We start from the raw sequence: 55,514 nt of genomic DNA on the forward strand, positions 1-55,514 counted from the left end.
CGCCATCATGGAAGAGTGCGGCTTCACGGTCACGCGCAACCCGTCGGAAATGGCCAAGCTGCTGAAAGCCATGCTCTGAGCCTGACGCGTTGAATGTGTCACGAAGGCGCCGGCAAGTCCGGCGCCTTTTTTGTTAACTGGCGTTTGGGGCGCGCTAGAATGTTTTCTTTTGCCTTCAATCGTCGGGCTGCGCGCGGCGCCGACGCAACTTTTGAACGGGTAGGGGCATGCCGAAACTGGTTCTCAGCATGGATGGACTGGTGCTCAAGGAAATGCCGCTCGGCAAGGAGCGCACGACCATTGGTCGCAAACCGGACAACGACATCCAGATCGACAACCTGGCGATCAGCGGGCATCACGCGATCATCACCTGCATCACCAACGATGCCTTCCTCGAAGACCAGAACAGCACCAACGGCACTTACTTGAACGGCCAGCCGGTCAAGAAGAACGTCCTGCGCAACAACGACGTGATCGAGCTCGGCAAGTACAAGATCAAGTTCCTGGTCGACGACACCAAGCCCGGGCTGTCTGCGTCCGAGATGATCGAGACTGCCGCGCTCGCGCCCTTCGAGATGCCGGGCACCACGACCGACGTGTCGCTACCCCCCGCGGGGCCGGCGCCGCGCGAGACGCAGATCATTTCGGCCGCGGCCCGCCAGGCGGTCGCCCAGGCCGAGGCGGCGGCAGCTGCGCGGGGAGAGGCAGGCGGTCTGGGGGTCATCCAGGTCCTGAGTGGCGCAAATGCAGGACGGGAGCTGCAACTCACCAAGTCGCTGACCACGCTCGGCAAGCCGGGCAGGCAGGTCGCGGTGATCACCCGTCGGCCACACGGTTACTTCATCACCCACGTCGAGGGCGCCAGCTTTCCGCTCGTCAATGGTCAGGCCATCGACGCCCAGGCGCGCCTGCTGCACGACCACGACATCGTCGAACTCGCGGGCGTGAAAATGGAGTTCTTCCTGCAGCGCTGAAGCCTCGTAGTGGCGTGAATTTGTGCCGCGCGCGGGCGTCAGTGCGGGTGATAAGGTCCGCAGCGAGATGGGGATTTCGCGGCAGCCCTTGCACTGCCGGTCATGCGGGTGGTCGAGGTGATGAAGCTCAAGGTGCTCGGTTGCAGCGGCGGGATCGGTGGTTCGCAGTCGCGGACCACGTCGTTTCTCGTCGACGACGACGTCCTGATCGACTGCGGCACGGGCGCGGGAGACCTGCCGCTCGCGGTGCTCAAGGGTATCGATCACGTCTTCCTCACCCATGCGCATCTTGACCACATCGCGGCTCTGCCCATGATGATCGATTCGGTGGGTGAGCTGCGCGAGGCGCCCATCGTGGTGCATGCGAGCCCCGAAACCATCCGCATCCTGCATTCGCATATCTTCAACTGGCTGATCTGGCCGGACTTTTCCACCATCCCCGATCACGCCAATCCATACATGCGCTTCCAGCCGATCAATGTCGGCGAGTCCGTGGCGCTTGGCGGTCGTCGCATCACCGCGCTGCCTGCGCGGCATACCGTGCCGGCGGTGGCCTACAGCCTGGACAGCGGTGCCGGGCAGCTCGTTTTTTCGGGCGACACCGCCTATTGCCCTGAACTCGTCGCCGCGATCAACGCCTGTCCCGAGCTGCGCCATCTGATCCTGGAGACCGCGTTCGCCGAGGAGCAGCACGGCCTCGCGGTGGCCTCGCGCCACCTCTGTCCGAGCATGTCCCGTACTATGCTCGACGAAATACACGCCGCGCCTGCGGTGCACATAAGTCACCTCAAGCCGGGCGTCGGCGAGCGCATCATGGAACAGTTGCGAGCGGCGGGCAGCGCGCTGACGGTACGTCGCCTCGACCAGGGTGACGTGCTCGAATTCTGAGAGATGTGGTCCGCCACCCTGCACGGGCATGCGTTCGTGCGCGCGCCATGCCCGGCCCAGAGCAAAATTAGGAGACATGAGCGAGATGATCGCAAGCCCGTCGCAATCCGGCGTCGTATCCCGCCGACTGGCCTTCTTCAAGGGCCTGCAGATCCTGACCAACCGAATCCATGCCAGCAAGGACGTAGACGAGATCATGCTCGAGCTCGCGCCCGAGCTGTGCACATTGTTCGAGGCCGAGCGCTTCACCATCTATGCGGTCGAGGAGAGCGGCGGATCGATCGTCACCCGGGTCAAGACCGGCCTGAGCGGGGTGCAGAGCATCCGCTTGCCGCTCGGCGAGAACAGCATCGCGGGTTACGTCGCCCTGAGCGGTGCGCTGGTCAACATTCGTGACGTCTATGACGATGACGAACTGCGCCGCATCTCTCCGGCCCTGCAGCTGCGGCGCGAGGTGGATGCGAGCACCGGGTTCCATTCGCGGCAGATGCTGGTGGCGCCGATCCGCGATCCGGACACCGGCGGCCTGCTCGGTGTGGTCCAGCTCATCAACACCCTCAACGGCGAGCCGTTTTCCAAGGTGGCGGAGGAGGGCGTGCTGGGCCTGGCGCAGACGCTGGGCGTGGCCTTCCTGCGCCATAGCCGGCAGCCCGGGCGGCTGCGTTCGCGCTTCGATGCGCTGATCGTCGACGGCCGCATCACCGCAGAAGAGTTTGCCGACGTGGCGCGCGAAGGTCGCGAGGGTGGCGCCGGCACCGAAGCGCTGCTGATCTCCCAGCTCGGGCTCAGCGCCGCCGAGCTCGGCGCCGCGGCTGCGCGCTATTTCGGCGTGCCCTACCAGCCATTCGCCGCCAACCACGTCAAGCCGATGGACCTGCTGCGCAACATCAAGCGCGAGTACGTCGAGCAGACCTTGTGGCTGCCGTACGAGGAGAACCCCGAAGGCGTGGTGATCCTGTGCGTCGACCCGGAGCAGGTGCGCAGCTCGGGTATCGCGCACAACGTGCTGCCGAAGAAGCGGCTCAATTTCCGCGTCACCACCGAGCGCGACTTCGAGCAGACCGTCGAGCAGTTCTTCGGCGCCGCGCTCGACGACGCCTCGGTCACCGATCTGCTGTCGGGCCTGGACGATCGCGAGGAGGATTCCGGCTCGCTCAAGGACGACGTCAGCGCGGCCGCCGACAACGAGCTCGTCAAGCTGGTCAACCGTATCGTCGTCGACGCCTATCGCCAGGGCGCCTCCGACATTCACATCGAACCCCGCCCGGGCAAGGAAAAGACGCTGATCCGCTTCCGCAAGGACGGCTCGCTCGTGCCCTACATCGAGGTGCCGGCGAGCTACCGCAATCCGCTCGTCACCCGCATCAAGATCATGTGCGACCTCGACATCGCCGAGCGCCGAAAGCCGCAGGACGGCAAGATCCGCTTCCGCAAGTTCGCCCCGCTCGACATCGAGCTGCGGGTGGCCACGCTGCCCACCCAGGGCGGCATGGAAGACGTGGTGATGCGCCTGCTCGCCAACAGCGAGCCGATCCAGATCGACAAGCTCGGCCTGCTGCCCTTCAACCTCGACCGCCTGAAGGCCGCGATCGCCAAGCCCTACGGCATCTTCTTCGTGTGCGGGCCGACCGGTTCGGGCAAGACCACCACGCTGCACTCCATCCTCAACTACATCAACACCCCGGACACCAAGATCTGGACGGTGGAGGATCCGGTCGAGATCACCCAGAAGGGCCTGCGCCAGGTGCAGGTCAACCGCAAGGCCGGCATCGACTTCGCGACCATGATGCGTGCCTTCCTGCGCGCCGATCCGGACGTGATCATGGTCGGCGAGATGCGCGACCACGAGACCGTGTCGGTCGGTATCGAGGCTTCGCTGACCGGCCACCTGGTGTTCTCCACGCTGCACACCAACAGCGCGCCGGAGTCGGTGGTGCGTCTGCTCGACATGGGCATGGACCCGTTCAACTTCGCCGATGCGCTGCTCGGCGTGCTCGCCCAGCGCCTGGCCAAGCGCCTGTGCACGAAGTGTCGCGTGGCCTACCAGCCCGACGACGACGAGGTGAATCGCCTGCTCGACGAGTACTGCGAGGACATGCACCTGACAGACGACTTTCGCACCGACGCCGAAGCGGCCCGCCAACGGGTGCTGACGCGCTGGAAGGAAGCCTTCGCCGCCAAGGACGGGCGCTTCACGCTGTACCGCCCGGTGGGCTGCGAGCACTGCAACCAGGGCTACAAGGGGCGGGTGGGCCTGCACGAGCTGATGCTCGGGTCGGACGCGATCAAGCGCCTGATCCAGGCGCGCGGCCGCGTCGACCAGATCCTTGGCCAGGCGCTGGGCGAGGGCATGCGCACGCTGCGCCAGGACGGCATGGAGAAGGTGCTCGCCGGCATCACCGACATGAAGCAGGTGCGCAAGGTCTGCGTGCGCTGAACGGACCGGGCTGCGCCCACAGCGGTTAGAATCCGGGCTGATCCCACCTCCCGGAGCGCCCCCATGTACCGCATCGCCCCCAGCCTGTTATCCGCCGACTTCGCCCGTCTCGGCGAGGAAGTGCGTAATGTGATCGCAGCCGGCGCCGACTGGATCCACTTCGACGTGATGGACAACCATTACGTCCCCAACCTCACCATCGGCCCGCTGGTGTGCGAGGCGATCCGCCCCCACACCACCGCGCCGATCGACGTGCACCTGATGGTGAAGCCGGTCGACCGCATCATTCCCGACTTCGCCAAGGCCGGGGCCAACGTCATCACCTTTCACCCCGAGGCGTCCGAGCACATCGACCGCAGCCTCGGCCTGATCCGTGATGCCGGCTGCCAGGCCGGCCTGGTGTTCAACCCGGCCACGCCGCTGCACCACATGGACCACGTCATGGACAAGCTCGACGTGGTGCTGCTGATGAGCGTCAATCCGGGTTTCGGCGGCCAGAAGTTCATCCCCGAGACGCTCGTCAAGCTACGCATGGCACGTGAAAAGCTCGACGCCTACGAGGCGAAGAGCGGCCGCCGCATCCTGCTCGAGATCGATGGCGGGGTGAAGACCGACAACATTGCCGACATCGCCCGTGCCGGTGCCGATACCTTCGTCGCCGGTTCCGCCGTGTTCGGCGCCGGCAAGGACGCCGATCCCCACCGCTACGATTCGATCATCGGCGCGCTGCGAGGTGAACTCGCCAAGGTGGCGGCATGAGCGGGCCGGCACGCTTCTCGCCGCGTGCGGTGCTGTTCGACCTCGACGGCACGCTGCTCGACACCATCGCCGACCTGGCCGATGCAGCCAATCTCATGCTTTCTGAGCTCGGCCGGCCGGCGCGCACCCAGGACGAGATCCACAGTTTCGTCGGCAAGGGCATCCCCAACCTGGTGCGGCGCTGCATGACCGAGGGCACGCGCGCGACCGAGGCCGAGGTCGAAGCCGCGGTGGCCGTGTTTCGCCGCCACTATGCGGTGGTCAACGGCGTGCGCACCCGCATCTATCCGGGCGTCACCGACACCCTGGACGCGATGCGCGGGCGCGGTCTGCGTCTGGCGGTGGTCACCAACAAGGCTGAGGCGTTCACGCTGCCGCTGCTCGAGCGCATGGCGATTGCGCATTACTTCGACACCGTGATCAGTGGCGACACCCTGGCGGTGAAGAAACCCGACCCCGCGACGGTGCACCTGGCCTGCGAGCGCCTGGGCGTGGCGCCGGCCGAGGCGCTGATGATCGGTGACTCGGCGAACGATGCGCTCGCCGCCCAGGGTGCGGGCGTACCGGTGCTGTTGGTGACCTACGGTTACAGCGAAGGCGTGCCGGTGGACACCATAGAATGCGATGGGCTACTATCGAACGCGTTTCAGGCGCTGGATCATATCGTTAAGGCATAGCTGCGGCCTTGGGCCGGGCCTGGCTTCGTCGTTGGGTGCCACCGTCTGTCCCACACCCCTCCACCACAGATCGACATCGTGATGCGCGCACCCCGGGATCGCTTCCTCGCCGCCTTCTCCTCCGTCCAGCCGGGCTGGCACGGTGGTTGGCGCTGGCCTTTGGGCCACTGAACGCGATTCCCCTTTGCGGGGCCCGGGCAGCGCCGAGCGCGCACCCGCTCTCCGCGCCAGCTTCCCCCCGCTGCACGCCGCTCCGATTCAACCGCTGTCCGTGGAGTCTCCATGCTCGAACACGAATTCAACGCTCTCGCCGCCGAGGGCTACAACCGCATTCCGCTCACGCTCGAGACCTTCGCCGATCTCGACACCCCGCTCTCGATCTACCTGAAACTCGCCAACGAGTCCTACACCTACCTGCTCGAATCGGTGCAGGGCGGCGAGCGCTTCGGGCGCTACTCCTTCATCGGGCTGTCGTCGCCCACCCGCATCGAGGTCTATGGCCGCTCCGCGCTGCTGCTCACCGGCAACCGCCTGGTCGAGCGCCGTGACTACGGTGACCCGCTCAACTTCGTTGCCGAGTTCATGAACCGCATCAAGGTGCCGCCGCGCGAGCACCTGCCGCGCTTCGCGGGCGGCCTGGTCGGCTGCTTCGGCTACGACACCGTGCGCTACATCGAACCCAAGCTGGCGAAGACGGAGAAACCCGACACCCTCGGCACCCCCGACATCCTGCTGCTGCTCTCGGAGGAGGTCGCCATCGTCGACAACCTCAGCGGCAAGCTCACGCTCGTGGTGTATGCCGAACCCGAAGTGCCCGGCGCTTTCAAGCGCGCGCAGAAGCGCCTGCGCGAACTGCTCGCGCGTCTGCGCGCACCGGTGCAGATCCCGGAAGAGATCCGCGCCGAATCTGCGCCCGCGGTGTCGAGCTTCGGCGAGGAAGGCTTCAAGGACGCCGTGCGCCGCGCCAAGCAGTACATCGTCGACGGCGACGTCATGCAGGTGGTGCTGTCGCAGCGCATGAGCAAGCCCTACGCTGCCAGCCCGATGGCGCTGTACCGCGCGATCCGCTCGCTCAACCCGTCGCCCTACATGTTCTATTTCAACTTCGAGGACTTCCACGTCGTCGGCGCCTCGCCCGAGATCCTGACCCGGCTCGAGGACGACGTCGTCACGGTGCGTCCGATCGCCGGCACGCGCAAGCGTGGCGCCACGCTGGCCGAGGACCTCGCCCTCGAAGAGGAACTGCTCGCCGACCAGAAGGAGATCGCCGAGCATGTGCAGCTGCTCGACCTCGGTCGCAACGACGCCGGGCGTGTGTCCGAAGTCGGCACGGTCAAGGTCACCGAGCGCTTCACCATCGAGCGCTACTCGCACGTGATGCACATCGTCTCCAACGTCGAGGGCAAGCTCAAGGAAGGCCTCAACGCGCTCGCGGTGCTGCGCGCCACCTTCCCTGCCGGCACCGTGTCGGGCGCGCCCAAGGTGCGGGCGATGGAGATCATCGACGAGCTCGAACCGGTCAAGCGCGGCATCTATGCCGGCTCGGCCGGCTATCTCGGCTTTCACGGCGACATGGACATCGCGATCGCGATCCGCACCGCGGTGGTCAAGGACGGCCAGATCCACGTCCAGGCCGGCGCCGGCATCGTCGCCGATTCCGACCCCGATGCCGAATGGCAGGAAACGCAGAGCAAGGCGCGCGCCATGCTGCGCGCTGCCGAGATGGCCGAGGGCGGGCTGGATACGCGGGTCTGAGCGACATGTGGGCAAGCCCGCTCCCACGAGGGTGATGCCGCAGACGCCCTGCGCACCCTTGTAACCAGAATCCAGGCGAAGCCGGCCTGACCCCCGCCGGCTTCGCGAAGGGAATGACCATGCTGCTGATGATCGACAACTACGACAGCTTCACCTACAACCTCGTGCAGTACTTCGGCGAGCTCGGCGCCAACGTCAAGGTGTTCCGCAACGACGAGATCACCCTCGAGCAGATCGAGCGCCTCGCGCCCGCGCACCTCGTCATCTCGCCCGGGCCGTGCTCGCCAGCGGAGGCCGGCATCTCGGTGCCGGCGATCAAGGCCTTTGCCGGCAAGCTGCCCATCCTCGGCGTCTGCCTCGGTCACCAGAGCATCGGCGCCGCATTTGGCGGGCGCATCGTGCATGCGCAGAAGCTGATGCACGGCAAGACCTCGCCGGTGCACCACATCGATCAAGGGGTGTTCCGCGGCCTGCCCAATCCGCTCACCTGCACGCGTTACCATTCGCTGGCGATCGAACGTTCCAGCCTGCCCGACTGTCTGGAAGTGACGGCATGGACGGACGACGGCGAGATCATGGGCGTGCGCCACAGGACGCTGGACGTCGAAGGCGTGCAGTTCCACCCCGAGTCCATCCTCACCGACTGCGGCCACGCGCTGCTGAAGAACTTCCTCGATCGCGGTGCGCGCCTGCCGGCCGCCGCCTGAACACCCGCTGCGAGAGCATCATGACCACGATTACCGCCCAGCAAGCCCTGCAACGCACGATCGAGCACCGCGAGATCTTCTTCGACGAGATGCTGTCGTTGATGCGCCAGATCATGGCCGGCGAGATCTCGCCGGTGATGACCGCCGCCATCCTCACCGGCCTGCGCGTCAAGAAGGAAACCATCAGCGAGATCACCGCCGCAGCCACCGTGATGCGCGAGATGTCGACCAAGGTCGTGGTGCAGCCGCCGCACGACCACTTCCTGGATGTGGTCGGTACCGGCGGCGATGGCGCCAACACCTTCAACATCTCCACCACCACGATCTTCGTTGCCGCCGCGGCCGGCGCCCGCGTCGCCAAGCACGGCGGGCGGGGCGTGTCGTCCAAGTCGGGTGCGGCCGACGTGATCGAGGCGCTCGGCGTCAATCTCGAGCTCACCCCGCAGCAGGTCGCCGAGTGCATCGAGGCCACCGGCATCGGCTTCATGTACGCTCCGGCGCACCACAGCGCGATGAAGAACGTCGCCCCGGTGCGGCGCGAGATGGGGGTGCGCACCCTTTTCAACATCCTCGGTCCGCTCACCAATCCGGCCAGCGCACCCAATACGCTGATGGGTGTGTTTCACCCCGACCTCGTCGGCATCCAGGCGCGTGTCATGCAACGCCTCGGCGCCAATCACGTGCTGGTCGTGCACGGCCTGGACGGCATGGACGAGGTCAGCCTCGGCGGCGCCACCCTGGTCGGCGAGCTCAAGGACAACACGGTCACCGAGTACGAGATTCATCCCGAGGACTTCGGCCTCGCCATGGCGGGCAGCCGCAACCTGCGCGTCGAGGATGCCACCGAGTCGCGCGAGGTGCTGCTCGGCGTGCTCGACAACCAGGCCGGTCCGGCGCGCGAGATCGTGATCTTCAACGCCGGCGTGGCGCTGTACACCGCCAACCTGGTCGACACCATCGGCGCCGGCATCATGCGCGCGCGCGAGGTCATCGAGAGCGGCGCGGCGCGCGCCAAGCTCGACGAGTTCGTGCGCTTCACCCAGCAGTTCCGGAGCGGAAAATGAGCGACATCCTGCAGAAGATCTGCGCGGTCAAGGAACAGGAAGTCGCTGCGGCCCGCGCCGCGTTGTCGCAGCCTGATTTGCGTGCGCAGGCCGAGGCCCAGCCGCCTGCACGCGATTTCGTCGATGCCATCCGCACCAAGCATGCGGGCGGCCGCGCCGCGGTGATCGCCGAGATCAAGCGTGCCAGCCCGTCCAAGGGCGTGATCCGCGCCGACTTCCATCCCGCCGAGATCGCCGCGTCCTACGAGCGCGCCGGCGCCGCCTGCCTGTCGGTGCTCACCGACCGCCAGTTCTTCCAGGGCGCACCCGAATACCTGCAGGCGGCACGTGCGGCCTGCCACCTGCCGGTGCTGCGCAAGGACTTCCTGATCGACGCCTACCAGGTGTTCGAAGCCCGTGCGATGGGGGCCGATGCCATCCTGCTGATCGCCGCTTGCCTGGATCTGGCGCAGATGCGTGACATGGAGCAGCTTGCGATCGCGCTCGGCATGGCGGTGCTGGTCGAGGTGCATGACGGCGCCGAGCTCGACCTCGCGCTGCAACTGCAGACGCCGCTGATCGGCATCAACAACCGCAACCTGCGCACCTTCGAGGTGTCTCTGCAGACCACGCTGGATCTGCTGGCGCGCATCGTCAGTGGGCCGGGCGGGCGCATCGTGGTCACCGAGTCGGGCATCCTGCAGCCGCAGGACGTGAGCCTGATGCGCAGCCATGATGTGCATACCTTCCTGGTCGGCGAGGCGTTCATGCGCGCGCCGGACCCGGGGACGGAGCTGCAGGCGCTGTTCGGCGCCTGAACATCGCGATGAGCGAGCGCAGCCCCGATACGCGCCCGGCCCTGCCGCCCGAGGCGCCGCGGCCGCGGCGCTGGCTGCGGTGGCTGGGCTGGGGTGTCGCGCTGCCGGTCGCGGTGCTCGTCGGCGGCGGCGCGTGGTTGCTGGGGACGCAGTCGGGGCTCGATGCCAGCCTCGCGCTCGCCCAGCGCGCCACCGGCGGCGCGCTGCGGGTCGACGGCGCCCGCGGGCGCGTGCTCGGCGGCGTCGAGATCGATGCGCTCGCCTACCGCACGCCGGATCTGTACGTCGATCTGAAGGCCGTGTCGCTGGCCTGGCAGCCGGCGGCGCTGTTCGAGCGCCGCTTGCAGATCGACCACCTGACGGTGGCGCGCGTGGCGATCGCCCAGACGGTGGTTGAGGACAAGCCGGACGCGCCGCCCGCGGTCGCCCCGGCCTCCCTCGAGTTGCCGTTCGCGATCGAGGTCGCGCGTCTCGCGGTGGGGGCTTTCGCGATCCGCGACCTGCCCGCGGCGGGAGCAGCGAACGATCCCGACAGCGCAGTGGAAGCGGCGGCCGACGTCATCGAGCGCGCGGAGGAGGCCGTCGCCGACCCCGCTGGTGCCGCCGAGGCCGTGACCGACGTGGCCGCCGAGCAGGGGCTGATCTTCACCAAGCTGGAGGCCGCGCTCGACAGCGATGGCCGCCACCACCGCCTGCGCACGCTCACGCTCGAGCTGCCGCAGGGCAAGGCACACCTGACGCTGGCGCTCGACGGCGCGTCGCCGTTCGCGCTCGAAGGCGAGGGCGGCTTCGACGGCGTCATCGAAACACATGCGCTTGCGCTGCAACTCAAGCTCGCCAACACGCTGCTCGAGCCCCATCTCCTGGCCGACGCGAAGGCCGAGGCCGACGGCCTGAACGTGCGGGTGGAGGCCGAGGCCGCGAGCTTCGAGCCCAACCCCCTGCGCCGGCTGGCGATCAAGGCCGGTGAGCTCGACCCCGCCGCCTTCGTGGCGGGCGCACCCCGCGCCGCGCTGAGCCTCGAGGCCGAGCTGGCCGCGCCGACCGCGCACGAAGGCCTGCTCGCCGGGCCGATCCGCCTCACGAACAGCCAGCCGGCCACCGTAGACGCCAACGGCATTCCGGTGCTCAGCCTCGCGGGTGTGCTCGACTGGCGCATCGGGGAGGTTGCGCTCGATGCGCTCGAGATCCACTTGCCGGACGAGGGCCGCATTGCCGGGCGCGTTGCCTGGCGACCGCCGCAGGACGAGGACGCGGACGCTCCGCCGCGCGCGGAGGATGCTCCTGCCCCGGTCGTTGCACCCGAAGCGCCAGGGGCCGCGCAGGCGAAGGCCGCGACCGATGTCGGCGTCGGCCAGCTCGTCGCCGCCCTCGAGCTCGTCGGCATCGACACCCACCAGCTCGACACCCGCCTGCCGCGCCAGATCGTCGCCGGCCGCATCGATGCCGAGGCCGACGCGCTGCGCCAGCAGGCGCAGATCGGGCTCGCCGTGGGCGCTGCGCGCATCGACGCCGAGGCGGTGGTGCTGGCCTTGTCGACGCCAGCGCTGGAGTCAGCCGGCGACGGCGCCATGCCCGCACCGACCCGCCACCTCACGCTCGACGCCCGTTTGCGCGGCGTCGATCCGCGTGCGCTGCTGCCGTCCGCACCTACAGGGCGCCTGAGCCTCGATCTCAAGGCCGAGGCCGAGTTGCCGGCTACGGGCCTGCCCCAGGCCGCCACGCTCGACTTCCTCATCCCCGACAGCCGGCTCGAAGGCCTGCCGCTCAGCGGCGAGGGGCGCCTGCGGCTCGAAGGCCAGCGCCTGCCCGAGGTGCGCCTGGCGCTGCGCGTTGCCGGCAACACGCTCGATGCGAACGGCGCGCTCGGTGCGGCCGCAGACAGTCTCGCCCTGCGCCTCGATGCGCCAAAGCTGTCCGCCATCGGCTTCGGCCTCGCCGGCCGCGCCGGCGCCGAGGGGCGCGTCGGCGGCACGCTCGAGGCTCCGAACGGACAACTGCAGTTCTTCGGTGAAGGCCTGCGCCTGCCGGGGGACGTGCGCCTGGCCGGCATCAACGGTAGCGCACGGCTCGACGCCGGCATGGACGGCCCGTTCACGCTCGCGATGGGCCTGTCCGGGCTCGGTCCCAGCGCGCGCGGCGCGGACGGCAAGGCGCAGCCCGACTGGCTGGCCAGCGCCCGCCTGAGCGCCGAGGGCACACGCGCGCGCCATCAGCTCGAGCTCAGTGCGAATACCCCCGAGCGCGAGGGCGTGGCCAACACGCTGCGCCTCGCCGTGCAGGGCGGCGTGGATGAGGGCGACATGCCACGCTGGACCGGCCAGCTCACCGCACTCGAGACCGCCGGGCGCTTCGCCGCCCGTCTGGTCGCGCCGGCTGCGCTCGAACTCGCCGCCGACCGGGTGCGCCTGGGGGCGGCCGAACTCAATGCCGGCGACAAGGGCCGCATCCGCCTGCAGGAAACCGCCTGGTCGCCGACGCAGACCGTGCTGCGCGGCGATCTCGCCGGCCTGGTGCTCGACCTCGAGCCCAAGCGCCGCGATGGCCGCCCGCGCCGCAATTCCGATCCGCTCACCCTCGGCGCGCGCTGGGACCTGACGGTGGGACGCACGCTCGAGGGCGAGGCGCGGGTGTTCCGCGAATCGGGCGACCTCAGCGTGGAAGGCGAGATTCGCACCCGGCTCGGCCTGGAAAAGCTGGAGGCGGTACTCAAGGCCCGCGGCGAGCGCATCGACCTCGCGCTCGACGTCCGTGGCAAGGAGTTCGGCAGCGTGCAGGGCGAAGCCGGCCTGCGCGCCCGCCGCGGCGCGGACGGGATGTGGGGCGTGCCGCCGGAGACCGCGATCAGCGGCGCGGCCCGGCTCGACATGCCGTCGATCACCTGGCTCGGCCGCCTGGCGCGCGAGAATGTGGAGACTGCGGGCCGCCTCGCAGGCAGCTTCAATGTCGGCGGTACGATTGCCGCGCCGCGTGCCAGCGGCCGCATCGAGGGCCGCGAACTCGTGTTCACGCTGATCGATCAGGGCCTGATCCTCGCCGGCGGCGAGCTCGACCTCGATTTCGACAGCGACCGCGTGCGCCTCGAACGCCTCGAGTTCATCTCGCCAAACCGCGTTCGACCTCGCGAGGACCGGATCCCCTTCGACCGCCTGACCGCCACGCCGGGTCGCTTCACCGCACGCGGCGAGGTGCTGCTCGCCACCGGCAATGGCAATTTCCGCTTCGACGCCGACCGCCTGCCGCTGCTGCAGCGCGACGACCGCTGGATGCTGCTCTCGGGCGAGGGTACGGCGCGCAGCACGTGGACCTCGCTCGTGCTTGACGCCGACTTCCGCGCCGATGCGGGCTTCATCGAGTTTGCCGAATCGCTGCCGCCCAGCCTGTCGGACGACGTCGTCGTGCTCGGCCGCGAGGAGCCGGCCGCGGGCGGCGCGTTCGCGGTCAATGCGGATGTGCGCGTGAGCTTGGGCGATGCGCTCTACCTGTCGGCGCTGGGACTGGAGACGCGGCTCTCGGGCGACCTGCGCATCCGCCTGCAGCCCGGGCGGCCACTGTCGGCGGTGGGCACGGTATCCACCGTGGGGGGCGGCTATCGCGGCTATGGGCAGAGCCTGGTGATCGAGCGCGGGGTGGTGAACTTCCAGGGCCCGCTCGATGCGCCCGGGCTCAACATCGTTGCCTTGCGCAAGGGGCTGGAGGTGGAGGCAGGGGTTTCGGTCACCGGCAGCGCCAAGCGCCCGCAGATCCGCCTGGTGTCCGAGCCCAACGTGCCCGATCCGGCCAAGCTGTCGTGGATCGTGCTCGGGCGCGCGCCGGATGCCGGCTCCGGCGCCGACCTCGGCCTGCTCCTGCCGGCGGCGGCGGCGCTGCTCGGCGGCCCGGGCGGCGGCATGACCGAGGAACTGTCGCGCAGCCTGGGCTTCGACTCCTTCTCGTTCGGCCAGGGCGAACTCAACAGCACCAGCCGCGCGGCCAGCAGCCGCGTGCTCGGCAGCGGGTCGACGATCGCCAGCGGGCCGTCGGTGTCGAGTCAGGTGCTCTCCCTGGGCAAGCGCCTCGGGCCCGACCTCTTCCTGTCCTTCGAGCAGAGCCTGGGCGGCGCGGCGACCCTGGTCAAGCTGACCTACCAGATCTCGCGCCGGATGTCGGTGATCGCGCGTGGAGGTACCGACACCGCGCTCGACGTGCATTACGGATTCTCCTTCCGCTGAGTGTCGGCCTTCCCGGGCCTGGTGAAGTGCGAAGTTGCATCTCTGCACGGGAATGAATCGCGCATCGGACGGTCTTCCTCGATGCAACCCCAACCCCCGATGGAGCCATGACATGACCGACAACAAGACCACCCCCGAATTCGAGACCGCCATCCTCGGCGGTGGCTGCTTCTGGTGCCTGGAGGCGGTGTTCGACCTCGTCGACGGGGTCGAGGAGGTGGTGCCCGGCTACTGCGGTGGCCAGGTCGAAGACCCGAGCTACCGCCAGGTTTGCAGCGGCGGCACCGGCCATGCCGAGGTGATCAAGATCGTCTTCGATCCGGCGCGGGTGAGCTACCGCGAGCTGCTCGATGTCTTCTTCACCATCCACGACCCGACCACGGTCGACCGCCAGGGCAACGACGTCGGCCCGCAGTACCGCTCGGTCATCTTCGTCACCAGCGACGCGCAGCTTCACACCGCGCTCGCGGTGATCGAGGAGATGGGCGAGCAGCGCGTGTTCCCGCGCGCCATCGTCACCCGCGTCGAGCGCGCGCCCACCTTCTGGCCGGCCGAGGCCGAGCACCACGACTACTATGTGAACAACAGCGACCAGCCCTATTGCCAGTACGTGGTCGCGCCCAAGATCGTCAAGTTCCGCAGCCGCTTCGGCGCGCCGCGCACGCCCGGGAGCAGGGGTTAGAATGCCGGCTTTCAATCACCGCAGGAGAGACGCATGACCCAGACCACCACCGCCAGCGGCCTCGTCATCGAGGAACTCGAAGTCGGCACCGGCGAGACCGCAGTCGCGGGTCGCATGGTGTCGGTGCATTACACTGGCTGGCTCACCGACGGGCGCAAGTTCGATTCCAGCAAGGATCGCAACGACCCGTTCAACTTCCCGCTCGCCGCCGGCCATGTGATCCGCGGCTGGGACGAGGGCGTGCAGGGCATGCAGGAAGGCGGCAAGCGCAAGCTCACCATTCCGCCCGAGCTCGGCTATGGCGCGCGCGGCGCCGGCGGCGTGATCCCGCCCAACGCCACCCTGGTGTTCGAGGTCGAGCTGCTGAAGGTGCTCTAAGTCCTCGTGCGGGGGCGGGCTTGCCCGCTCCCGTGGGCGCCCCCGTCGGGCGTCCACGCTTGCGCACCGAACAAACGCCAGTCGCACAAACGCCAGCCGTACAAGGCCACCCCTCATGAAGCTCGATCCGGCGCAGCGTCACATCCTGACGCTGCTGCAGAAGGACTCCACGCTCAGCACCCAGGTGCTCGCCGACAAGGTGGGCATGTCGCCCACGCCGTGCTGGCGGCGGGTGCGCGACATGGAGGAAGCGGGCGTGATCCGCGGCTACGTCGCGCTGGTCGACCGCCACAAGGTGGGCTTGGGGACCTGCGTGTGGGTGCGGGTCAAGTTGAAGCAGCACAGCGGCGACGTGCTCGACCGCTTCGAGAAGGTGGTGAAGGCCTGCCAGGAGGTCGTCGAGTGCTACGAGCTGCTCGGCGAGACCGACTGCCTGCTCAAGCTCTACCTGCCGAACCTGGAGGCGCTGTCGGCCTTCATGCACAACTTCCTGCTCAAGATCCCCGAGATCGACGTCACCCACTCGGCAGTGGCGCTGCGCGAGATCAAGAATGAAACCGCCCTGCCGCTGTGAGGCGGGCAGGGCGGCTTGTGGCGGCGGCTGGTGCTGCCGTGCGTCTTACAGGTTGCTCCAGAACACGAACAGCACGCCGATCGGCGCGACGTAGCGCGACAGCAGCGTCCACAGCCCGAAGCCGGTGCTGCCGAGGCCGAGTTCGGCCTTCACGCCCTGCTGGTCGAGCTTCCAGGCTGCAAACACGATCGCACCCAGGCCGGCCAGCGGCAGCATGAACTTGCTGGTCGCGTAGTCGAGCAGGTCGAAGATGTTCATGCCGAACAGCTTCACGTCGCTCCATACGTTGAAGGACAGCAGGGCGGCGATGCCGAGCGCCCAGATGGTGCCACCGGCGACGATGGTGGCGGCCTTGCGGCCGAGCGGCGTGCGCTCCTCGAGCAGCTCGACCACCGGCTCCAGCAGTGAGATCGACGAGGTCAGCGCGGCGAAGGTCAGCAGCAGGAAGAACAGCGCGCCGAGCACCAGACCGCCGCTCATGTTGCCGAAGGCCAGCGGCAGGGTGACGAACACCAGGCCGGGGCCGGCCGCGGGGTCGAGGCCGTTGGCGAACACGATCGGAAAGATCGCGAGACCGGCGCACAGCGCGAACACGGTGTCCATGATCACCACGGTTCGCGCCGTGCGCAGCAGGTCGACCTCCTCGCCGAGGTAGGAGCCGTAGGCCATCATGATCCCCATGCCGAGCGACAGCGTGAAGAAGGCGTGGCCGAGCGCGGCGAGCAGCACCTTGCCGTCGAGCTTGCTCCAGTCCGGGTTGAACAGGTAGGCCAGCGCATCACCGAAACTGCCGGTGGTCATGCCGTAGCCGACGAGCACGATCAGGATCAGCGCCAGCGCCGGCATCATCAGCTTGGTGCCGCGCTCCAGGCCGCCCGACACGCCGAGCGCGACCACGATGACCGTCAGCAGCATGAAGATCGAGTGCCAGGTCAGCAGCTCGCCCGGACGCGCCAGGAAGCCCTCGAAGGCGCCGCCGATCGCGGCCTTGTCCATTCCGGTGAAGGCGCCGGTGGCAGCGTCGCGCATGTAGGCCAGCGCCCAGCCACCGATCACCGAGTAGAAGGACAGGATCAGGAAGGCGGCGAACACGCCGACCGCGCCCACCACCGCCCAGTTGGTGCTGTGGCCGTTGTCGCGCGCGAGCTGGGCCATGGTGTTGATCGGGTTCTTCTGGCCGCGGCGGCCGATCATCCATTCCGACACCAGGATCGGCACGCCGATGAGCGCGATGCAGGCCAGATACACGAGCACGAAGGCGGCGCCCCCGCTCTGGCCCACCATGTAGGGAAACTTCCAGATGTTGCCGAGGCCGACCGCGGAACCGGTGGCGGCGAGCACGAAGCCCATCCGCGACGACCACTGGCTGTGGGTGTTCTTGGCCATGTCAGCACTCCTGCCGGCGTGGGGTGCGGGCGCTGCGGTCGGGCCTCATGGGCGGCCGACCACTGAAGGCAGCGGTGAAGGTCATGTGTGTCTCCTCGAGTTTTAGGGCGCTTGTGGCGCAGCAGACAAAAGCGGCGGATTTTAAACGGTTGCCGGCAGGGGCCCAAGCTTGTACGCGCTTGTTTCGGGGGCGCAGGCTCAGCCGCATCGTCCTTGCTTGTGATGTCGGCCGTCGGGTGCGGCGGCTTGGACGGGGTGGATCGTAAAACCTGATAAGCGAAAAAATATTTCTTATATCGAGCTCTCGACACGCAATTGCGAAAAATATTTTCTGCGCTGGCGCCTAGCATTGCGTCCCGTAGTCGCTGCAGTCCGCGTCCGGCGGCCAGCGCCCCGACCCACATCCAGAGGAGACCACGCCGACCCGCCGGCAGCCCGCGCCAACCGCGCTGCGCATGCCGACAGGCGGCGGTTCACACCACCATGTCGAACACCCTGAAATCCGCCAGTCTCGACGACAAATACACCCTCAAGTCCGGCCGCGCCTGGATGACCGGCATCCAGGCCCTGGTGCGCCTGCCGATGATGCAGAAGCTGCGCGACGAAGCCGCGGGCCTCAACACCGCCGGCTTCGTCACCGGCTACCGCGGCTCGCCGCTCGGCAACGTCGACCAGGAATTCTGGAAGGCGAAGAAATTCCTCGAGCCGATGCAGATCCGCTTCCATGCCGGTCTCAACGAAGACCTCGCGGCGACCTCGGTGTGGGGCACGCAGCAGGTCACGCTCGACCCCAGCGCCAGGTACGACGGCGTGTTCTCGATCTGGTACGGCAAGGGCCCGGGCGTCGATCGCACCGGCGACGTGTTCCGCCACGCCAACGCCGCCGGCACCTCGAGGCACGGCGGCGTGCTGGTGATCGCCGGCGACGACCACGCCGCCAAGTCCTCGACCCTGCCGCACCAGACCGAGCACGTTTTCAAGGCGCTGATGATGCCGGTGCTGGCCCCGGCGGGCATCCAGGAATACCTCGAATACGGCCTGCACGGCTTCGCGCTGTCGCGCTACTCGGGCTGCTGGGTGGCGTTCAAGGCGCTCACTGACACGGTGGAGACGTCCTCGTCGGTGGAGGTCGATCCGTTCGCGGTGCAGACCCTGATCCCGTCGGCGGCGGACTTTCCGCTGCCGGAAGATGGGCTGAACCTGCGCTGGCCCGACCCGCCGCTGGTGCAGGAAAAGCGCCTGCTGCACCACAAGCTCTACGCCGCGCTCGCCTATTGCCGCCTGAACAAGCTCAACCGCACCATCATCGACAGCCCGAACGCCAGGCTCGGCATCATCACCAGCGGCAAGAGCTATCTCGACGTGCGCCAGGCGCTCGACGACCTCGGCATCGACGAGGCCACCGCGTCCGCGATCGGCCTGCGCCTGTACAAGGTCGGCATGGTGTGGCCGCTCGAGGCCGAAAGCGTGCGCCAGTTCGCCGAAGGCCTGGACGAGATCCTGGTCATCGAGGAGAAGCGCCAGTTCCTCGAGTACCAGTTGAAGGAAGAGCTCTACAACTGGAAGGACGCGGTGCGCCCGCGTGTGATCGGCAAGTTCGACGAGAAGGGGGAGTGGGCCTCCCCAGCCGAAGGCTGGTCCAACACTCCGCACAGTGAATGGCTGCTGCCGGCCGCCGGCGAGCTGACTCCGGCGATGATCGCGCGTGCCATCGCCGGCCGCATCGCGCGCTTCTACACGTCCGACCGCATCAAGGCGCGGCTGGCCTTCATCGAGGCCAAGGAGGCGGCGCTCGCCAGGCCACGCCTGTCGATTGCGCGCGTGCCGCACTACTGCTCGGGCTGCCCGCACAACACCTCGACCAAGGTCCCGGAAGGCTCGCGCGCGATCGCCGGCATCGGCTGCCACTACATGGCGACCTGGCTGTCGCCCGAGCACACCCAGACCTTCTGCCAGATGGGCGGCGAAGGCGTGCCGTGGATCGGCCAGGCGCCCTTCACCGATACCCCGCACGTGTTCGCCAACCTCGGCGACGGCACCTACATGCACTCGGGCATCCTCGCCATCCGCGCGGCAGTGGCGGCGAAGGTGAACATCACCTACAAGATCCTCTACAACGACGCGGTGGCGATGACCGGCGGCCAGCCGCACGACGGCACGCTGTCGGTGCCGATCATCGCCCGCCAGTTGCTCGCCGAGGGCGTGGGCACCGTGGTCGTGGTCAATGACGGCACCTCGCGCGCCTACGGTCCGGCCGACCTGCCGCATGGCGTCGGCGTGCGCCACCGCGACGAGCTCGATGCGGTGCAGCGCGAGCTGCGCACCGCACCGGCGGTCACCGCGATCATCTACGACCAGACCTGCGCCGCCGAGAAGCGCCGCCGCCGCAAGCGCGGCACCTTCCCCGACCCGGCCAAGCGTGTGGTGATCAACGACCTGGTGTGCGAGGGCTGCGGCGACTGCAGCGACAAGTCGAACTGCATGTCGGTGGGTGCGGTGGAGACCGAGTTCGGCCGCAAGCGCTTCATCGACCAGTCCTCGTGCAACAAGGACTATTCCTGCGTGAAGGGCTTCTGCCCGAGCTTCGTCACCGTCGAAGGCGGCAAGCTGCGCAAGGGCAAGGCGAGCGGAGCGCTCGGCCGTCTGGCCGGGGAACTGCCCGAGCCGCAACTGCCCGACACCGCCGCACCCTGGGGCATCCTCATCACCGGCGTCGGCGGCACCGGCGTGGTGACCATCGGCGCGCTGCTCGGCATGGCCGCGCACCTGGAAGGCAAGGGCATCTCGGTGCTCGACATGGCGGGCCTGGCACAGAAAGGCGGTGCGGTGTGGTCGCATGTGCGCATCGCCGACCGCCCCGAGCAGCTCCACGCCGCCCGCGTCGCCGCCGGCGAGGCCAATGCGGTGATCGGTTGCGACCTGGTGGTCGCTGCCAGCGACGAGTCGCTCGCCAAGATGCAGCGCGGCCTCACCCGCGTCCTCATCAACCGCGACCAGACCAACACCAGCGAGTTCGTGCGCGGCTTTGCCGCCCAGGCGCGCAGCGGCAACGTCGGCGCCAACCCGGACCCGCAGTTCCCGGCGCGCTCGATGGAGGCGCAGATCGTCGACGCGGTCGGCGCGGACAAGGCCGAGTTCCTCGACGCCACCCGCATCGCCACCGACCTCCTCGGCGACTCGATCGCCACCAACCTGTTCATGCTCGGCTACGCCTGGCAGCGCGGGCTGGTGCCGCTGTCGTGGCAGGCGATCGAGCGCGCGATCGAGATCAACGGCGCCGCGGTCGAGGCCAACAAGGCCGCCTTCCTGTGGGGCCGGCGCGCCGCGGTGGACCTGAAGGCGGTGATCGAGGCGGCCAAGCCGCAGTTCGGCACGCCGGAACATCACAAGCTATCGACCAGCGTCGACGAGGTCATCGCCCGCCGCAAGGCCCAGCTCACCGACTACCAGGACGCCGCCTACGCCGAGCGCTACGCCAGGCTGGTCGAGCGCGTGCGCGCCGCCGAGGGCAGGGTCGCGCCCGGCATCACCCTGCTCACCGAGGCGGTGGCGCGCGGTTACCACAAGCTGCTCGCCTACAAGGACGAGTACGAGGTGGCGCGGCTGTACACCGACAGCGACTTCATCAAGCGCGTCGACGAGCAGTTCGAGGGCGACTACAAGCTCGTCTTCCACCTCGCCCCGCCCACGCTGGCCGACAAGGACCCGCAGAGCGGCGAGCTGAAGAAGAAGGAATATGGCCCGTGGATGCTGAAGGCGATGCGCGTGCTGGCGAAGTTCCGCCACCCGCGCGGCTCGATGCTCGATCCGTTTGCGCGCAGCCACGACCGCAAGCTCGACCGCGAACTGATCGCCGACTACGAACGCATCGTCGACGAGATCCTGGTCAATCTCGACCTGACCAACCATGAGGCGGCGATCGAGCTGGCGTCCATCCCCGACCAGATCCGCGGCTTCGGCCACGTCCGCGAGCGTTACCTGACCAGCGCCCGTGCGCGTCAGGCGGCGCTGCTCGAGGACTTCCGTCACCGTCGCCCGCCGAGTGCGCCGGTGGCGACCAAGGCGCGCAAGACGATCGCGATCATCCCCGGGTAAAAAATCACAGGGGTCAGACTCGATCGATCCGTCGATTCCAAACGAGTCTGCCCCCGATTGATCGCCAACCCATCGGTCCGTGGGAGCGGGCTTGCCCGCGAATTTTGCAGCGGGTACCCCGCATTCGCGGGCAAGCCTGCTCCCACGGAAGAACAGCCCGCCAGCCATGAGCTGGGTCGGGCGCAATCAACCACGTTCCCACAAGGAAGGAGACACAACATGGCCGTATTTTCCCTGAGCGACTTTGCCGACCACGAGCAGGTGGTCTTCGTCAGCGATGACAAGAGCGGACTGAAGGCGATCATCGCCGTCCACAATTCCAATCTCGGCCCCGCGCTCGGTGGCTGCCGCATGTGGCCGTATGCCAGCGAGGACGAGGCGATCCGCGACGTGCTGCGCCTGTCGCGCGGCATGACCTACAAGTCGGCGATGGCCAAGCTCAAGCTCGGCGGCGGCAAGTCGGTGATCATCGGCAATCCGCGCACGCACAAGACGCCCGAGCTGCTCGCCGCGTTCGCCCGCGCGCTCGAACAACTGAACGGGCGCTACATCGCCGCCGAGGACTCCGGCACCAGCGTCGCCGACATGAAATACATGGCGCGGTTCACCCGGCATGTGGCCGGCATCCACGACAAGCCTTCGGATGCGGGCACGCGCAGCGGCGACCCCTCGCCGGCGACTGCCTACGGCACCTTCATCGGCATCAAGGCCGCGGTGAAGGAGCGCCTCGGGCGTGACTCGCTCGAAGGCCTGCGCGTGGCTGTTCAGGGCGTGGGCAACGTCGGCTTCGACCTCGCCCGCCAGTTGAAGGAAGCCGGTGTGCAATTGTGGGTGACCGACATCCACCGCGAGCCGCTCGTCCAGGCTGGCAAGGAGCTCGGCGCCACCGTGGTCGCGCCGGATGAGATCTTCGGCCTTGACGTCGATGTCTTCGCCCCGTGCGCGCTCGGCGCCATCCTCAACGACACCACCATCCCGCAACTGAGGGCGAAGATCGTCGCCGGCGCGGCCAACAACCAGCTCGCCGAAGCGCGCCACGGCGTCGAGCTGATGAAGCGCGGCATCCTGTACGCGCCCGATTACGTGATCAACGCTGGCGGCATCGTCGACGTGTATCACGAGCGCATAGGGTTCGATCGCGCGGTGTTGCTCAAGCACATCGAGGGCATCCACGACAACCTGATGGAAGTCTTCGAGCGCGCGCGTGAGGAGGAGCGTCCCACCGGAGAGGTGGCCGACGCGATCGCCGAGGAGCGTTTCAAGCGCTGAGCAGGGCAGGGGGACGTAACCTGCGAAGTACGGCGGGAGGGGGGGCTGGGCGTGGCGGTGCGTCGTCACGGCACGCTTCGCGGGCAAGCCCGCTCCCACAGCTACACCCGGTCCTACAGCTACACCCGCTCCCGGTGCGGCGCGTGGGGCAGCAGCCTGTGGGAGCGGCCTGGGCCGCGAATGCGAATGGCTTGTGCGTTCGTTCGCATCATTCCTTGCCTTTCTGTGCCTGAGGTTTATATTGAATCTAAAGTTCGGCCCGTCGTGGCCATTGCAGTCGAGGTAGCGAGCGGCGGGCGGCAGCACCTCTCCAATCCCCCGTATCCGTTCTCGCACACTCACAGGGAGCAACCAGACCTTCAGTCGCGTTTCTGCGGCGGCAGTACACCCATAACGATAAGAGGGGGTCGGCAGTGAGACACCATTCATCCGGGTCGAGGCAAGCGAGGACGTTTCTGTATCACCCCCTGGCCGCGGCGACACTGCTCGCGGCCAGCCTGCCGGCGGGCGCCCAGGAACAGCGCTTCAACATGACGCGCGGCGCCACCGAGATCAGCCAGCAGGTGTTCGACCTGCACATGACGATCTTCTACATCTGCGTCGCGATCGCTGCGATCGTGTTCGGCCTGATGTTCTGGTCCATCGTGCGCCACCGCAAGTCCAGGGGCGTGGTGCCGGCGCAGTTCCACGGCAGCATGAAGATCGAGCTCGTGTGGACCGCGATCCCGGTGCTGATCCTGGTGGCGATGGCGGTGCCGGCCACGCGTACGCTGATCGCGATGGAAGACGCCTCGGCGTCCGAGCTCACCGTGCTGGTCACCGGCTCGCAGTGGAAGTGGCACTACAAGTACCTCGACTACCCGATCGAGTTCTACTCCGTGCTCGCCACGCCACGCGCACAGATCGCCAACGAAGCGGAGAAGGACCCCGACTACCTGATGGCGGTGGACAAGCCGCTGGTGCTGCCCACCGGCAAGAAGGTGCGCTTCCTGCTCACCGCCGACGACGTGATCCACTCCTGGTGGGTGCCCGACTTCGCGATCAAGAAGGACGCCGTGCCCGGCTTCATCAACGAGACGTGGACGCGGGTCGACAAGCCGGGGCTGTATTACGGCAAGTGTGCCGAGCTGTGCGGCCGCGACCACGGCTTCATGCCGGTGGCGGTCGACGTGAAGTCGCCCGAGGAATTCGAGGCGTGGACGGTGGCGCAGGTGGCCGCCGCCGAGCAGGCCAAGGCGGAGGCCGCGACCGCCGGCCCGATGGCGATGGACGAGCTGATGGCGCTCGGCCAGAAGGTCTACGACAGCGCCTGCGTCGCCTGCCATCAGGCGAACGGCGAAGGGCTGGCGGGTGTGTTCCCGGGCCTGAAGGGCAGCGCGATCGCGGTGGGCGAGCCCGCCGCGCACATCCACATCGTGCTCTTCGGCAAGGCCGGCACCGCGATGCAGGCCTTCGGCAAGCAGTTGAGCGCGAAGGAACTCGCCGCGGTGATCACCTACGAGCGCAACGCCTGGGGCAACGCCAAGGGCGACATGGTGCAGCCGGCCGACGTTGCGGCCGCGATCGAGAAGGGGGAGTAAGCGATGAGCACCCAGATCACCGGCACCCTGGACGCACCCGGGCACCTCGACCACGACCACAAGCCGCGCGGCCTCGCGCGCTGGCTGTTCAGCACCAATCACAAGGACATCGGCACGCTCTACCTGCTGTTCTCGCTGACCATGCTGTTCATCGGCGGCAGCCTGGCGATGGTGATCCGCGCCGAGCTGTTCCAGCCCGGGCTGCAGTTCGTCGATCCGCACTTCTTCAACCAGATGACCACGGTGCATGGCCTGGTGATGGTGTTCGGCGCGGTGATGCCGGCCTTCGTCGGCCTGGCCAACTGGATGATCCCGCTGATGATCGGCGCGCCCGACATGGCGCTGCCGCGGGTCAACAACTGGAGCTTCTGGATCCTGCCGTGCGCGTTCACGATCCTGCTGTCCACGCTGTTCATGGAAGGCGGCGCGCCGGCGGCCGGGTGGACCTTCTACGCGCCGCTGTCGACCACCTACAGCGGCGACTCCACCGCCTTCTTCGTGCTCGCGGTGCACCTGATGGGGGTGTCCTCGATCATGGGCGCGATCAACGTCATCGTCACCATCTGGAACATGCGCGCGCCCGGCATGACCTGGATGAAGATGCCGCTCTTCGTGTGGACCTGGCTGATCACCGCCTTCCTGCTCATCGCGGTGATGCCGGTGCTCGCCGGCGTGGTCACCATGGTGCTCACCGACAAGTACTTCGGCACCAGCTTCTTCGATGCCGCGGGCGGCGGCGACCCGGTGATGTTCCAGCACATCTTCTGGTTCTTCGGCCATCCGGAGGTGTACATCATGATCCTCCCGGCCTTCGGCATCGTCTCCAGCATCATCCCCACCTTCGCGCGCAAGCCGCTGTTCGGCTACGAGTCGATGGTGGTCGCCACCGCCAGCATCGCCTTCCTGTCCTTCATCGTCTGGGGCCACCACATGTTCACCACCGGCATGCCGGTGGTCGCCGAGATCTTCTTCATGTACGCCACCATGCTGATCGCCGTGCCCACCGGGGTGAAGGTGTTCAACTGGGTGGCGACGATGTGGCGCGGCTCGATGACCTTCGAGGTGCCGATGATGTTCTCGCTCGCCTTCATCGTGCTGTTCACGATCGGCGGCTTCTCCGGTCTGATGCTGGCGATCATCCCGGCCGACTTCCAGTACCAGGACACCTACTTCGTCGTCGCCCATTTCCACTACGTGCTGGTGACCGGCGCGGTGTTCGGCATCATCGCCGCGGTGTACTACTGGATCCCGAAGTGGACCGGCGTGATGTACAACGAGCGCCTCGCCCAGGTGCATTTCTGGTGCTCGCTGATCTCGGTGAACATGCTGTTCTTCCCGATGCACTTCGTCGGTCTCGCCGGCATGCCGCGCCGCATCCCCGACTACGCGCTGCAGTTCGCCGACCTCAACGCCTTCATGAGCATCGGCGGCTTCCTGTTCGGCCTGTCGCAGTTGCTGTTCGTGTGGGGCGTGGTGCGCTGCATGCGCGGCATCGGCGAGCGGGCCACCGACCAGGTGTGGGAAGGCGCGCAGGGGCTGGAGTGGGAAGTGCCGTCGCCCGCGCCCTACCACACCTTCGACACCCCGCCGGTGGTGAAGTGAGCCGGCGACAGAGGGAGGGCGCGAGATGTCGGTGCACCGGAGTCTGATCAACAAGTTGCTGATCGCGTGCGTCGCGATGTTCGCCTTCGGCTTCGCGCTGGTGCCGCTGTACGACGTGTTCTGCGACATCACCGGCATCAACGGCAAGACCGACAAGGTCGCCGCCGCGGCGCCCGATCGCATCGACCGCGGGCGCCAGATCACCGTCGAGTTCCTCGCCACCCATGACCCCGCGGTGGCGGTGGATTTTGCGCCCGAGACCGCGCGCATACAGCTCAACCCCGGCGACCTGCAGGTGGTCTCCTTCGTGGTCGAGAACCGCACGGGCGAGCCGATCGTCACCACCGCCGTGCCCTCGGTGTCGCCCGGCGAGGCCGCGCGCCACTTCATGAAGATCGAATGCTTCTGTTTCCAGGAACAGCCGCTGGCGCCGGGCGAGCGCAAGGTCATGCCGGTGCAGTTCTACGTCGATCCGGAACTGCCGGCGCGCTTCAAGACGATGACCTTGTCTTACCGCCTGTATCGCAGCGTCGGCCAGACCGCGAGCCGCTGAAGCCACGTGGCCCGGGCGCTCGCCGCGCCCGGGTTCGCAGCAAGGGAGGGGCAACATGACGACGACCACGCATCAGAAGTACTACGTGCCGCACGACAGCGCCTGGCCGATCGTCGGCGCGCTTGCCCTGCTGCTGATCGGCTACGGCGCGGCGCTGTGGCTCAGCCAGCTCGACCAGCCCGATGGGCGCATTGGGCCCTGGGTGCTCGCCGCGGGCGTGGCGCTGCTGGTGGTGACGCTGTTCGGCTGGTTCGGCAAGGTCATCGACGAATCCCAGCGCGGCCTCTACAGCGCGCAGCTCGACCGCTCGTTCCGCCAGTGCATGAGCTGGTTCATCTTCTCCGAGGTCATGTTCTTCCTCGTCTTCTTCGGCGCGCTGTTCTATGCGCGCATGGTGTCGGTGCCGTGGCTCGACGGCGCCAGCAACAATGCGATGACCGCCGAGATCCTGTGGCCCGACTTCGAGGCCGCCTGGCCGCTGCTCAAGACCCCCGGCGGCACCGAGACCCAGGCCATGCCGTGGTCGGGCCTGCCGCTGTGGAACACGCTGATCCTGCTCGCCTCATCGGTGACGCTGCAGATCGCGCACGTGGCGATCGAGCAGGGCAAGCGCCTGCAGCTCAAGCTTTTCCTCGCGATCACCGTGCTGCTCGGGGTGACCTTCCTGTTCCTGCAGGGCTACGAGTACATGCACGCCTACGACGATCTCGGGCTGCGCCTGGATTCGGGCGTGTATGGCAACACCTTCTACCTGCTCACCGGCTTTCACGGCCTGCACGTGACCATCGGCGCGCTGATCCTGCTGGTGATGCTGCTGCGCATCGTGATCAAGGACCACTTCACCGCCGAGCACCACTTCGGCTTCCAGGCCGCGGCCTGGTACTGGCACTTCGTGGACGTGGTGTGGCTGAACCTCTTCATCTTTGTCTACGTGCTGTGAGGCAGGCGTGATGCGGGCAGGTGTTCAATACGGACGGGCGTTGGGGGTGATCACCCCGGTGGCGAGCAGCACCAGCAGCAGCGCCACCACCGCGACCGAGAACGCCAGCCGGCGGCCGAGGTGTTTCGACATCCGGGTCGTGCCGTCGCCGCCCTTGAGCATGACGAACAGCGCCTGGAACAGGCTGACGATGACCAGCACGAGCAGCACCACGATGACGAGCTTGACGGCCATGAACGTTCTCCGGCGGGAGGGTGGCGAGGGATGGCGATGAAGCTTAGCGCGTTCGGGCACCGCTGGGTGCTGCGCTGGCGGTGGGTGCTCGCGGTGCTTGCGGTCGCCGCCGTGCCGGCGGGGCTGTCGGCGTGGCAGTGGCAGCGCGGCGCGGAAAAGGAGGCGACGCTGGCGCGCATCGCGCAGTGGGAGCGCGAGGGGGCTGTCGGTCTCGCCCGGCTCGCGGAGCTGGCCGCTGCTGCAGTGCGCCCGCCGATGGCGAGCGTCGATGGCGTGCAGCTCGACTTCGCGGCGCGCTGGATCGCGCCCATGGTGTGGCTGGTGGATAACCGCATCGTCGACCGCCAGCCCGGTTACGACGTGGTGATCGCGGTGGAAGACATCGCCGACGTGCGCGCTGCGGGCAGCAGCGGCGCGGCGCCGCGGGCGGCGCTGGTCAATCTGGGCTGGATCGCGGCCGAAGGCGGGCGCGACGCGCTGCCGGTGCCGGCGATCCCGCCGCGGCTGCGCGTGCAGGGCATCTTCCGCACCGACGTCACCGGCCTCTTGCTCGGCGCCAATGTCGAGGACCACGGCCACTGGCCGATACGCATCCAGCAGCCCGACCCGGCGCAGCTCGCGGCCTGGCTGGCGGTGCCGCTTGCGCCGGGGCTGATCCAGCAGCAGCAGGCTTCGCCCTTCCACATCCACTACCGGCCGGTGGTGCTGCCGCCCGAGCGCCACCGCGGCTACGCGCTGCAGTGGGGGCTGATCGCGCTCGCGGTGATCGGCGTCGCGCTCGCGGCCAGTGCGCGTCGGCTGCCGACCGAATCGGGAGAGATCGCCCATGAGCAGTCGTAAATTCCTCGCGCTGTTCCTGCTCTGTGCGCTGGTGCCGCTGGCGGCGGCGTGGGCGAGCCTGCGTTTTGGCTGGTTCTCCGCGGCGCCGACCGTCAACCACGGCGAGTGGCTGTCGCAGGAGCTGCGCCTGCTGCCCGCGCCCGAGCACGGCGGCGGGCAGTGGCATCTGGTCTATGTGCCTGCGCTCGAGGGCGAGCTTGCCGAGCGTAGCGAGCAGGCGCTGTTGATCCTGCAGCAGCTGCACGTCGGCCTCGGTCGCAAGCAGACACGGGTGCAGGCCCTGGTGCTGGCGGCGGAGAACCCGGCCGCGCGCGTACGCTTCCCCCATGTCGAATGGCAGGCCGCGCAGGTCAGCGATGCCACGCTCCAGGGCCGCATCGTGCTGGTCGACCCGCGCGGCCTGGCCCTGCTGCGCTATGCCGTCGAGCCGGGGCCGGAGCAGGCCCAGCGCGTGGCGGGCGACATCCGCAGCGACCTGCTGCGGCTGATGAACTACGACCGCAGCGGCGTCTGAGGAGGTGGCGATGACACGCGCACGCTGGCTGGTGACTGCGACCCTGGTGCTCGCGCTGGCGGTGATCGCGCTCGGCGCCTACACCCGGCTCACCGACGCCGGCCTGGGCTGTCCGGACTGGCCGGGCTGCTACGGCCGGCTCACGCCGCCGGTGCACGACACCCACATCGCCGAGGCCCAGGCGCGCTTCCCCGACGCCCAGGTCGACCCCTTCAAGGCGCGCAACGAGATGGTGCACCGCTACCTCGCCGGCCTGCTCGGGCTGTGCGTGCTGGCCATCTTCGTGGTCTCGCGCCGCCTGCCGCGTGGGCGTGGGCTGGCCGCGGCGCTGCTCGCGCTGGTGGTGTTTCAGGCCGCGCTCGGCATGTGGACGGTGACGATGAACCTGCTGCCGATGGTGGTGGTTGCCCACCTCTTTGGTGGTTTTGCCCTGCTGGCGCTGCTCGCGTTGCTGCGCTGCGAGCTCGGTCGCGACCCTGGTGGCGCTGATGTGCCCGCGCTGACCGGGCCCCTCGAGCCGCGCCTCGCCGGCCTGCTGGCGCTGGCCTGGCTGGCCCTCGCCGTGCTTCTTGCGCAGATCGCGCTCGGCGGCTGGACCTCGGCCAACTACGCGGCAGCGGTGTGCTACCAGCTGCCCTTCTGTGAAAGCGGGTGGACCGCGCAGTTCTCGCTGCGCGCCGCCTTCAGCCTGCCGCTCGGGCACGAGAGCTACGAGTTCGGCGTGCTGCCCTATGAGGCACGCATGAGCATCCACGTGCTGCACCGCATCGGTGCCCTGGTCGCCACCGGCGTGCTCGCCAGCCTGGCGCTGCTGTGCTGGCGGCAGGCGGTCGGTGCGCGCGTGCGCCGGCTTGCGGTGGGCGTCGGCGTGCTGCTCGCGCTGCAGGTGACGCTCGGGCTGATCAACGTGCTCGGCCAGGTGCCGCTCTTCAACGCGGTCGCCCACAACCTCACCGCCGCCTGCCTGCTCGCCACGCTGGTGGTGCTGATCCGGCAGATGCATGCGTCGGCCGGGCAGACCTTTCGTTCAGAGCAGCGCACCAATCCGGCTGCTCGGCTGACGTTCCCGGCGGATCCGGGCATGGGCGCCGACCGTGGGAGCGGGCTTGCCCGCGAATGGGCGGATTCGGAGCCGCTGTCTTCGCGGGCAAGCTCGCTCCCACGATAACGCGCAGCCGGGGCGGCCTTGGCTGCGCATGGTGGACGCATCAACGACAACAGGGGAGACGAACATGGACGGCTACAAGCGGATTCCGACGGCGGCGGGCAGCATGGTCGATGCGCTCGCGCTTGGCCGTGCCTTCTGGCAGCTCACCAAACCGCGGGTGGTCGCGCTGCTGGTGCTGACCGCCTGGGTGGGCATGATGCTCGCGAGCGATGGCCTGCCCGACCTCGCCCTGATGGCGGTCGCTAGCCTGGGTATCGCGATGGTGTCGGGTGCGGCGGCGGCCTTCAACCACGTGCTGGACCAGAAGATCGACGCTCGCATGGCGCGCACCCGGATGCGTCCGCTGCCCACCGGGCGCCTGAGCAACGGGCAGGCGGTGAGCTTCGCATTCGCGCTCGCCGCCGCCGGCTTCGTGCTGCTGCTGGTTGCGGTCAATGCGCTCACTGCAGTACTGACGCTGGCCGGCCTGTTCGGCTATGCGGTGGTCTATACCGTGTTCCTGAAGCGCGCCACGCCCCAGAACATCGTCATCGGCGGGGTGGCCGGCGCGCTGCCGCCGGTGCTCGGGTGGACGGCGATGACCGGGACCGTGGGCGCCGAGGCCCTGCTGCTGATGATGATCATCTTCACCTGGACGCCGCCGCACTTCTGGGCGCTCGCCATCCACCGCGTCGACGACTACCGCCGCGCAGGCCTGCCGATGCTGCCGGTCACCCACGGCATCGAATTCACCCGCACCCTGGTGCTGCTGTACACCGTGCTGCTGCTCGCGGTGTGCCTGCTGCCGTACCTGGTGGGGATGAGCGGGCTGCTCTACCTGGCGGGCAGCCTGGTGCTGAACCTGCAGTTCCTGCACCACGCCTGGCGGCTCAAGTTCGCCCCACGCGCCGACACGGCGATCCGCACTTTCCGCTTCTCGATCACCCACCTGATGCTGCTGTTCCTGCTGCTGCTGGTCGACCACTACCTGAAGTTCGGGCCGGGCGCGCTCCTCTGATCGGGCTCACCCCGCTTCGGCGACCAGCTCGAGAATCGCCTCACCGTAGGCTTCGAGCTTGCGGTCGCCGACGCCGCTGATGCCGGCGAGCTCGGCCAGCGTGTGGGGGCGGGCGATGGCGATCTCGCGCAGGGTCGCGTCCTGGAACACCACGTAGGCGGGTACGTTGCGTTCCTTGGCGGTGGCAAAGCGCCAGGCGCGCAGGCGGTCGAAGAGCGTGGTGGGGATGCCGTCGGGGATCTCGAGGGCGGCGGCGCTGCGGCGCTTGCTTCGGTTGCGGCTGCGTTCGCGCTCGAGGCGCAGGTGAAACTCGGCCTCGCCGCGCAGCAGCGGGCGGGCGGCGTCGGTCAGGCGCAGGGCGTTGTAGCGCTCGTGGTCGACCGCGATGAATTCCCGCGCCACCAGTTGGCGGAAGATTGTGCGCCAGCGTTTCTCGTCGAGCTCGCTGCCGATGCCGAAGGTGGTGATGTCCTGGTGGTTGCGCTCGATCACCTTTTCGGTGAGTTCGCCGCGCAGCACGTCGATGAGGTGTCCGGCGCCGTAGCGCTGGCCGGTGCGATAGACGCAGCTCAAGGCCTTGCGCGCGACCTCGGTGGCGTCCCAGGTTTGCGGCGGGTGCAGGCAGTTGTCGCAGTTGCCGCAGGGCAACGAGTCCTCACCGAAATAGGTGAGCAGGTGCTGGCGGCGGCAGTTGGTGGCTTCGACCAGGCCGACCAGCACCTCGAGCCGGTTGCGCGCCAGGCGCTTGAACTCCTCGCTGGCCTCGGACTCGTCGATCATGCGCCGCTGCTGCACCACGTCCTGCGCACCCCAGGCCATCCACGCCTGCGCCGGCAGGCCGTCGCGCCCGGCGCGGCCGGTCTCCTGGTAGTAGCCCTCGATCGAGCGCGGCAGGTCGAGGTGCGCGACGAAGCGCACGTCGGGCTTGTCGATGCCCATGCCGAAGGCGATCGTCGCCACCATGATCAGGCCGTCTTCGCGCAAGAAGCGCGTCTGGTGCTCGGCGCGCATCTCCTGCGTCATGCCGGCGTGGTAGGGCAGGGCGTTGAGCCCCTGCTCCTGCAGCCAGGCGGCGGTCTCCTCGACCTTGCGTCGCGACAGGCAATAGATGATGCCGGCCTGGTCGGGGCATTCCTCGCGGATGAAGGCGAGCAACTGGCGGCGCGGGTCGTCCTTGTCGACGATGGTGTAGCGGATGTTGGGGCGGTCGAAGCTGGCGACGAAGCGGCGCGCGTGGGTGAGCTTGAGGCGCTCGGCGATCTCTTCGCGCGTCTGGCGGTCGGCGGTGGCGGTGAGCGCGATGCGCGGAATCGACGGGTAGCGCTCGGGCAAAATCGAGAGCTGCAGGTATTCCGGGCGGAAGTCGTGGCCCCACTGCGACACGCAGTGCGCCTCGTCGATGGCGAACAGGGCCAGGCGGTCGGTGTCGCGCAGGTGGTCGAGCTGGTCGAGAAAGCGCGGCGTCATCAGGCGCTCGGGGGCGACGTAGAGCAGGTCGAGCTCGCCGGCGTAGAGCGCGCGCTCGACCGCGCGCGCGCGGTCGGCGTCGAGGCTGGAGTTGAGGAAGGCGGCGTTGACGCCGGCTTCGACCAGCGCGCTCACCTGGTCCTGCATCAGCGCGATCAGGGGCGAGACCACGATTGCCGTGCCCTGGCGCAGCAGCGCCGGGATCTGGTAGCACAGCGACTTGCCGCCGCCGGTGGGCATCAGCACCAGGGCGTCGCCGCCGCTGGCGACGTGCTCGACGACCTGCTGCTGTTCGCCGCGGAAGACGGGGTAACCGAAGACGTGCTCGAGCACGCGGTGTGCGGCAGCGGTAAGTGATTCGCCGTTCCGGGCGATGAAGGTGCCGCCCGTCTGCGTTGAAGAGGTGGCGAGCGGAGAGGTGGAGTCGGCGGGCATGGCGCGCATTTTACCGCCGCGCGCGCCGATCACGCCTTTTCAGTACGCCAGTCGCGCAGGGCGGCCAGGGTGTCGTCGAGACCGCCCACCACGCGGATGCCCGGCAGGCGTTTCTGCTTGTCGCGCACGGCGGCGCCGCCGGCCCAGATCCCGATCCCGTCGGGCAGCATCGCGCGCAATTCCAGCAGGCCGTCGATCGCCTGGCGTGCCGGGTAGGCGATGCTGAACGACAGGCCGACGATGTCGAAGCCGCCGCTCACCGCCGCGCTGCGGATGTCGGCGAGCGGTGTGCGCGTGCCCAGCGACAGGCAGGCGACGCCCTCGGGTACCAGCATCGCCTCGGCCATGAGCAGGCCGAGCACGTGCTCTTCTTCCGGGAAGGTGGTGAGCAGCACGCGCGGCCTCCCGCCCGGCGTGGCGTGGGCGCCGATCGCGCTGCGCAGCACGTTCTGCACCTGCTCGGTAAAGAGGTGTTCTTCCGGCACCTCGACCTCGCCGCGCATCCAGGCCTCGCCTACGGCGGCCGCCAGCGGGGCGACCGTGTCCGCGACGAAGCGCTGCAGTCCCTGCTTCATCAGCGCCTGGCGCAGGGCGGCGTTGAGTTCGACGCTGCGGTGCAGGCGCACCAGTTGCAGCAGGCCGTCCTCGCGCCCGGTGCTGGCGGCCTCGGGGCACAGGCAACTGTCGAGCATGCTGGCGAGTTCTTCGATGCTGGCGCCGACGACGCCTGCCGGACGCCGGCCATGGTCGATCAGACGCCGGATCAGACGCAGTTTCTCGACCTGCTCGGGCGGATACAGGCGTTCGCCGTTGGCGTCCCGGGTCGGGGCGGGAAAACCGTAGCGCCGCTCCCACACCCGCAAGGTGTCCTTGGCGAGGCCCGTGTCGCGTTCGACGGCGGCGATGCTGAAGGCGGCTTCGGGTGGCGTGGGAGCGTTCATCAAGGGGGTCTGGTGAGGTGTGAAGGGACGAAACTCTCAGTCGATCTTAGGCGCAGAAAGTTTCTTTGTCCAGGACAAACAGCATCACCCCGTCCCGTTGTTGTCCGCGTTCTCGTCCGCTGCTGCCGCCTGCTGCGGTGTCAAGTCCCCGTCCAGGACAGCGAGCATGCGCGCAGCCTTGGCCACCTGCTCGATCGCACGCCGCTCCAGACTGGCCAGGCGCAGCCAGTCCTGCATCACGCGGATGTCGATGCGGGCGTGGGCGCCCTCCAGCAGCAGCGCCTCCTTGAAGGCCTGGTAGCGCAGCTCCGTTTCCTCCAGGCGGATCGCCACCGCCGCCGCGGAAAAGTCGTCGCGCGCGGCATCGGCGCTTGCGGCCAGGGCGCCCGTGGCCTGTCGGAAGGCGATTGCAATCGGCTCGATCTCGCTGCCCGGCGGCGAGCCCAGCGTGGTCGCCAGCGCGCACGCCTGACGCACCGCGATGACTGCGCTCTCCTGATATTGCAGCGCGCGCAGGCTGTGCGCCAACCCCTCGACCAGCGTGGGCGGCAGACGCATTGCGCTCAGCTTGCGCACATAGTCCGAAATTGCCGGTGCGAGCGCGTCGAGTGCGCTCGCCTGGCGTTCGATCCAGGGTTCGTCGGGCGGTACCCGGGTGGCCGCGGTGAGCGCCGTCACCGCGAACGACTGCGTGCGCCCCAGCTCGAGGCGCAGCGCGCGCAGGGCCAGGTCGGGCACCGCCAGCGAGGGTGCGTCGAGGTGGCGCGGACGGGCGATCTCTTCCTCGCGGCTGCGGAAGTGGCCGGCCAGGTAACGCAGCAGCGGGCGCGCCAGCGGCATCATCAGCAGCACACCGAGCAGGTTGAAGACGGTGTGGAACATCGCGATCATCACCGCGGGCGTCGCCGGTTGTTCGAACCACCCGCGCAGCAGGCCGAGCAGGCTGACCAGCAGCGGCAACATGGCGATCGCCATCGCCCCGGTGACGAGGTTGAAGATCACGTGGGTCGCCGCGAGCCGGCGCGCGTTCGAGGTGGCGCCGAGCGCCGACAGGAGCGCGGTCGAGGTGGTGCCGATGTTGGTGCCGATCACCATCGCGCACGCCGCCTCGATCGACATCAGCCCGCCCTGTGCGGCGGTGATGATGATCGCGATCACGGCGCCCGAGGCCTGCATCAGCACGGTCAGCAGGGTGCCGATGCCGACCAGGACCAGCCAGCCGGTGAAGCCCGGGGCGATGTGGTCCTGCAGGTTCATCGTCGCGCCGAACCCGGAGAAGGTGCCCTTGAGCACGTCGATGCCGAGGAACAGCACGCCGAAGCCGGCCAGCGCCTGGCCGAGCGCGCGCTGGCGCACCGTGCGTCCGGCCAGCATCAACACCGCGCCAAAGCCGACGAAGGGCAAGGCGAAGGCGTCGATCTTGAAGCTGAAGCCGAGCGCCGCCACCAGCCAGGCGTTGAGCGTGGTGCCGACGTTGGAGCCGAAGATCACCCACATCGCGTTCTGCAACGACAGCAGGCCGGTGTTGACGAAGCCGATGCTGGCCACGGTGACCGCGGTCGAGGACTGCACCAGCGCGGTCATCGTCATGCCGGCGCCCAGACCGCGCAATGGCGTGGCGGTGCCGCGTTCGAGCAGGCCTTCGAGTGCGCGGCCGGCGGCGAGCTTGAGGCCCTCGGTGAGCATGTGCATGCCGAGCAGGAAAAGGCCGATGCCGCCGGCCAGCCCGGCAAAGACGTCGAAGGGGGTGAGTGCGGTCGTGTCCAGGGGAAGGTCCTCGGGCGGAGTGCTCAGGTGCGTGCTCAGGTGCGTGCATCGCAAGCGTAATACCGTATGAGCGGCTTGGGGAGTGGCATCCGTCGCGGACGACGCCAACCGAGGGGTGCTGCCGTGTCTGGACAAAATTTTCAATTTGTCCTGGACAAACGATTGACAGTGCGCAAAGCCTGCCCTATCGTTCAAGCGTCAACCACTCCTGTCCAGGACACAGCCATGAATGCGAAGATGCACACCAAGCGTGCCGGCATGCTGTTCGCCATCGCTGCCGCCGCCGTAATCCCCATGCAGACGGGCGCCGAGTCGCTTGCACTTGCGCCGCAGGCCGCCGTCCTCGTCGCCCAGGACTCGCCGACCGTCGTGGACAAGGAGGCCGTTGCTCCGCTCGACCTGATGCTTTTCGTGCATCGCCCCGACCTGCCGCTGCGCGCCGTCCCCACCAAGTACAAGGACCACTCATGAACGCCCCGGAGAAATTCTTCCTGCCCGACGTCCAGTCCAGCGCCGACCATCGCGCGCTCGTCATCCAGCGCGTCGGTGTTCGCGGCCTGCGCTACCCGATGTCGATGCGCGATGTGGACGGTAGCGTGCAGCACACCGTCGTCACGCTCGAGATGACCGTCGGCCTGCCGGCTGACGTGAAGGGCACGCACATGTCGCGCTTCGTCGAACTGCTCGAGGCAGAACGTGACGCGCTCGACCTCGATGGTCTGCGCGGCCTGTTCGCCGACATGCTGGTGCGTCTGGAGGCCAGCAGCGGCCGCATCGAGGCGCGCTTCCCGTGGTTCATGAAGAAGACGGCGCCGGTGTCGGGCGTCGACAGCCTGCTCGACATCGACGCCTGCGTGATCGTCGAGAAGCTCGAAGGCGGTGACACCCGCAGCACGCTGCAGGCGGTGGTGCCGGTGACCAGCCTGTGCCCGTGCTCGAAGAAGATCTCGGCCTACGGCGCCCACAACCAGCGCTCGCACATCACGCTCAGCGCCACGCTGCGCGGCGACCTCGGCTTGCGCGAGCTGGTGCGCATGGCGGAGGAGGAAGCCTCGTGCGAGGTCTTCGGCCTGCTCAAGCGCCCCGACGAGAAGTGGGTCACCGAGCGCGCCTACGACAACCCCAAGTTCGTCGAGGACCTGGTGCGCGACATCGCGCTGCGCCTGCGCGCGGATGCCCGCATCGCCGCCTGGTCGGTGCAGTCCGAGAACTTCGAGTCCATCCACAACCATTCTGCGTACGCCCTGATCGAGGGCGAGAACGCGGCGGAGTGATGTCATGAAGATGGGCGAGATCGAGCGCCTGCCGGGCTTCGGCGGCGAGGGTGGCCGAAGTGACCAGGGCAGGCGGATTGCCGTGATCGGCGGCGGCATTGCCGGGCTGTCCTCCGCCTGGCTGCTCGCGCCGCAGCACCGGGTGACCTTGTTCGAAGCCGGCAGCTACGTCGGCGGCCACACCAACACCATCGACGTCACGGTGGAGGGGGTCACCCATCCGGTCGACACGGGCTTCCTGGTCTTCAATCGGCGCACCTACCCCAACCTGTGTGCGCTGTTCGCGCTGCTGCAGGTCGATGCGGTCGAGACCGAGATGAGCTTTGGCCTCAGCCTCGCCGAGCCCGACCTGGAGTGGGCGGGATCCGACCTCGGCACCGTGTTCGCGCAGCGTTCGAACCTGGTTCGCCCCGCCTTCCTCGGCATGCTGCGCGATATCCTGCGCTTCAACCGCGAGACCACGCGCATGGCGAGCGAAGGCACCATGCCTGCGCTCGCGCTCGGCGAGTACCTGGCGATCGAAGGCTACTCACGGGCGTTCCGCGACTGGTACCTGCTGCCGATGGCGGCGGCGATCTGGTCGTGCCCGACGCGCGCGATGCTCGCCTACCCGCTCGCCACCTTCGTGCAGTTCTGCCACAACCACGGCCTGCTGCAGATTCTCAACAGGCCCAAATGGATGACGGTGAAGGGCGGCGGGCGCAGCTACGTCAGGAAGATGCTGGCGCGCCTGGACGACGTGCGGGTGAATGCGCCGGTGCGTCGGGTGGTGCGCAACGCCGACGGCGTGTGGGTGCACACGGCATCGGGGCCAGAGCACTTCGACGAGGTCGTGTTCGCCTGCCACAGTGATCAGACCCTCGCCCTCCTCGGCGGTGAAGCGAGCCCCGACGAGCGCCGCATCCTCGGTGCGGTGCGCTACCAGCCCAATCTTGCGTACCTGCACACCGACACCGCGCTGCTGCCGCGCAGGCAGAAGGTGTGGTCGGCGTGGAACTACCTCGCCGGCGAAGGCGCGCCCGACGCACGCCCGGTGTCGGTGAGTTACCTCATCAACCGCCTGCAGCCCTTGCCTTTCGAGACGCCGGTCGTGGTGTCGCTGAACCCCTTCACTGAGCCTGCCGCCGACAAGACGATTCGCCGCATCGAGTATTCGCACCCGGTGTTCGACCACGGCGCCGTCGACGCCCAGGCCGCCCTGCCCGCGCTGCAGGGCCGCAACCGGAGCTGGTTCGCCGGGGCGTGGACCGGCTATGGCTTCCACGAGGACGGCTTGAAGTCGGCGGTCGCCGTGGTCGAGGCGATGGGTGTCGACGTGCCCTGGCGTCGCGGCCACGTGCAGGCGTCGGCCGCGCGCGAGGCGACTGCGCTGGAGGCAGCCGCGTGATCAATGCTGCCCGCCAGGCGGACGCCCCGCTGCACGTCGCGCTCGACATGCGCCAGGAAGCGTCTGCCGACGCCAGCCCGGCCGCGGATGCGCTGCAGCCCGCGGTGTGCTTCGGCGCCGTGATGCACGAGCGCCACGTCCAGGCGCACAACCGCTTCGTCTACCCCACCGCCTTCCTGCGCCTGCCGCTCTCCAGCCTCGACACCCTGCGCGTGCCCTTGCTCGGCATCGAGCGCGCCAATGTGTTCAGCTTTCGCAACCGCGACCACGGTGCGCGCGACGGCTCGCCGCTGCTGCCGTGGATTCAGGCGCTGCTGCGCGGGCAGGGGCTGGCGGAAATCTGTGATGGCGAGATCGTGTTGCAGACCATGCCGCGCATCTTCGGCTTCGTGTTCAATCCGGTCAGCTTCTGGCTCTGCCACGACCGCGAAGGCGTCTTGCGTGTGGTGCTGGCCGAGGTCAGCAACACCTTCGGCGAGCGCCACAACTACCTGGTGCATCACCCCGAGCTGCGCCCGATCGTGTCGGGTGACGAGTTGCGCGCCACCAAGTGCTTCCACGTCTCGCCCTTCTTCCCGGTACGTGGCGAATATCGCTTCCGTTTCGAGCAGCGCGGTGCGGTGCATGCCGTGGCGATCGACCTCCTGGACGGCGGCGAGTTGCAGCTCTCCACTCGCCTGTCCGGTCGCGCCGAAGCGCTCGATGGCCGCGCGATGCGCAAATGGCTGGCGCGCCAGCCTTTCATGACCCTGGGCGTTGTTGCCCGCATCCATTGGCAGGCCCTGCGCCTTGCGCTGCGGCGGGTGAGCTTCTTCCGCAAGCCGCCACCCCCGATCGAGGAGACCACCTGATGAACGCAGTCGACCACGCCCTGCAGCCGATTGCCGGCGTCCGCCTCGCGCGCATGCCGCGCGCCACCCGCCTGTGCCTGGAGATGCTCGACCGCCTCGACGGCGGCGCGCTCGCGGTGGAGTTGCCCGACGGATTGCGCCTGCGCGCCGGTCACGGCCCGCTCGTCGCCCACCTGCGCGTGCGCGACCACGCGGTGTTCGACGAGGTGCTCGCGCGCGGCGACATCGGCTTCGGCGAGGCCTGGATGGACGGCCTGTGGGACACCGAAGACCTCACCGCGCTGCTGCGCCTGCTGTCGACCAACCGCAGCCGGCTGCAGGGGGCGATCTACGGGCGCCTGTTCCGCCTGCTCGGCCACCGCCTGCAGCATCTGCTGCGAGCCAACACGCGCACCGGTTCGCGGCGCAACATCGAGGCCCACTACGACCTCGGCAATGATTTCTATGCGCTGTGGCTCGACCCGACGATGACGTATTCGGCCGCGGTGTTCGCGTCGGCGGACGAGTCGCTGGCCGATGCCCAGTTGCGCAAGTACCGCCGCATCCTCGACGAACTCGGCGCGCAGCCGGGGCAGACCATCCTCGAGGTCGGCTGCGGCTGGGGCGGCTTCGCCGAGGTCGCCGCCACCGAGTTCGGCTGCAAGGTGCTCGGCATCACGCTGTCGCCGTCGCAACTCGAATTCGCCCGCGCGCGTGCCGAGCGCGGTGGCTTTGCCGACCGGGTGGATTTCGAGCTGTGCGACTACCGCGACGTGCGTGGCCAGTACGACCACGTGGTGTCGATCGAGATGATCGAGGCGGTGGGCGAGCGCTTCTGGCCGACCTACTTCGCCCAGCTTTCCGCGTTGCTCAAGCCCGGCGGGCGCTGCGTGGTGCAGGCGATCACGATCGACGACGCGCTGTTCGCGCGCTATCGGCGCGGCACCGACTTCATCCAGCGCCACGTCTTCCCCGGGGGCATGCTGCCCAGCCCGGGCGCGGTGGCGCAGCAGGCCGCGCGTGTCGGCCTCGACGTGGTCGGTGACTTCGCCTTCGGCCGCGATTACGCGCGCACGCTCGCGCACTGGCATCGCCGCTTCGAGGCGCAGTCCGCCGCTGTGCGCGCGCAGGGCTTCCCCGAGCGCTTCCTGCGCATGTGGCGCTTCTACCTGTCGTATTGCGAGGCGGGCTTCGAGACCGGGGACATCGACGTGCATCACTACGTCTTTGCCCACGCCGGCGCTGCGATCCGGGGAAGCTGATGGCCTCGCCGCGCTGGTCCGGAGGCGTTTGCCGCGCGGGCATCCTCGCCCTCTGCCTTGCGGTCGGCTTCCCGGCGTTCGCCGTCGTGCTGCCACCTTCCGTTGCGGCGCAGCATCCAGAGTTCGACCGCGTCGGCGGCGGGGAGATGCGCTGGCTTGGCTTCAAGCTCTACGACGCCGCGCTGTGGGCGAGTGCGCGTGGCGAGGCGGCGATGGGCGACGCGCATGTGCTGTCGATTCGCTACGCGCGTGCGATCAGCAGCGAGCGCCTGGTCTCTGTCAGCCTCGACGAGATTCGCCGCCTCGGCGTCTCCGATGAGGCCCGGCTCGCGCGCTGGGGCGAGGCACTCGCCGCCGCTCTGCCCTCGGTGGAGGCGGGTGACACACTCGCTGCGCTGCACCGACCGGGCGAGGGCGCGCGGTTCTGGCACCAGGGCGAGCCGAGCGGCGAGATCCTCGACCCCGAGCTGGCGCGCGCCTTCTTCGCCATCTGGCTTGACCCGCGCACGCGCGAACCGGAATTGCGCGCGCAGTTGCTCGGGCTGGCGGACGGCGGGCGATGAAACCCGGCGCGCCAGACCCGGCCGATGCGGGCTCGGCGCCGACTACTGCGCTCGCAGCCTACGGCGCGCTCGGTCTTCCGCTGGCGTTTGCCGCGCTGCCGATCTACGTCCATGTGCCACGGCTCTACGCCGAAGGGCTGGGTCTGTCGCTGGCGCTGGTCGGTGCGGTGCTGCTGGCCGCCCGTATCGTCGATGCGGTCACCGACCCGCTGATCGGCTGGGCCAACGACCGCCTGCCGCGGCGCCGGCTGTGGATCGCGCTCGCGCTGCCGGTGCTGGGCGCGGGCATGGTCGGCCTGCTTGCGCCGCCGGCCGGGGCGGGCGCGCTGTGGCTGTTTGCGCTGCTGGTGCTGGTGTCGCTGGCGTATTCGGTGGCGACCATCGCCTACAACGCGTGGGGGGCCGAAGTGGGCACCACGTCCGCGGCGCGTACGCGCTTCGTCGCCAGCCGCGAGGCGTTCGCGCTGGTGGGCGTGGTGCTGGCGGCGGCGCTTCCGGGATTACTGGGCGCAGGCGAGCTTGCCGGTCTGGCGCGCCTGGCCTGGGTCTTCCTGCCGCTGCTGGCCGGATTCGGGCTGTGGACGCTGTGGCGCGCGCCCGCGCCTCCCGCGGTACGCGCGGGAACGGCGCCGGTGTGGGCGGGCTTGCGCGCCGCGCTCGGCGAGCCGGCCTTCGCGCGCCTGCTCGCGGTGTTCGCAGCCAACGGCATCGCCGCCGCGATCCCCTCGGCCACCGTGCTGTTCTTCGTCGCCGACGTACTGCAGGCGGCCGAGCTCGGCGGCCTCTTCCTGGTGCTGTATTTCGTCGCCGCCGCAGCCAGCTTGCCGCTGTGGCTGAGGGTGTCGCAGCGCATCGGCAAGTTGCGCGCCTGGCTGGCCAGCATGGTGCTGGCGGTGGCGGTGTTCGCGTGGGCAGGTCTGCTCGGCAATGGCGACCTGGTCGCCTACGGCTTGATCTGCGTGCTCTCGGGGCTGGCGCTCGGCGCCGACCTCAGCCTGCCGCCCTCGCTGCTCGCCGACCTGCTCGCGCGCAGCCGCGCGGAGCGGCATGCAGATGAGCGAGCGGAAGACGGGGGGCGAGCGCAGGGTCGGGTGAAAGCCCAGCCTGCGTCACTCGAGGCCGGCGCCTGCTTCGGCTGGTGGAACTTCGTCACCAAGGCCAACCTGGCGCTCGCCGCCGGGCTGGCGCTGCCGCTGCTTGCGCTGCTCGGTTATGCACCCGGTGCACGCGACGCAGCGGCGACCGCCGCGCTTGCCGGTGTGTATGGCTTCGTGCCGGTGGTGCTCAAGCTCGGCGCGATCGCGCTGTTGTGGCGCTGGCGTGGCTTGATCGAGCCCGCGCTGCCCGTCGCCCCGCCGTTGGCGGCGGCTGTTTGCAGAGGAGGTGAGGCGTGAAACGTTTCTGGTTGCTATTTGTGGCCCTTTTCGGGCTGTGGGGGTGCAGTACCGTGGACATCGAGGACTACCGCGCGGAAAAGCCCGTGCTCGAACTTCGCGACTACTTCAACGGCACGCTCGACGCCTGGGGCATTTTCCAGGACCGCTCGGGCAAGGTGGTCAAGCGCTTTCATGTGCTGATCGAGGCGAGCTGGCAGGGCGAGGTCGGCACGCTCGACGAGCGCTTCACCTATTCCGACGGCAGCACCCAGCGCCGGGTGTGGACCATCACCCGCCTCGGCGCAGGGCGCTACACCGGCCGTGCCGACGACGTGGTCGGCGAGGCGAACGGCGAAGCGGCGGGCAACGCGCTGCGCTGGCGCTACGTGCTCGCGCTGCCGGTGGATGGCAAGGTGTACAACGTCGATTTCGACGACTGGATGTTCCTGATGGACGACAAGGTCATGCTCAACCGGTCGCTGATGAGCAAGTGGGGCTTTCGCCTCGGCGAAGTTACGCTGAGCTTCGTCAAGCGGGAGGCGGGGTGAGCAGCGAATCGGGCAGGCTGCGGCGTCTGTTTGCTCCGCTCAACACGCCGATTTGCGACTGGGCGGGCAGGCGGGTGTGGATCGTCGGCGCCTCGTCGGGCATCGGCGAGGCGCTCGCGCTCGAGCTCTCCCGCCGTGGCGCCCGCCTGGCGCTGTCGGCGCGCAGCGCGGAACGTCTGGAGGCCGCATGCACGGCGTGCGGGGGCGCACTCGCGCTGCCAATGGATCTGTCCCGCGACGGAGAAATCGAGCAGGCACGCGACCAACTGCTCGCCGCCTGGGGCGGTATCGACCTCGTCGTGTTCAATGCCGGCACCTATCGCCCGCTGCGCGCCTGGGAGCTAACGGCAGAAGCTGTGCGCGAAACGCTCGCCACCAACCTCATCGGCACCATGAGCGGCACCGCCGCCGTGCTGCAGACGCTGCTCGAACAGGGCCATGGCGCGATCGCGCTGGTCGGCAGCGTTGCCGGTTACGGCGGGCTGCCGAAGGCGACGGTGTATGGCCCGTCCAAGGCCGCGCTGATCAACTTCGCCGAGGTCCTTCACCTCGACCTCGCCCCGCGCGGCATCGACGTATTCCTGATCAACCCCGGCTTCGTCGCCACGCCGCTGACCGCGCAGAACGACTTCACCATGCCCGCGCTGCTCACACCGGCGCAGGCTGCCGATGCGATCGTTGACGGCTTCGCCAGCGGAGCTTTCGAGATCCACTTCCCGAAGCGCTTCACCCGCGTGTTGAAGCTGCTGCAATGGCTGCCGCGGCGCGTCTATTTCGCGCTGATCCGCCGCGCCACCGGCTTGTGAACTTGCCCGCCATGACCAAGCTCTACCCTCCGCACCACACGCCCCCGGGCACCTCGACCCCGGGCGCATCCAGCGTGGGAGCGGGCTTGCCCGCGAACGCAGCCTCGCCGGCAGAACCTTCGCGGGCAAGCCCGCTCCCACGGCAAACGCCCGCACGGCGCCTGGCGCACTTCTACGAAACCCTCACGCCGGACAGTCTCGCAGCGCTCGACGCGCTCTACGCCCCCGACGCCCGCTTCAAGGACCCCTTCAACGAGGTCACTGGCACCGCCGCCATCCGCCGCATCTTCGCGCACATGTTCGCCACCACCGACGCGCCGCGCTTCCTGGTCACGGCGTGCATCGAGCAGGGCGAGCAGGCGATGCTGGGCTGGGAGTTCCACTTCGCGCTGCGCGGGCGCGCGCTGACCGTGCGCGGCGTCACGCATCTGCGCTTCGACGCCGACGGCCGGGTCGTGCTGCACCGCGATTACTGGGATGCCGCCGAGGAGCTGTACGAGAAGCTGCCAGTGGTCGGAGGCCTGATGAGGGCGCTCAAGCGCCGGCTGAGCGCGACGGGCTGAGTGGCCCGATGAACACGCGGCGGGTTGCGCACCTCAATGCGACTTTCCCGCGGCTTGCCACAGATCGATGAACTCGGTCGGTGTGATGACGGCACTGCCCGGACGGGGTCTGTCCAGCAGCAGGCGATCTCCGGTTATCAGGACCGCGCTCGTGGTGTTGGCGAGCAGCGCCCAAAGATGAGCATCGCCAGGGTCTGGAGCTTCGTGAGCCGTGTCGTCCGCGGCTTCCTGCCACATCGCGTTTGCGACGATTTCGGTCAGCAAAACGTCGATCTGTGCTTCATCGAGCCCATGCAATCGGGCCAGTTTGGGGCGCAGCAGGACGGCGCGATATTCGGCGAGCAGCGCCGGCGAGACCACGTGGATCAAGCTTCCGTCGAGCATGGCGTCGACGATCCTGGTGGTTGGACTGCCGGGCTCGGCACTGATCAGCCCGGATACGAGTACGTTGGTATCGACGATGAAAATGCGCTTCATCCCGGCCGACGTGCCTGGCGGGTTTCTTCGGTTGCCAGATCCAGTGCTTCGGCTTCGGATAGTTTAGATCTGCTGCGCGCACGCGCCACCAGATCCCGTGCGCTTTCCACCGGCTTGATGCCTCGCAGCACAAGGCTCTCTTCAATGATCTTGGTGATCGAACGGCCCTGGCGCGCGGCCGTCTCCTTCAGTGCGCGGTAGAGCGAGTCTTCGAGGGTGATCGTGAGTCGGCTCATGGTGACTTCCTGATGGTAGATGCAGTTTTGTGCGGTTAACAAATAGCACCAAAACATCATCACATCAACGTGTGCGAATTCAGGCGCAGTATCTTCTCCCGGGTCTCCTGCGACGATCCGTCGCACATCGGCTGACCCGACCCCGCAAGGCGGACTATCATCTGCCGCTGATAGAACACAACATACAGGCACGCCTCATGCTTTCACGCCGTCACGCTGTCTCCCGCCTCATTGCCGTGCCGCTGCTCGCTCTCGGCCTGCTCGGCGGCTGCACGCCTTCCGAGCCGGTGTTCAAGAGCACCGACATCACCGGCGCCGACTACGGCAAGAACTTCGCCCTCACCGACCACCACGGCCAGCCGCGCACGCTGGCCGACTTCAAGGGCAAGGTCGTCACCATCTTCTTCGGCTACACCCAGTGCCCCGACGTCTGCCCCACCGCGCTGTCGGGCATGAGCACGGTGATGGAGGAACTCGGCCCGGACGCGGACCGCGTGCAGGTGATCTTCGTCACCGTCGACCCCGAGCGCGACACGCAGGAGCTGCTGGCCGAATACGTGCCGGTGTTCGACAAGCGCTTCCTCGGCATGTACGGCACGTTGGACAAGATCGCCGAGATCGCCAAGGATTTTCGTGTGTTTTACCGCAAGAGCGGCGACCTGCAAGGCCACTACACCATCGACCACACGGCCGGCACCTACGTCTTCGGGCCGGACGGGCGGCTGCGGCTGTACATGCGGCACGCCGAAGACCCGATGGTGGTCGCGGCGGACATCAAGGCATTGCTGGCGGGGAAGTGAGGCAAGTCACCGAATTTCGACGATGCGCTCGCCGCTTTCGAGCGCCGCTTGCAGAAGCGGCAGTACCGATTCGAAAGCACTCATCAAGGCCTGCTTGCGGCAGTTCCCGAGGCGAACCCATACGACTTGAGGTGGAATGCGCTCCAGTCGATCTGAAGGGAGGCGAAAATCATCGTCTTTCGTGACGACGACGAGCCCCTCCTCCTTCGCTCGATACCAGATCTCTGCATCGGGAGCTTTGTCCAGCCCAAGATCGGAGACATGGCGAGCATCCAGCCCTTTGCCGGAAAGCCAGCGCGCAAGCGCAATGGGTAGTTGCGCGTCGACGAGGAACTTCACGCAGCGATCAGAACCGGGTGGTCAGCCTGTCGGGCGGCGTATTCAAGCACCGCGCGGATGTCCGCTTCCTCCAGCACGGGATAGTCTTCGAGGATCTCAGCCGGACTCGCGCCCGCACTCAGTAGGCTCAACACGTCGGAAACACGGATGCGAAAACCGCGGATGCACGGGCGTCCTCCGCATTGGTCGGGGGAGATCGTGATGCGTTTGATCAGGTCGAGTCCAGCTACCATGTCGCCCTCCCGTTGATACTGCTCAGTTGGTGTGGGCAGTATAGCTGCGCAAGATTCCGGTTGCGGAAGCTCACGCCACTCCCGCCAGCATCCCCCGCATCTTCTGCATCGCCTTCACCTCGATCTGGCGGATGCGCTCGGCCGACACGCCGTATTCGGCGGCCAGCTCGTGCAGCGTGGCGCTGTCGCCCTCGGTGAGCCAGCGCCGCTGCACGATGGTGCGGCTACGGTCGTCCAGGCTGGCGAGCGCGGTCTTCAGGCCGGTGTCCTGCAGTTGCGCTTGTTGCGTCTGCGCCAGCACTTCGGACGGCTCGGCGTGCGGGTCGGGCAGGTAGGCGATGGGGGCGAAGCGATCGTCGTCGTCGTCGCTGCCGGCGTCGAGCGGGATGTCGCGGCCGGTGAGGCGCGTTTCCATCTCCACCACTTCCTCGGGCTTTACGCCGAGCTGGGTGGCGATCGACTGCACCTCGGCGGGCTGCAGCGTGGTGCTGTCCTTCTTCATGCCGCGCAGGTTGAAGAACAGCTTGCGCTGCGCCTTGGTGGTGGCGATCTTCACCAGGCGCCAGTTCTTGATGATGTATTCGTGGATCTCGGCCTTGATCCAGTGGATCGCGAACGACACCAGGCGCACGCCCCGCGTCGGGTCGAAGCGCTTGACCGCCTTCATCAGGCCGATGTTGCCTTCCTGGATCAGGTCGGCATGGGGCAGGCCGTAGCCGAGGTAGCCGCGCGCGATCGCCACCACGACGCGCAGGTGCGACATCACCAGTTGCCGTGCCGCATCCACATCGCCGTCGTCGCGCAGCCGCGTCGCCAGATCCACCTCCTGCTGCTCGCTGAGCATGGGCATGCGATTCACGCTCTGGATGTACTGATCCAGACTGCCAGTGGCGGGAATGGGAAACGTCAGGGCGTAAGACATGGGCTTGGATCCTCCTTGCGCTGCCATTTTAGCACTCGGGGCGTGAGAGTGCTAAGGGGCGGCGGGAGTTCCAGGGTGGCCTTTTTCAGTCTTTTTCGGCGGACACCCAGTCCTCGACGCGCAAACCCGAAATGCGCCTGAACTCGCGCGTATTGTGGGTGACCAGGGTGGCGTTTTCGGCCAGTGCGTGACAGGCGATCCACAGGTCGTTCCCCCCGATCGGTGTGCCTGCCTCCTTCAGGCGGGTGGCCTGTTCCGCGTAATGCCGGCAGATGGCGGGGTCGACGGGATAGCGCACCGGTACCTGGCGTGCCAGGGCGTTCAGCCGCCGCAGTACCTCCGCCTTGCGAGTGCTGCGCTCGGCGCCCTTCAGCAACTCGGCCCAGGTCACGAAAGACATGCACAGTGTGTCACTTTCGGGGAGTGCGTCGATGCGCTGCGCGATGCCGGGCGGCTGGTTCTTGATCAGGTAGATCAGGATATTGGTGTCGAGCAGGTAGATCACAGCGCCTCGCGCTCCTGCACCGGCAGCGGCGCTTCCTGTTCGGCCTCGAGCGCGGCGACGAAGTCGTCGTCCACTTCGCCAAGCGCTTTAAGGGCCTGCATCAGCGCGGTGCCACGCTGTACGCGCAAGGGGTGGATCACCAAGTCGCCCGCGTCGTTGCGCGTGATGCTGACGCGGTCGGTGTCGAGACGGAACTCTGCCGGGATACGGACCGCCTGGCTGTTGCCGTTGTTGAAGACGCGGCTGGGCAGTGTTTCCATGGCATCATCTCCTGTAAATACGCTAGCGTGTGTATTTTAGTGCTCGCGTAGCAATAGGGCAAATATCCACTGTTTGTTTCGCGTGGGCGGGCTGCGCCTCGAACCCGTAAGCTGACCTGCCTTCTGCGCTGCGCTCTTCATTCAACGCACGATGAACGCTGCTGGCGTCAGGATTGGAATGCCGTGCCATGGGTTCAGCACAAGCAGATCCTTGTCCCCGCTGATGATCGCCGCCGCTTCGCCTGCGAGCTCGGCCAGGGTGTCTTCCGAGCCAAGCAGGCTGCCGCGGGCGAGCGCGAGATCGACCGCCTGGGCGGCGGTGCTGCGCGGCGCCAGCAGGCGGCTGACGAGAACGTTTGTGTCGACGACGAAGCGCAAGAACTCAGTCATCGGCGAGCAATTCGGCGAGCTTGTCCTCGGTCAGGCCCGCTGCGGCGGCTTTCTCGCCGACTGCGTCGCAAAAGCGCTGAAATTCGGCGACGTTGAGTCGTGTGAGGCGCTCGTACTCCTTCATCGACAGAACGACCGCGACATCGCGCTTCTGGCGGCGGATCACGACGGGTTCGTGCGTGGCCAGGTCGAGCACGCGGGCCAGTCCCTGTTTTGCCTCGGTGGCGGAGACGGTGCGCATGGTGGTCACTCCTTACCGTTCAGGCGAACTTGGATTGTATGTTTTGTACGAAATGTACACAGTTGGCGAGCTGCGGGCGTGCTGCCGGCGGGCTTGGGCAAGCACGTCAGAGGCGCGCAGGAAATTCCCGTGCGGTGTGAACGACGTTGAGCACGATCACCGAGTCATCCGTCACTTTCACGAAGGCAATGTAGGGCAGTCGGCGAACGACGAGTTCGCGTGCGCCCGGGACGCGCGCACTTGCCCGGATACGGTCCGGGAAGACGCGCAAGGCTTCGACTTCGGCAACGATGCGCGACTGGACGGACGCTGCAGTCAATGGTCCTGCTTCAGCGTAGTAATAGGCGAGAATCTCCTCGAGGTCGTCCAGCGCCTCGTCGGTCCAGAGGATATTCATGCACGACGATTCCGCGCCGCCAAACGCTCGCGCAGCAGGGCCATGGCTTCGTCATGCGCATGTAGTTTGGTCTGGCCAGCGTCCAGGCGTTCGAGCGTGGCCGTGAGCTTCTCGAAGAGCCAGCCGTCGTAACCGGGTGTCTTGTCGAGCAGGAATTCGGGCAACAGCGTGTCTGCTGCGTCCTCGATCGACACCATGATGCCGACAGGGCGATCGTTCTTGGTGATGACGACCGGCTCCCGGCGCGATGCATCGAGGAATTCGCCGAACCGGTTCTTTGCTTCGCGTGCGGTCATGACTTTCATGATCAGTGTCCTGAGTAGTGTCGAGATAGGTCCATAGTAGCTACTTTAGGCGGCGCGGCAAGCGTCTGTGTCTGCGGGGGTCGATTGCGCTTGATCGCAAATGCAACCATGGTCATGATCATGGTCATGTCGATTGACCAAGGAACGCAACCATGCAAACCATTCAAGCTTCCGAATTCAAGGCCCGCTGCCTCGCCCTGATGGACCAGGTGGCGGCCTCCGGCGAGATCCTCGTCATCACCAAGAACGGCAAGCCCGTCGCCGAACTGCATCCTTATCAGGGCGCGCGCGCATCGTCGCCTTTCGGCCTGCATCCGGGCGTGCGCATCCTGGGCGATATCGTGTCGCCGGTCGCGGACGAGGACTGGGAGGCCTTGTCGTGATCGTCCTCGATACACACGCGCTCATCTGGATGGATGCCGACGATGCCGCGCTCGGTCCTCAGGCGCGCGCGCGCATCGAGCAGGCATGGCGCGGGGGTGAAGTTGCGGTCAGCGCGATCAGCTTCTGGGAATGCGCCATGCTTGTGGATAAGGGGCGCATTGCCCTGCCGCTTGCTGTAGACGGCTGGCGGGCAGGCCTGCTGAGTGCAGGACTGGTCGAGATTCCGCTCGACGGCCGCATCGCGCTCGCGGCTGCGGGGCTCGCCGACCTGCATCGTGACCCGGCAGACCGCTTCATCGCCGCATCCGCGGGGGCACGCAACGCGACGCTGGTGACGGCGGACGAGAAGCTGCTGGCATGGAACTCGGCCCTGCTGCGGCTCGATGCACGGCGCTGAGCGGCGTTCTGTTGCACGTCCGCAACAACAAAGGCTGGAATGTCGCGTTTTAGTGCTTCCAGGCTTGCAAGGTGGGCGGCAGGTTTGCAGAATCGCTCCAACTTCTCGCCAGAGAGGTGAGTAGGGCCAAGGCAAGTGCCTGGTCTCAACTTCAAATTTGAGGAGAAACACATGCAAAAGAAACTGATCGCGCTGGCTGTTGCTGGCCTCGTTTCGGCCCCGGCCTTCGCTCAGTCGAACGTGACCATCTACGGTGTGGCTGACGCCTACATGGCGTTTGGTGACCACGGTGACAACGACATGGGCGCCATCAACAGCGGCGGCCTGTCGGGTTCGCGTCTCGGTTTCCGCGGCGTCGAAGATCTGGGCAACGGCCTCAAGGCTGTGTTCACCTTCGAACAGGGCTACAACGTCGATGACGGCACGGGCCTGGGTGGCAACTCGCGTCAGTCGTTCGTTGGCCTCTCGGGTGGTTTCGGTACCGTTAGCCTGGGTCGTCAGTACGCTCCTGGTTACGACTTCATTGCTGACTCTTTCGGTAGCTCGCCGATCCTGTCGCCGCAAGCGATCCTTTCGGGCGCCGTGGGTTCGACGATCGATGCCAGCTCTGACGCTCGTTGGAACAACTCCGTCGCCTACAACGGCGCTTTCTCGGGCCTGAAAGTTCGCGCCATCTACTCGATGGACGCTGATGTTAGCGGTCGTTCTGCGACCGAAGTTGGTACCGATCCGTATGATGACGACGCGCTGGGCCTGGGCCTCGATTATTCGAACGGCCCGCTGCGTGTCGCCGCTGTTTACCAGTACCTGAAGGATGGTGTTGGCAGCGCAACTTCGGACGATCAGACGGAATGGTCGGTTGGTGGTAGCTACAACTTTGGTATCCTGACTCTGGCCGCCAACTACCAAGACTATGAGGCTGTTGGTAACCTCAGCGGTAACGACGGTGACATTTGGCAGGTTGGCGTGGTGGTGCCGGTTGGCGCTGCTGGCAACGTCCATCTGGGCTACGGTGAACTCGACGCGGATCTTGCCGATGCCAAGGCTAAGTCCTACTCGATCGCTTACACGCACGCTCTGTCGAAGCGCACGACCGCTTACGCTGGCTACAACCGCACTGACAACGATACTGGCCTGAACATCGGTGTTGTCCCCGCGCCGGCTGGCGTGACCGGCGAAGAAGCTGACGTCTTCGCTGTTGGCGTTCGCCACACCTTCTAATCTGTTCTCAAGACAGGTTTGAAAGTAAAAACGGGCCTTCGGGCCCGTTTTTTCGTTCACGCTCACCACATCAACCGTCGCGTTACACGACGCTTTAGCGCAGTGGATCGAGCTTGAAAAACTCGCCCGACAGCCTGCCTGCGTGCCAGTTCGCCATCAGTTCTTCCTTGTGTAGTTCGATCCACGCATTCACCAGCATCTGCTTGTTGCGCGGCAGCTCGCCGAAGATGGGCTTGTTGGCGGCAATGTCGAAACCCGCTTCCAGTCCCTCATACATCGCGAGCAGAAACGGCGCGGTGGGCTTCTTGGTCTTGGGCATTGGCAGCGCAACGATGATGCCGTGGTAAGCGGAGATCATCCGCAGGTCAGTCACACAGGGGCGCTGAGAGGGTGGCCGCGTGTACAAGTGCGCGATGTCGAGTCCCGAGAACGCCAACCTGCTGACCGCTTCGAACAGTGGTTCCAATGGATACTGCTCGTTGCCATAACGACGACTGGCACGCTGCTGCGTGTGACCTGACAGTGCGTCGTGCACTTCCTCCTCGATGCCCACCGCGCGACACGCATCCTTGAAGGTGTGGCGGAACGAGTGGAACACCTTGCGACTGTCGGTGATGCCCACTTTGCTGCGCAGGTAGATCGAGAACCACGTGCTGAAGTAGCCGCCGAGCTTGCCGCGACCGTTGGCACGTAGTTCGGGGAACAGCAGACCAGGTCGCCGCGCACGTGCCACGTAGTCGAGAAAGCCACAGTCGAGCAGTTGGGGATGTAGTGGGATGCGACGACGGGACGCGGCGTTTTTCAACTGTGCGTGTGCTGCGTCGTCGGTGATGCTGAGGTAGTGACCCAGCGTGTCGTCGTGCCGCACATCGGCCACCATCAACTGTGCCAACTCTTCCACCCGCGCACCCGTAAAAAGCGCCAGCAGCGGCAACCAGTAAGCCGCTTCACGACCGCCGCCTTTGGGAAACTTGCGCTGGGTATAAACCTCGCTTTGAAACAGGCGGTTCAACTCGTCGGCAGTAAAGGCCACGCGTGCTTTCTGCTGCGGCGTGGCGATGGCCCGCACATCGGCTGCTGGATTGTGGGCCGTATGCTGGTAGTCGATGGCGGTGCGGAAGAAGCCTTTGAGAATGCCGATTTTGTGGTTTGCGGTGACGGCGCTTTGTCCTGCTGCCAGCAAGTGATCACGAAAGGCCAGCACATCACGGCGCTCGATCTCGGCAAGTGGCTTGTGCTCCACGAACACGGCGAACGAGTCGAACACCTTGCGATACTCGACAATGGTTGTCGCTCGTCGCTTGGTTGATGTGCGCTGCCACTGCTCGAACAACTCGTCGTAAGCGGCCGTGGCTGGCGCTGCTGTCGTGCTCGATGTGGATGTGCTTGTGCGTGTCATCGCTGTCGGTGAGCGTCGTGAAACGCGACGCTACGAGAAAGTGTGTGTGACCGTCCCATTACGCGACGCTTGAGAGATTGAATGCGTGAGCGTCGCGTAAAGAGACGCTTGCGATCACTTCGGCTTGCGCACGATGCTGGCTGTGACGCTCTCGATGGCGCTGTCCAGTTCGCCCGCTTCGGCAGCCTGCTTGATCGTGGTAAGCGTCGGCACAATCTCAGCCGTGCTTTCCAGCTCGACCGCGTTCGTGTTCTTGCTGAGCGGCAGCACCTTGTTGCCATAGCGGATCGCAAGTTGAACCTTGCCGTTTGCTTCCCACCACCACGCCTTCACTTTCTTTTGCGCTTCGACGGTGACGCGCTCGCCCGTCTCTTCGTTGCGCACCTTGCGCTTGCTCTTGAGTTCGAAGCTCGCGCCTTCGTACACCGAGCGTGCCCACTCAATCTGCTCGGTAAGCTGCTTGATGAGTTTTGCGCGTCGTTGCTGTTGCGGGGAAAGCTCGTTAGGACGCTTGGCGGAAACAAGCTTGAGGGTGTTCAGCAGTGCCATTTTCGACGCTCCATGTGTGTATGTTGTATGGATAGTTTATGGTCGATGCTGGCGTCGGACGACCGAAATTTGTCGCTGGCTGCTCCACCGAGAACTGCGCTTGTAGTGCTGCCTTCTCGATTGCGCATTGAGTTGCGAACTGCTCCTCTTCACGGATGTGCCGATGGTGTGCTTGCTCTTGGCGCGCTACCTCGGCAGAGTCGCTGAGGTATGGCTTCAGTTCTTTACCTTCCAGATGCCAGTAAGGAATGCCCGTCTGCTCTCTCATTTCAAGTTCGATGGTCGCTTTTAGCTCAGCGCCCAGTTTTCGATCCAAAATCACTGCGTCGTGTATCGAGGCGACGACCTGGCGCCCCTTGCTGGTTACGATTTTCTTCACGGCATCCATCGCCCACGTTTCGAAATGCTGATAGAGAAATGCGATAACGAGTGGTTTGCTTATGCGTCCGCTCTCCGTTCTCAATCGTGGGCTATCGAGTAAGGTCGGTATTTCTTTTAATGCGTAGGCATAGATCAACTCATCCATCACCTTCTGTTCCTGAATGAAGCCGCGGATGGGTGCGCAAGTCAGAAAGCGACGGCGGTGGATCGGGTTTTTGATGATGTCGACTAATGCGGGGTTGTGCCAACTTCCATTCTTTAACCAGCCGCTTCGCTGCTCGCGTGCGCCAAAACTGATTGCCGTGATCGCTTGTTTGACGATGCGTTTCTGTAGATCCTCGTTGACGTTATCGTCCTTCTTGAATGTTAGTAAGCATATCTCCTTGACGATCGCAGGTTTGTCATCGATGAAGTAAATGCTGTTCTTAAATAGCGCGTCGGGTCTCGCACTTGGGTCAAGGGTTCGCGCTAAATCGCTTCCCATACCGACCTTCCAAGATATGACGGCCGATCGTATGTCGTATTCCCAGCAGCCGCCATACATCGCTCGCCGTAGTTGCTTGCGAACAGACTGCGCACTGATGCCTTCGTAGTAGGTGCGGCCAAAAGCGCTTGGCTTGCGTCGTTGAAGATAAATGCCGCCCAGCTCGGTCGCGATGTTCAGAATGTGCGCAGCTTGGGTGAGGTCGGTGAGCCGCTTGTCCTCGGTTAAATGCTTGGGCTTTGTCTTGAGCCAATCGATGTAAGCCTGTAGTGACTTTGTGTTGACGGGTGTGGGGTCGAAGATTTCGAATAGCTCAGCTAGGCTGTTGATGGTCGCTGCTTCTGGATAGGTGCGGTCGATGAGGCTGCGTCCAGTTTGACTGCTGTCACTGCCGCTCAACAGTTGAGCAGTTGCGCTATTGGTGCTTCCGAACTGCGCGATGTTGTCGAAGGTGATTGTGACTAAGGGCGAGAGCTTTACTTGCGAGAGTTTGTGGGTGAGGTTATTGCCTCGTTCGACGGCAATGACCAACGACAGCTTGTTCTGTTCAAGCCACTTATGTAGTCGTATCTTGTCGCGTCCGAGCTGTCCGCCTTTATTGCTCAGCGTGTGTAGCGATAGGCTGTATAGGTTGAGTTTGCTTTGCGCGGGTGTGCGCCCGTTGACGACAGACCTGGTAATCAAGTCTTCGAGGGTGGTGACGTATTTCTTGAGTGCGCGCGCGACGTTTGACGTTGGGAATGCCTCGGTGAGTGCGCGCGATACTTTCTCATCTACTTGTATATTGATCGACATAAATCCTCCTTTCTCATATTTATGCGCTGAAAAAGTAGGTGTGTGACTTTTTAAAAGTCACACGCTTATAGTAATAAGTTGTCTCTCTTTATTGATGAATGATGATGGGTGTGATGGGTGCGAAGCAAGCGCATTCCTCCTTTCTTTCTTTTTTGGGTTGCGCTTTGTTTGTTTTGTTTTGCTTTTCTGCGCAGCGCAGGCGTAGACGCGTTAAAAAGCGCTGTGGCGCGTTTTTTGGGTGTCGGGAATGTGTGGGTAGCTGGGCGGCGCGCTTGCCGCTTAAAACGCGTTTAAACGCGTCGGTGTGTCGCGCACTAAAAACCAAAGAGAATAGTGAAAAGCTTTGATTCTGCGCTAAGTCTTTGAAAGTTAATAACCCGCTGCTGCGCAATGCGCGGTTGTCCTCATAGAACCAAAGAAAACATAATAAATGCGCTTGAATTATTTGATTCTGGAGGGCGTATGGGACAAGCGAGAGTGATGACGGCAGCAGAGGTGC

Annotated in this window: 57 protein-coding genes (1 of these 57 running past the window's edge); 38 read left to right on the forward strand and 19 right to left on the reverse strand. The window is 66.7% G+C overall.

The features are described from left to right. The first annotated feature begins 227 nt into the window (after window positions 1–227). From RBT54_RS13205 to RBT54_RS13265, 13 genes are all read left to right on the forward strand, one after another. Window positions 228–974 carry an FHA domain-containing protein gene (locus RBT54_RS13205; protein WP_320367536.1) on the forward strand — a complete coding sequence of 249 codons (747 nt, stop codon included), beginning with the start codon at window positions 228–230 and terminating at the stop codon, window positions 972–974. A gap of 120 nt (window positions 975–1,094) precedes the next feature. Beyond that, window positions 1,095–1,862 carry a 3',5'-cyclic-nucleotide phosphodiesterase gene (locus RBT54_RS13210; protein ID WP_320367589.1) on the forward strand — a complete coding sequence of 256 codons (768 nt, stop codon included), beginning with the start codon at window positions 1,095–1,097 and terminating at the stop codon, window positions 1,860–1,862. Window positions 1,863–1,947: 85 nt separating this feature from the next. Continuing rightward, a complete protein-coding gene (locus RBT54_RS13215; protein WP_320367590.1) occupies window positions 1,948–4,299 on the forward strand; it encodes a GspE/PulE family protein in 2,352 nt (783 codons plus the stop codon). 63 nt (window positions 4,300–4,362) lie between these two features. Beyond that, window positions 4,363–5,058, forward strand: coding sequence for a ribulose-phosphate 3-epimerase (gene rpe, locus RBT54_RS13220; RefSeq protein WP_320367537.1), 696 nt, complete (start codon window positions 4,363–4,365; stop codon window positions 5,056–5,058). Next, on the forward strand, window positions 5,055–5,735 hold the full coding sequence (locus RBT54_RS13225) for a phosphoglycolate phosphatase (RefSeq protein WP_320367538.1): 681 nt from the start codon (window positions 5,055–5,057) through the stop codon (window positions 5,733–5,735). Before rpe ends, RBT54_RS13225 begins: the two co-directional genes overlap by 4 nt. Window positions 5,736–6,017: 282 nt before the next feature. Further along, window positions 6,018–7,490 carry an anthranilate synthase component I gene (gene trpE / locus RBT54_RS13230; RefSeq protein ID WP_320367539.1) on the forward strand — a complete coding sequence of 491 codons (1,473 nt, stop codon included), beginning with the start codon at window positions 6,018–6,020 and terminating at the stop codon, window positions 7,488–7,490. Between the two features lie 119 nt (window positions 7,491–7,609). Further along, entirely contained in the window at window positions 7,610–8,197 is a 588-nt protein-coding gene (locus RBT54_RS13235; protein WP_320367591.1) for an aminodeoxychorismate/anthranilate synthase component II, read from the forward strand. 20 nt (window positions 8,198–8,217) lie between these two features. Further along, window positions 8,218–9,261, forward strand: coding sequence for an anthranilate phosphoribosyltransferase (trpD, locus tag RBT54_RS13240; protein ID WP_320367540.1), 1,044 nt, complete (start codon window positions 8,218–8,220; stop codon window positions 9,259–9,261). After that, window positions 9,258–10,058, forward strand: a complete 801-nt coding sequence (gene trpC, locus RBT54_RS13245; RefSeq protein WP_320367541.1) for an indole-3-glycerol phosphate synthase TrpC — start codon at window positions 9,258–9,260, stop codon at window positions 10,056–10,058. The genes trpD and trpC overlap by 4 nt, the downstream gene beginning before the upstream one ends. A gap of 8 nt (window positions 10,059–10,066) precedes the next feature. Continuing rightward, complete coding sequence (locus RBT54_RS13250; RefSeq protein ID WP_320367542.1) at window positions 10,067–14,269, forward strand: translocation/assembly module TamB domain-containing protein; 4,203 nt, start codon at window positions 10,067–10,069, stop codon at window positions 14,267–14,269. Between the two features lie 112 nt (window positions 14,270–14,381). Then, complete coding sequence (msrA, locus tag RBT54_RS13255) at window positions 14,382–14,951, forward strand: peptide-methionine (S)-S-oxide reductase MsrA (protein WP_320367543.1); 570 nt, start codon at window positions 14,382–14,384, stop codon at window positions 14,949–14,951. Between the two features lie 33 nt (window positions 14,952–14,984). After that, window positions 14,985–15,329, forward strand: coding sequence for an FKBP-type peptidyl-prolyl cis-trans isomerase (locus RBT54_RS13260; RefSeq protein ID WP_320367544.1), 345 nt, complete (start codon window positions 14,985–14,987; stop codon window positions 15,327–15,329). A 115-nt stretch (window positions 15,330–15,444) separates the two neighbouring features. Further along, window positions 15,445–15,903, forward strand: a complete 459-nt coding sequence (locus RBT54_RS13265; protein ID WP_320367545.1) for an Lrp/AsnC family transcriptional regulator — start codon at window positions 15,445–15,447, stop codon at window positions 15,901–15,903. A gap of 45 nt (window positions 15,904–15,948) precedes the next feature. Here RBT54_RS13265 and RBT54_RS13270 read toward each other — a convergent pair whose 3' ends face one another. Continuing rightward, window positions 15,949–17,289 carry a sodium-dependent transporter gene (locus RBT54_RS13270; protein ID WP_320367546.1) on the reverse strand — a complete coding sequence of 447 codons (1,341 nt, stop codon included), beginning with the start codon at window positions 17,287–17,289 and terminating at the stop codon, window positions 15,949–15,951. Window positions 17,290–17,772: 483 nt separating this feature from the next. Here RBT54_RS13270 and RBT54_RS13275 point away from each other — a divergent pair, with 483 nt between their 5' ends. The 6 genes from RBT54_RS13275 (at window position 17,773) to RBT54_RS13300 (ending at window position 27,328) form a co-directional block, all read left to right on the forward strand. Then, window positions 17,773–21,384, forward strand: a complete 3,612-nt coding sequence (locus RBT54_RS13275; RefSeq protein ID WP_413788452.1) for an indolepyruvate ferredoxin oxidoreductase family protein — start codon at window positions 17,773–17,775, stop codon at window positions 21,382–21,384. A 219-nt stretch (window positions 21,385–21,603) separates the two neighbouring features. After that, on the forward strand, window positions 21,604–22,653 hold the full coding sequence (locus RBT54_RS13280) for a Glu/Leu/Phe/Val dehydrogenase dimerization domain-containing protein (protein WP_320367548.1): 1,050 nt from the start codon (window positions 21,604–21,606) through the stop codon (window positions 22,651–22,653). A gap of 482 nt (window positions 22,654–23,135) precedes the next feature. Then, window positions 23,136–24,233 (forward strand): cytochrome c oxidase subunit II, encoded by a 1,098-nt coding sequence (gene coxB / locus RBT54_RS13285; protein WP_413788453.1) that lies wholly within the window; start codon window positions 23,136–23,138, stop codon window positions 24,231–24,233. A 3-nt stretch (window positions 24,234–24,236) separates the two neighbouring features. Next, window positions 24,237–25,835 (forward strand): cytochrome c oxidase subunit I, encoded by a 1,599-nt coding sequence (ctaD, locus tag RBT54_RS13290; RefSeq protein WP_320367550.1) that lies wholly within the window; start codon window positions 24,237–24,239, stop codon window positions 25,833–25,835. 25 nt (window positions 25,836–25,860) lie between these two features. After that, window positions 25,861–26,388 carry a cytochrome c oxidase assembly protein gene (locus tag RBT54_RS13295; protein ID WP_320367551.1) on the forward strand — a complete coding sequence of 176 codons (528 nt, stop codon included), beginning with the start codon at window positions 25,861–25,863 and terminating at the stop codon, window positions 26,386–26,388. A gap of 55 nt (window positions 26,389–26,443) precedes the next feature. Next, entirely contained in the window at window positions 26,444–27,328 is an 885-nt protein-coding gene (locus tag RBT54_RS13300) for a cytochrome c oxidase subunit 3 (RefSeq protein WP_320367552.1), read from the forward strand. Between the two features lie 24 nt (window positions 27,329–27,352). On the opposite strand, the gene RBT54_RS13305 is transcribed toward RBT54_RS13300, so the two are convergent. After that, window positions 27,353–27,562, reverse strand: a complete 210-nt coding sequence (locus RBT54_RS13305; RefSeq protein WP_320367553.1) for a DUF2909 domain-containing protein — start codon at window positions 27,560–27,562, stop codon at window positions 27,353–27,355. Between the two features lie 30 nt (window positions 27,563–27,592). Here RBT54_RS13305 and RBT54_RS13310 point away from each other — a divergent pair, with 30 nt between their 5' ends. The 4 genes from RBT54_RS13310 to cyoE all read left to right on the forward strand — a co-directional run bounded on the left by RBT54_RS13310 (window position 27,593) and on the right by cyoE (window position 31,081). Continuing rightward, window positions 27,593–28,402 (forward strand): SURF1 family protein, encoded by an 810-nt coding sequence (locus tag RBT54_RS13310; RefSeq protein ID WP_320367554.1) that lies wholly within the window; start codon window positions 27,593–27,595, stop codon window positions 28,400–28,402. Continuing rightward, the gene (locus tag RBT54_RS13315; protein WP_320367555.1) at window positions 28,389–28,916 is read left to right on the forward strand and encodes a hypothetical protein; all 528 of its coding nucleotides are present in this window, start codon (window positions 28,389–28,391) and stop codon (window positions 28,914–28,916) included. Before RBT54_RS13310 ends, RBT54_RS13315 begins: the two co-directional genes overlap by 14 nt. Before the next feature lie 10 nt (window positions 28,917–28,926). Further along, the gene (locus RBT54_RS13320) at window positions 28,927–30,084 is read left to right on the forward strand and encodes a COX15/CtaA family protein (RefSeq protein ID WP_320367556.1); all 1,158 of its coding nucleotides are present in this window, start codon (window positions 28,927–28,929) and stop codon (window positions 30,082–30,084) included. 64 nt (window positions 30,085–30,148) lie between these two features. Next, on the forward strand, window positions 30,149–31,081 hold the full coding sequence (gene cyoE / locus RBT54_RS13325; protein WP_320367557.1) for a heme o synthase: 933 nt from the start codon (window positions 30,149–30,151) through the stop codon (window positions 31,079–31,081). A gap of 6 nt (window positions 31,082–31,087) precedes the next feature. On the opposite strand, the gene recQ is transcribed toward cyoE, so the two are convergent. From recQ to RBT54_RS13340, 3 genes are all read right to left on the reverse strand, one after another. Further along, window positions 31,088–32,992 carry a DNA helicase RecQ gene (recQ, locus tag RBT54_RS13330; protein ID WP_320367558.1) on the reverse strand — a complete coding sequence of 635 codons (1,905 nt, stop codon included), beginning with the start codon at window positions 32,990–32,992 and terminating at the stop codon, window positions 31,088–31,090. 20 nt (window positions 32,993–33,012) lie between these two features. After that, on the reverse strand, window positions 33,013–33,924 hold the full coding sequence (locus RBT54_RS13335) for a MerR family transcriptional regulator (protein WP_320367559.1): 912 nt from the start codon (window positions 33,922–33,924) through the stop codon (window positions 33,013–33,015). 84 nt (window positions 33,925–34,008) lie between these two features. Further along, a complete protein-coding gene (locus tag RBT54_RS13340; protein WP_320367560.1) occupies window positions 34,009–35,745 on the reverse strand; it encodes a Na/Pi symporter in 1,737 nt (578 codons plus the stop codon). Window positions 35,746–35,916: 171 nt separating this feature from the next. On the opposite strand from RBT54_RS13340, the gene RBT54_RS13345 reads away from it, so the two are divergent. The 10 genes from RBT54_RS13345 to RBT54_RS13390 all read left to right on the forward strand — a co-directional run bounded on the left by RBT54_RS13345 (window position 35,917) and on the right by RBT54_RS13390 (window position 44,300). After that, entirely contained in the window at window positions 35,917–36,162 is a 246-nt protein-coding gene (locus RBT54_RS13345) for a hypothetical protein (protein WP_320367561.1), read from the forward strand. After that, a complete protein-coding gene (gene folE2 / locus RBT54_RS13350) occupies window positions 36,159–36,965 on the forward strand; it encodes a GTP cyclohydrolase FolE2 (protein WP_320367562.1) in 807 nt (268 codons plus the stop codon). Before RBT54_RS13345 ends, folE2 begins: the two co-directional genes overlap by 4 nt. 4 nt (window positions 36,966–36,969) lie before the next feature. Beyond that, window positions 36,970–38,352 carry an NAD(P)/FAD-dependent oxidoreductase gene (locus RBT54_RS13355; protein ID WP_320367563.1) on the forward strand — a complete coding sequence of 461 codons (1,383 nt, stop codon included), beginning with the start codon at window positions 36,970–36,972 and terminating at the stop codon, window positions 38,350–38,352. A 47-nt stretch (window positions 38,353–38,399) separates the two neighbouring features. Then, window positions 38,400–39,203 (forward strand): DUF1365 domain-containing protein, encoded by an 804-nt coding sequence (locus RBT54_RS13360; protein WP_320367592.1) that lies wholly within the window; start codon window positions 38,400–38,402, stop codon window positions 39,201–39,203. Then, window positions 39,203–40,444, forward strand: a complete 1,242-nt coding sequence (locus RBT54_RS13365; RefSeq protein ID WP_320367564.1) for a cyclopropane-fatty-acyl-phospholipid synthase family protein — start codon at window positions 39,203–39,205, stop codon at window positions 40,442–40,444. Before RBT54_RS13360 ends, RBT54_RS13365 begins: the two co-directional genes overlap by 1 nt. Further along, window positions 40,444–41,007: a chalcone isomerase family protein gene (locus tag RBT54_RS13370; protein WP_320367565.1), complete on the forward strand. Its 564-nt coding sequence runs from the start codon at window positions 40,444–40,446 to the stop codon at window positions 41,005–41,007. The genes RBT54_RS13365 and RBT54_RS13370 overlap by 1 nt, the downstream gene beginning before the upstream one ends. Then, window positions 41,004–42,401, forward strand: a complete 1,398-nt coding sequence (locus RBT54_RS13375) for an MFS transporter (protein WP_320367566.1) — start codon at window positions 41,004–41,006, stop codon at window positions 42,399–42,401. Before RBT54_RS13370 ends, RBT54_RS13375 begins: the two co-directional genes overlap by 4 nt. After that, window positions 42,398–42,931, forward strand: a complete 534-nt coding sequence (locus tag RBT54_RS13380; protein ID WP_320367567.1) for a DUF3833 domain-containing protein — start codon at window positions 42,398–42,400, stop codon at window positions 42,929–42,931. The genes RBT54_RS13375 and RBT54_RS13380 overlap by 4 nt, the downstream gene beginning before the upstream one ends. Next, window positions 42,928–43,737 (forward strand): SDR family NAD(P)-dependent oxidoreductase, encoded by an 810-nt coding sequence (locus tag RBT54_RS13385; RefSeq protein ID WP_320367568.1) that lies wholly within the window; start codon window positions 42,928–42,930, stop codon window positions 43,735–43,737. Before RBT54_RS13380 ends, RBT54_RS13385 begins: the two co-directional genes overlap by 4 nt. A 161-nt stretch (window positions 43,738–43,898) precedes the next feature. Beyond that, the gene (locus tag RBT54_RS13390) at window positions 43,899–44,300 is read left to right on the forward strand and encodes a nuclear transport factor 2 family protein (protein WP_413788454.1); all 402 of its coding nucleotides are present in this window, start codon (window positions 43,899–43,901) and stop codon (window positions 44,298–44,300) included. 33 nt (window positions 44,301–44,333) lie between these two features. Here RBT54_RS13390 and RBT54_RS13395 read toward each other — a convergent pair whose 3' ends face one another. Then, the gene (locus RBT54_RS13395; RefSeq protein ID WP_320367569.1) at window positions 44,334–44,777 is read right to left on the reverse strand and encodes a putative toxin-antitoxin system toxin component, PIN family; all 444 of its coding nucleotides are present in this window, start codon (window positions 44,775–44,777) and stop codon (window positions 44,334–44,336) included. Then, a complete protein-coding gene (locus RBT54_RS13400) occupies window positions 44,774–45,013 on the reverse strand; it encodes a ribbon-helix-helix protein, CopG family (protein ID WP_320367570.1) in 240 nt (79 codons plus the stop codon). The genes RBT54_RS13395 and RBT54_RS13400 overlap by 4 nt, the downstream gene beginning before the upstream one ends. Before the next feature lie 197 nt (window positions 45,014–45,210). Between RBT54_RS13400 and RBT54_RS13405 the strand changes: the two genes are divergently transcribed. Next, entirely contained in the window at window positions 45,211–45,813 is a 603-nt protein-coding gene (locus tag RBT54_RS13405; protein WP_320367571.1) for an SCO family protein, read from the forward strand. Window positions 45,814–45,819: 6 nt separating this feature from the next. Here the strand turns inward: RBT54_RS13405 and RBT54_RS13410 are convergent, their stop codons facing one another. The 9 genes from RBT54_RS13410 to RBT54_RS13450 form a co-directional block, all read right to left on the reverse strand. Next, window positions 45,820–46,152 carry a DUF5615 family PIN-like protein gene (locus RBT54_RS13410; protein WP_320367572.1) on the reverse strand — a complete coding sequence of 111 codons (333 nt, stop codon included), beginning with the start codon at window positions 46,150–46,152 and terminating at the stop codon, window positions 45,820–45,822. Then, window positions 46,149–46,385: a DUF433 domain-containing protein gene (locus tag RBT54_RS13415; RefSeq protein ID WP_320367573.1), complete on the reverse strand. Its 237-nt coding sequence runs from the start codon at window positions 46,383–46,385 to the stop codon at window positions 46,149–46,151. Before RBT54_RS13415 ends, RBT54_RS13410 begins: the two co-directional genes overlap by 4 nt. A 70-nt stretch (window positions 46,386–46,455) precedes the next feature. Beyond that, window positions 46,456–47,307, reverse strand: coding sequence for an RNA polymerase sigma factor RpoH (rpoH, locus tag RBT54_RS13420; protein WP_320367574.1), 852 nt, complete (start codon window positions 47,305–47,307; stop codon window positions 46,456–46,458). Window positions 47,308–47,392: 85 nt separating this feature from the next. After that, window positions 47,393–47,812, reverse strand: coding sequence for a type II toxin-antitoxin system VapC family toxin (locus RBT54_RS13425; protein WP_320367575.1), 420 nt, complete (start codon window positions 47,810–47,812; stop codon window positions 47,393–47,395). Next, window positions 47,809–48,072, reverse strand: a complete 264-nt coding sequence (locus RBT54_RS13430; protein ID WP_320367576.1) for an antitoxin — start codon at window positions 48,070–48,072, stop codon at window positions 47,809–47,811. The genes RBT54_RS13425 and RBT54_RS13430 overlap by 4 nt, the downstream gene beginning before the upstream one ends. A 141-nt stretch (window positions 48,073–48,213) precedes the next feature. Next, window positions 48,214–48,462, reverse strand: a complete 249-nt coding sequence (locus RBT54_RS13435; protein WP_320367577.1) for a hypothetical protein — start codon at window positions 48,460–48,462, stop codon at window positions 48,214–48,216. Further along, window positions 48,455–48,703, reverse strand: coding sequence for a type II toxin-antitoxin system Phd/YefM family antitoxin (locus RBT54_RS13440; protein ID WP_320367578.1), 249 nt, complete (start codon window positions 48,701–48,703; stop codon window positions 48,455–48,457). Before RBT54_RS13440 ends, RBT54_RS13435 begins: the two co-directional genes overlap by 8 nt. Before the next feature lie 106 nt (window positions 48,704–48,809). Next, on the reverse strand, window positions 48,810–49,100 hold the full coding sequence (locus RBT54_RS13445; RefSeq protein ID WP_320367579.1) for a type II toxin-antitoxin system RelE/ParE family toxin: 291 nt from the start codon (window positions 49,098–49,100) through the stop codon (window positions 48,810–48,812). Next, complete coding sequence (locus tag RBT54_RS13450) at window positions 49,097–49,405, reverse strand: type II toxin-antitoxin system Phd/YefM family antitoxin (RefSeq protein ID WP_320367580.1); 309 nt, start codon at window positions 49,403–49,405, stop codon at window positions 49,097–49,099. The genes RBT54_RS13445 and RBT54_RS13450 overlap by 4 nt, the downstream gene beginning before the upstream one ends. Before the next feature lie 152 nt (window positions 49,406–49,557). Here RBT54_RS13450 and RBT54_RS13455 point away from each other — a divergent pair, with 152 nt between their 5' ends. The 3 genes from RBT54_RS13455 to RBT54_RS13465 all read left to right on the forward strand — a co-directional run bounded on the left by RBT54_RS13455 (window position 49,558) and on the right by RBT54_RS13465 (window position 51,407). Further along, window positions 49,558–49,788: a type II toxin-antitoxin system Phd/YefM family antitoxin gene (locus tag RBT54_RS13455; protein ID WP_320367581.1), complete on the forward strand. Its 231-nt coding sequence runs from the start codon at window positions 49,558–49,560 to the stop codon at window positions 49,786–49,788. Continuing rightward, the gene (locus RBT54_RS13460) at window positions 49,785–50,186 is read left to right on the forward strand and encodes a type II toxin-antitoxin system VapC family toxin (protein WP_320367582.1); all 402 of its coding nucleotides are present in this window, start codon (window positions 49,785–49,787) and stop codon (window positions 50,184–50,186) included. Before RBT54_RS13455 ends, RBT54_RS13460 begins: the two co-directional genes overlap by 4 nt. 171 nt (window positions 50,187–50,357) lie before the next feature. Then, the gene (locus RBT54_RS13465) at window positions 50,358–51,407 is read left to right on the forward strand and encodes a porin (protein WP_320367583.1); all 1,050 of its coding nucleotides are present in this window, start codon (window positions 50,358–50,360) and stop codon (window positions 51,405–51,407) included. 94 nt (window positions 51,408–51,501) lie between these two features. On the opposite strand, the gene RBT54_RS13470 is transcribed toward RBT54_RS13465, so the two are convergent. The 3 genes from RBT54_RS13470 to RBT54_RS13480 all read right to left on the reverse strand — a co-directional run bounded on the left by RBT54_RS13470 (window position 51,502) and on the right by RBT54_RS13480 (window position 55,015). Beyond that, window positions 51,502–52,806, reverse strand: a complete 1,305-nt coding sequence (locus RBT54_RS13470) for a DUF4160 domain-containing protein (RefSeq protein WP_320367584.1) — start codon at window positions 52,804–52,806, stop codon at window positions 51,502–51,504. 114 nt (window positions 52,807–52,920) lie between these two features. Beyond that, window positions 52,921–53,355 carry a DUF6641 family protein gene (locus RBT54_RS13475; RefSeq protein WP_320367585.1) on the reverse strand — a complete coding sequence of 145 codons (435 nt, stop codon included), beginning with the start codon at window positions 53,353–53,355 and terminating at the stop codon, window positions 52,921–52,923. Further along, window positions 53,309–55,015, reverse strand: a complete 1,707-nt coding sequence (locus RBT54_RS13480) for a hypothetical protein (RefSeq protein ID WP_320367586.1) — start codon at window positions 55,013–55,015, stop codon at window positions 53,309–53,311. Before RBT54_RS13480 ends, RBT54_RS13475 begins: the two co-directional genes overlap by 47 nt. A 480-nt stretch (window positions 55,016–55,495) precedes the next feature. On the opposite strand from RBT54_RS13480, the gene RBT54_RS13485 reads away from it, so the two are divergent. Beyond that, window positions 55,496–55,514: the beginning of a tyrosine-type recombinase/integrase gene (locus tag RBT54_RS13485; protein WP_287471778.1), read on the forward strand. Its footprint extends 536 nt past the window's final position; 19 of the gene's 555 nt are visible here — the first part of the coding sequence; its start codon is at window positions 55,496–55,498; the stop codon falls past the right edge of the window.

This window comes from Thauera sp., assembly GCF_034003485.1.
In the GTDB taxonomy this organism is placed as follows: Bacteria; Pseudomonadota; Gammaproteobacteria; order Burkholderiales; family Rhodocyclaceae; genus Thauera.

Coding starts and splice junctions, on each gene's coding strand:
- msrA (WP_320367543.1), top strand. CDS start 14,382: ATGACCGACAACAAGACCACCCCCGAATTCGAGACCGCCATCCTCGGC.
- RBT54_RS13345 (WP_320367561.1), top strand. CDS start 35,917: ATGAATGCGAAGATGCACACCAAGCGTGCCGGCATGCTGTTCGCCATC.
- rpoH (WP_320367574.1), bottom strand. CDS start 47,307: ATGTCTTACGCCCTGACGTTTCCCATTCCCGCCACTGGCAGTCTGGAT.
- RBT54_RS13470 (WP_320367584.1), bottom strand. CDS start 52,806: ATGACACGCACAAGCACATCCACATCGAGCACGACAGCAGCGCCAGCC.
- RBT54_RS13205 (WP_320367536.1), top strand. CDS start 228: ATGCCGAAACTGGTTCTCAGCATGGATGGACTGGTGCTCAAGGAAATG.
- RBT54_RS13370 (WP_320367565.1), top strand. CDS start 40,444: ATGGCCTCGCCGCGCTGGTCCGGAGGCGTTTGCCGCGCGGGCATCCTC.
- RBT54_RS13440 (WP_320367578.1), bottom strand. CDS start 48,703: ATGCGCACCGTCTCCGCCACCGAGGCAAAACAGGGACTGGCCCGCGTG.
- RBT54_RS13295 (WP_320367551.1), top strand. CDS start 25,861: ATGTCGGTGCACCGGAGTCTGATCAACAAGTTGCTGATCGCGTGCGTC.
- RBT54_RS13280 (WP_320367548.1), top strand. CDS start 21,604: ATGGCCGTATTTTCCCTGAGCGACTTTGCCGACCACGAGCAGGTGGTC.
- RBT54_RS13305 (WP_320367553.1), bottom strand. CDS start 27,562: ATGGCCGTCAAGCTCGTCATCGTGGTGCTGCTCGTGCTGGTCATCGTC.
- RBT54_RS13360 (WP_320367592.1), top strand. CDS start 38,400: ATGCGCCAGGAAGCGTCTGCCGACGCCAGCCCGGCCGCGGATGCGCTG.
- RBT54_RS13415 (WP_320367573.1), bottom strand. CDS start 46,385: ATGGTAGCTGGACTCGACCTGATCAAACGCATCACGATCTCCCCCGAC.
- rpe (WP_320367537.1), top strand. CDS start 4,363: ATGTACCGCATCGCCCCCAGCCTGTTATCCGCCGACTTCGCCCGTCTC.
- RBT54_RS13395 (WP_320367569.1), bottom strand. CDS start 44,777: ATGAAGCGCATTTTCATCGTCGATACCAACGTACTCGTATCCGGGCTG.
- ctaD (WP_320367550.1), top strand. CDS start 24,237: ATGAGCACCCAGATCACCGGCACCCTGGACGCACCCGGGCACCTCGAC.
- RBT54_RS13355 (WP_320367563.1), top strand. CDS start 36,970: ATGAAGATGGGCGAGATCGAGCGCCTGCCGGGCTTCGGCGGCGAGGGT.
- RBT54_RS13300 (WP_320367552.1), top strand. CDS start 26,444: ATGACGACGACCACGCATCAGAAGTACTACGTGCCGCACGACAGCGCC.
- folE2 (WP_320367562.1), top strand. CDS start 36,159: ATGAACGCCCCGGAGAAATTCTTCCTGCCCGACGTCCAGTCCAGCGCC.
- RBT54_RS13275 (WP_413788452.1), top strand. CDS start 17,773: ATGTCGAACACCCTGAAATCCGCCAGTCTCGACGACAAATACACCCTC.
- RBT54_RS13430 (WP_320367576.1), bottom strand. CDS start 48,072: ATGGAAACACTGCCCAGCCGCGTCTTCAACAACGGCAACAGCCAGGCG.
- RBT54_RS13400 (WP_320367570.1), bottom strand. CDS start 45,013: ATGAGCCGACTCACGATCACCCTCGAAGACTCGCTCTACCGCGCACTG.
- RBT54_RS13315 (WP_320367555.1), top strand. CDS start 28,389: ATGAGCAGTCGTAAATTCCTCGCGCTGTTCCTGCTCTGTGCGCTGGTG.
- recQ (WP_320367558.1), bottom strand. CDS start 32,992: ATGCGCGCCATGCCCGCCGACTCCACCTCTCCGCTCGCCACCTCTTCA.
- RBT54_RS13225 (WP_320367538.1), top strand. CDS start 5,055: ATGAGCGGGCCGGCACGCTTCTCGCCGCGTGCGGTGCTGTTCGACCTC.
- RBT54_RS13335 (WP_320367559.1), bottom strand. CDS start 33,924: ATGAACGCTCCCACGCCACCCGAAGCCGCCTTCAGCATCGCCGCCGTC.
- RBT54_RS13405 (WP_320367571.1), top strand. CDS start 45,211: ATGCTTTCACGCCGTCACGCTGTCTCCCGCCTCATTGCCGTGCCGCTG.
- RBT54_RS13480 (WP_320367586.1), bottom strand. CDS start 55,015: ATGTCGATCAATATACAAGTAGATGAGAAAGTATCGCGCGCACTCACC.
- RBT54_RS13210 (WP_320367589.1), top strand. CDS start 1,095: ATGAAGCTCAAGGTGCTCGGTTGCAGCGGCGGGATCGGTGGTTCGCAG.
- RBT54_RS13215 (WP_320367590.1), top strand. CDS start 1,948: ATGATCGCAAGCCCGTCGCAATCCGGCGTCGTATCCCGCCGACTGGCC.
- RBT54_RS13235 (WP_320367591.1), top strand. CDS start 7,610: ATGCTGCTGATGATCGACAACTACGACAGCTTCACCTACAACCTCGTG.
- RBT54_RS13375 (WP_320367566.1), top strand. CDS start 41,004: ATGAAACCCGGCGCGCCAGACCCGGCCGATGCGGGCTCGGCGCCGACT.
- trpE (WP_320367539.1), top strand. CDS start 6,018: ATGCTCGAACACGAATTCAACGCTCTCGCCGCCGAGGGCTACAACCGC.
- RBT54_RS13270 (WP_320367546.1), bottom strand. CDS start 17,289: ATGGCCAAGAACACCCACAGCCAGTGGTCGTCGCGGATGGGCTTCGTG.
- RBT54_RS13260 (WP_320367544.1), top strand. CDS start 14,985: ATGACCCAGACCACCACCGCCAGCGGCCTCGTCATCGAGGAACTCGAA.
- RBT54_RS13475 (WP_320367585.1), bottom strand. CDS start 53,355: ATGGCACTGCTGAACACCCTCAAGCTTGTTTCCGCCAAGCGTCCTAAC.
- trpC (WP_320367541.1), top strand. CDS start 9,258: ATGAGCGACATCCTGCAGAAGATCTGCGCGGTCAAGGAACAGGAAGTC.
- RBT54_RS13250 (WP_320367542.1), top strand. CDS start 10,067: ATGAGCGAGCGCAGCCCCGATACGCGCCCGGCCCTGCCGCCCGAGGCG.
- RBT54_RS13455 (WP_320367581.1), top strand. CDS start 49,558: ATGCAAACCATTCAAGCTTCCGAATTCAAGGCCCGCTGCCTCGCCCTG.
- RBT54_RS13265 (WP_320367545.1), top strand. CDS start 15,445: ATGAAGCTCGATCCGGCGCAGCGTCACATCCTGACGCTGCTGCAGAAG.
- RBT54_RS13435 (WP_320367577.1), bottom strand. CDS start 48,462: ATGACTGAGTTCTTGCGCTTCGTCGTCGACACAAACGTTCTCGTCAGC.
- RBT54_RS13310 (WP_320367554.1), top strand. CDS start 27,593: ATGGCGATGAAGCTTAGCGCGTTCGGGCACCGCTGGGTGCTGCGCTGG.
- RBT54_RS13365 (WP_320367564.1), top strand. CDS start 39,203: ATGAACGCAGTCGACCACGCCCTGCAGCCGATTGCCGGCGTCCGCCTC.
- trpD (WP_320367540.1), top strand. CDS start 8,218: ATGACCACGATTACCGCCCAGCAAGCCCTGCAACGCACGATCGAGCAC.
- RBT54_RS13465 (WP_320367583.1), top strand. CDS start 50,358: ATGCAAAAGAAACTGATCGCGCTGGCTGTTGCTGGCCTCGTTTCGGCC.
- cyoE (WP_320367557.1), top strand. CDS start 30,149: ATGGACGGCTACAAGCGGATTCCGACGGCGGCGGGCAGCATGGTCGAT.
- RBT54_RS13450 (WP_320367580.1), bottom strand. CDS start 49,405: ATGAAAGTCATGACCGCACGCGAAGCAAAGAACCGGTTCGGCGAATTC.
- RBT54_RS13320 (WP_320367556.1), top strand. CDS start 28,927: ATGACACGCGCACGCTGGCTGGTGACTGCGACCCTGGTGCTCGCGCTG.
- RBT54_RS13445 (WP_320367579.1), bottom strand. CDS start 49,100: ATGAATATCCTCTGGACCGACGAGGCGCTGGACGACCTCGAGGAGATT.